At 44.6% G+C, this 50,279-nt stretch carries 50 protein-coding genes and 1 pseudogene; 31 read left to right on the forward strand and 20 right to left on the reverse strand.

The annotated features are described in order from the left end of the window. Nucleotides 1-152, forward strand: a 152-nt coding sequence (locus tag DFP80_RS19510; protein WP_147243845.1) for an IS3 family transposase, incomplete at its 5' end; no start/stop codon positions are given. A 30-nt stretch (nucleotides 153-182) separates the two neighbouring features. Here DFP80_RS19510 and DFP80_RS19515 read toward each other — a convergent pair. The 3 genes and pseudogenes from DFP80_RS19515 to DFP80_RS19525 form a co-directional block, all read right to left on the reverse strand. Further along, a pseudogene (locus DFP80_RS19515) lies at nucleotides 183-548 on the reverse strand (amidohydrolase family protein); the annotation flags it as partial. 120 nt (nucleotides 549-668) lie between these two features. After that, nucleotides 669-2,153, reverse strand: coding sequence for an NCS1 family nucleobase:cation symporter-1 (locus DFP80_RS19520; RefSeq protein ID WP_175020645.1), 1,485 nt, complete (start codon nucleotides 2,151-2,153; stop codon nucleotides 669-671). 77 nt (nucleotides 2,154-2,230) lie between these two features. Then, nucleotides 2,231-3,475, reverse strand: a complete 1,245-nt coding sequence (locus DFP80_RS19525) for a Zn-dependent hydrolase (RefSeq protein WP_113918464.1) — start codon at nucleotides 3,473-3,475, stop codon at nucleotides 2,231-2,233. Between the two features lie 260 nt (nucleotides 3,476-3,735). Between DFP80_RS19525 and DFP80_RS19530 the strand changes: the two genes are divergently transcribed. From DFP80_RS19530 to DFP80_RS19565, 8 genes are all read left to right on the forward strand, one after another. Next, nucleotides 3,736-4,383, forward strand: coding sequence for a TetR family transcriptional regulator C-terminal domain-containing protein (locus DFP80_RS19530; protein ID WP_113918465.1), 648 nt, complete (start codon nucleotides 3,736-3,738; stop codon nucleotides 4,381-4,383). Between the two features lie 274 nt (nucleotides 4,384-4,657). Then, the gene (gene cofG, locus DFP80_RS19535; RefSeq protein ID WP_113918466.1) at nucleotides 4,658-5,788 is read left to right on the forward strand and encodes a 7,8-didemethyl-8-hydroxy-5-deazariboflavin synthase CofG; all 1,131 of its coding nucleotides are present in this window, start codon (nucleotides 4,658-4,660) and stop codon (nucleotides 5,786-5,788) included. Continuing rightward, a complete protein-coding gene (gene cofH / locus DFP80_RS19540; protein WP_113918467.1) occupies nucleotides 5,785-6,990 on the forward strand; it encodes a 5-amino-6-(D-ribitylamino)uracil--L-tyrosine 4-hydroxyphenyl transferase CofH in 1,206 nt (401 codons plus the stop codon). Before cofG ends, cofH begins: the two co-directional genes overlap by 4 nt. Beyond that, nucleotides 6,990-7,949, forward strand: coding sequence for a 2-phospho-L-lactate transferase (gene cofD / locus DFP80_RS19545; RefSeq protein WP_113918468.1), 960 nt, complete (start codon nucleotides 6,990-6,992; stop codon nucleotides 7,947-7,949). The genes cofH and cofD overlap by 1 nt, the downstream gene beginning before the upstream one ends. Further along, nucleotides 7,949-8,638 (forward strand): 2-phospho-L-lactate guanylyltransferase, encoded by a 690-nt coding sequence (gene cofC, locus DFP80_RS19550; protein WP_113918469.1) that lies wholly within the window; start codon nucleotides 7,949-7,951, stop codon nucleotides 8,636-8,638. The genes cofD and cofC overlap by 1 nt, the downstream gene beginning before the upstream one ends. Then, a complete protein-coding gene (gene cofE / locus DFP80_RS19555; RefSeq protein WP_113918470.1) occupies nucleotides 8,631-9,404 on the forward strand; it encodes a coenzyme F420-0:L-glutamate ligase in 774 nt (257 codons plus the stop codon). Before cofC ends, cofE begins: the two co-directional genes overlap by 8 nt. After that, complete coding sequence (gene npdG, locus DFP80_RS19560) at nucleotides 9,401-10,096, forward strand: NADPH-dependent F420 reductase (RefSeq protein ID WP_113918471.1); 696 nt, start codon at nucleotides 9,401-9,403, stop codon at nucleotides 10,094-10,096. The genes cofE and npdG overlap by 4 nt, the downstream gene beginning before the upstream one ends. A gap of 91 nt (nucleotides 10,097-10,187) precedes the next feature. Further along, entirely contained in the window at nucleotides 10,188-11,192 is a 1,005-nt protein-coding gene (locus DFP80_RS19565; RefSeq protein WP_113918472.1) for a TIGR03842 family LLM class F420-dependent oxidoreductase, read from the forward strand. Nucleotides 11,193-11,354: 162 nt separating this feature from the next. Here the strand turns inward: DFP80_RS19565 and DFP80_RS19570 are convergent, their stop codons facing one another. Continuing rightward, nucleotides 11,355-12,416 (reverse strand): helix-turn-helix domain-containing protein, encoded by a 1,062-nt coding sequence (locus tag DFP80_RS19570; RefSeq protein ID WP_113918473.1) that lies wholly within the window; start codon nucleotides 12,414-12,416, stop codon nucleotides 11,355-11,357. A gap of 150 nt (nucleotides 12,417-12,566) precedes the next feature. Here DFP80_RS19570 and DFP80_RS19575 point away from each other — a divergent pair, with 150 nt between their 5' ends. Continuing rightward, a complete protein-coding gene (locus DFP80_RS19575) occupies nucleotides 12,567-12,920 on the forward strand; it encodes a DUF805 domain-containing protein (protein WP_113918474.1) in 354 nt (117 codons plus the stop codon). Nucleotides 12,921-12,933: 13 nt separating this feature from the next. Next, a complete protein-coding gene (locus DFP80_RS19580) occupies nucleotides 12,934-13,524 on the forward strand; it encodes a hypothetical protein (protein ID WP_113918475.1) in 591 nt (196 codons plus the stop codon). A gap of 19 nt (nucleotides 13,525-13,543) precedes the next feature. Here the strand turns inward: DFP80_RS19580 and DFP80_RS19585 are convergent, their stop codons facing one another. Both DFP80_RS19585 and DFP80_RS19590 read right to left on the reverse strand, forming a co-directional pair. Then, complete coding sequence (locus DFP80_RS19585) at nucleotides 13,544-14,899, reverse strand: GGDEF domain-containing protein (RefSeq protein ID WP_113918476.1); 1,356 nt, start codon at nucleotides 14,897-14,899, stop codon at nucleotides 13,544-13,546. Nucleotides 14,900-15,077: 178 nt separating this feature from the next. After that, the gene (locus tag DFP80_RS19590) at nucleotides 15,078-15,929 is read right to left on the reverse strand and encodes a LysR family transcriptional regulator (RefSeq protein ID WP_158601383.1); all 852 of its coding nucleotides are present in this window, start codon (nucleotides 15,927-15,929) and stop codon (nucleotides 15,078-15,080) included. 160 nt (nucleotides 15,930-16,089) lie between these two features. On the opposite strand from DFP80_RS19590, the gene DFP80_RS19595 reads away from it, so the two are divergent. Continuing rightward, entirely contained in the window at nucleotides 16,090-16,812 is a 723-nt protein-coding gene (locus tag DFP80_RS19595) for an HPP family protein (protein ID WP_113918478.1), read from the forward strand. Nucleotides 16,813-16,931: 119 nt separating this feature from the next. After that, a complete protein-coding gene (locus DFP80_RS19600) occupies nucleotides 16,932-17,405 on the forward strand; it encodes a GNAT family N-acetyltransferase (RefSeq protein WP_113918479.1) in 474 nt (157 codons plus the stop codon). A gap of 91 nt (nucleotides 17,406-17,496) precedes the next feature. Here DFP80_RS19600 and DFP80_RS19605 read toward each other — a convergent pair whose 3' ends face one another. The 4 genes from DFP80_RS19605 to DFP80_RS19620 are packed head-to-tail and all read right to left on the reverse strand — an operon-like array spanning nucleotide 17,497 to nucleotide 20,362. Beyond that, nucleotides 17,497-18,225: an amino acid ABC transporter ATP-binding protein gene (locus DFP80_RS19605; RefSeq protein WP_113918480.1), complete on the reverse strand. Its 729-nt coding sequence runs from the start codon at nucleotides 18,223-18,225 to the stop codon at nucleotides 17,497-17,499. Continuing rightward, nucleotides 18,212-18,862: an amino acid ABC transporter permease gene (locus DFP80_RS19610; protein ID WP_113918481.1), complete on the reverse strand. Its 651-nt coding sequence runs from the start codon at nucleotides 18,860-18,862 to the stop codon at nucleotides 18,212-18,214. The genes DFP80_RS19605 and DFP80_RS19610 overlap by 14 nt, the downstream gene beginning before the upstream one ends. 35 nt (nucleotides 18,863-18,897) lie before the next feature. Continuing rightward, nucleotides 18,898-19,560, reverse strand: coding sequence for an amino acid ABC transporter permease (locus tag DFP80_RS19615; protein WP_113918482.1), 663 nt, complete (start codon nucleotides 19,558-19,560; stop codon nucleotides 18,898-18,900). A gap of 10 nt (nucleotides 19,561-19,570) precedes the next feature. Continuing rightward, nucleotides 19,571-20,362, reverse strand: coding sequence for a transporter substrate-binding domain-containing protein (locus tag DFP80_RS19620; protein ID WP_113918483.1), 792 nt, complete (start codon nucleotides 20,360-20,362; stop codon nucleotides 19,571-19,573). A gap of 361 nt (nucleotides 20,363-20,723) precedes the next feature. Between DFP80_RS19620 and DFP80_RS19625 the strand changes: the two genes are divergently transcribed. The 12 genes from DFP80_RS19625 (at nucleotide 20,724) to DFP80_RS19680 (ending at nucleotide 33,387) form a co-directional block, all read left to right on the forward strand. Further along, nucleotides 20,724-21,542 carry a MurR/RpiR family transcriptional regulator gene (locus tag DFP80_RS19625; protein WP_113918484.1) on the forward strand — a complete coding sequence of 273 codons (819 nt, stop codon included), beginning with the start codon at nucleotides 20,724-20,726 and terminating at the stop codon, nucleotides 21,540-21,542. Nucleotides 21,543-21,667: 125 nt separating this feature from the next. After that, a complete protein-coding gene (locus DFP80_RS19630) occupies nucleotides 21,668-22,891 on the forward strand; it encodes an amidase (RefSeq protein WP_113918485.1) in 1,224 nt (407 codons plus the stop codon). Further along, nucleotides 22,888-24,477, forward strand: coding sequence for a gamma-glutamyltransferase family protein (locus DFP80_RS19635; RefSeq protein ID WP_113918486.1), 1,590 nt, complete (start codon nucleotides 22,888-22,890; stop codon nucleotides 24,475-24,477). The genes DFP80_RS19630 and DFP80_RS19635 overlap by 4 nt, the downstream gene beginning before the upstream one ends. A 60-nt stretch (nucleotides 24,478-24,537) precedes the next feature. Continuing rightward, a complete protein-coding gene (locus DFP80_RS19640) occupies nucleotides 24,538-25,356 on the forward strand; it encodes a sulfite exporter TauE/SafE family protein (protein WP_113918487.1) in 819 nt (272 codons plus the stop codon). A 9-nt stretch (nucleotides 25,357-25,365) separates the two neighbouring features. Continuing rightward, the gene (pucG, locus tag DFP80_RS19645) at nucleotides 25,366-26,586 is read left to right on the forward strand and encodes a pyridoxal-phosphate-dependent aminotransferase family protein (protein ID WP_113918488.1); all 1,221 of its coding nucleotides are present in this window, start codon (nucleotides 25,366-25,368) and stop codon (nucleotides 26,584-26,586) included. Further along, nucleotides 26,586-27,812: an allantoate amidohydrolase gene (locus DFP80_RS19650; protein WP_113918489.1), complete on the forward strand. Its 1,227-nt coding sequence runs from the start codon at nucleotides 26,586-26,588 to the stop codon at nucleotides 27,810-27,812. The genes pucG and DFP80_RS19650 overlap by 1 nt, the downstream gene beginning before the upstream one ends. Nucleotides 27,813-28,168: 356 nt before the next feature. After that, complete coding sequence (locus tag DFP80_RS19655; RefSeq protein WP_113918490.1) at nucleotides 28,169-28,537, forward strand: cupin domain-containing protein; 369 nt, start codon at nucleotides 28,169-28,171, stop codon at nucleotides 28,535-28,537. A gap of 161 nt (nucleotides 28,538-28,698) precedes the next feature. Next, nucleotides 28,699-29,658: an ABC transporter substrate-binding protein gene (locus tag DFP80_RS19660; protein ID WP_113918491.1), complete on the forward strand. Its 960-nt coding sequence runs from the start codon at nucleotides 28,699-28,701 to the stop codon at nucleotides 29,656-29,658. 7 nt (nucleotides 29,659-29,665) lie between these two features. After that, entirely contained in the window at nucleotides 29,666-30,676 is a 1,011-nt protein-coding gene (locus DFP80_RS19665; RefSeq protein ID WP_113918492.1) for a FecCD family ABC transporter permease, read from the forward strand. Continuing rightward, nucleotides 30,669-31,700, forward strand: coding sequence for a FecCD family ABC transporter permease (locus DFP80_RS19670; RefSeq protein WP_113918493.1), 1,032 nt, complete (start codon nucleotides 30,669-30,671; stop codon nucleotides 31,698-31,700). The genes DFP80_RS19665 and DFP80_RS19670 overlap by 8 nt, the downstream gene beginning before the upstream one ends. Before the next feature lie 30 nt (nucleotides 31,701-31,730). Beyond that, the gene (locus DFP80_RS19675) at nucleotides 31,731-32,606 is read left to right on the forward strand and encodes an ABC transporter ATP-binding protein (protein WP_113918494.1); all 876 of its coding nucleotides are present in this window, start codon (nucleotides 31,731-31,733) and stop codon (nucleotides 32,604-32,606) included. After that, entirely contained in the window at nucleotides 32,599-33,387 is a 789-nt protein-coding gene (locus tag DFP80_RS19680) for an IucA/IucC family C-terminal-domain containing protein (protein WP_113918495.1), read from the forward strand. The genes DFP80_RS19675 and DFP80_RS19680 overlap by 8 nt, the downstream gene beginning before the upstream one ends. A gap of 38 nt (nucleotides 33,388-33,425) precedes the next feature. On the opposite strand, the gene DFP80_RS19685 is transcribed toward DFP80_RS19680, so the two are convergent. The 6 genes from DFP80_RS19685 to DFP80_RS19710 form a co-directional block, all read right to left on the reverse strand. Next, nucleotides 33,426-35,846, reverse strand: coding sequence for a TonB-dependent receptor (locus DFP80_RS19685; protein ID WP_241560321.1), 2,421 nt, complete (start codon nucleotides 35,844-35,846; stop codon nucleotides 33,426-33,428). Between the two features lie 130 nt (nucleotides 35,847-35,976). Then, entirely contained in the window at nucleotides 35,977-36,936 is a 960-nt protein-coding gene (locus DFP80_RS19690; protein ID WP_147243859.1) for a FecR domain-containing protein, read from the reverse strand. Next, nucleotides 36,929-37,456: a sigma-70 family RNA polymerase sigma factor gene (locus tag DFP80_RS19695; RefSeq protein ID WP_113918497.1), complete on the reverse strand. Its 528-nt coding sequence runs from the start codon at nucleotides 37,454-37,456 to the stop codon at nucleotides 36,929-36,931. The genes DFP80_RS19690 and DFP80_RS19695 overlap by 8 nt, the downstream gene beginning before the upstream one ends. Before the next feature lie 195 nt (nucleotides 37,457-37,651). Next, complete coding sequence (gene puuE, locus DFP80_RS19700; protein ID WP_113918498.1) at nucleotides 37,652-38,578, reverse strand: allantoinase PuuE; 927 nt, start codon at nucleotides 38,576-38,578, stop codon at nucleotides 37,652-37,654. A 39-nt stretch (nucleotides 38,579-38,617) separates the two neighbouring features. Next, nucleotides 38,618-39,349, reverse strand: a complete 732-nt coding sequence (locus DFP80_RS19705) for an aspartate/glutamate racemase family protein (protein WP_113918499.1) — start codon at nucleotides 39,347-39,349, stop codon at nucleotides 38,618-38,620. A 7-nt stretch (nucleotides 39,350-39,356) separates the two neighbouring features. After that, on the reverse strand, nucleotides 39,357-40,022 hold the full coding sequence (locus DFP80_RS19710; RefSeq protein WP_113918500.1) for a GntR family transcriptional regulator: 666 nt from the start codon (nucleotides 40,020-40,022) through the stop codon (nucleotides 39,357-39,359). A gap of 262 nt (nucleotides 40,023-40,284) precedes the next feature. Between DFP80_RS19710 and DFP80_RS19715 the strand changes: the two genes are divergently transcribed. Further along, on the forward strand, nucleotides 40,285-41,721 hold the full coding sequence (locus tag DFP80_RS19715; protein ID WP_113918501.1) for an NCS1 family nucleobase:cation symporter-1: 1,437 nt from the start codon (nucleotides 40,285-40,287) through the stop codon (nucleotides 41,719-41,721). A gap of 87 nt (nucleotides 41,722-41,808) precedes the next feature. Here DFP80_RS19715 and eat read toward each other — a convergent pair whose 3' ends face one another. From eat to DFP80_RS19730, 3 genes are all read right to left on the reverse strand, one after another. Further along, entirely contained in the window at nucleotides 41,809-43,215 is a 1,407-nt protein-coding gene (gene eat, locus DFP80_RS19720) for an ethanolamine permease (RefSeq protein WP_113918502.1), read from the reverse strand. A gap of 125 nt (nucleotides 43,216-43,340) precedes the next feature. Further along, entirely contained in the window at nucleotides 43,341-44,249 is a 909-nt protein-coding gene (gene eutC / locus DFP80_RS19725; RefSeq protein WP_113918503.1) for an ethanolamine ammonia-lyase subunit EutC, read from the reverse strand. Continuing rightward, nucleotides 44,246-45,682 carry an ethanolamine ammonia-lyase subunit EutB gene (locus DFP80_RS19730; protein ID WP_113918511.1) on the reverse strand — a complete coding sequence of 479 codons (1,437 nt, stop codon included), beginning with the start codon at nucleotides 45,680-45,682 and terminating at the stop codon, nucleotides 44,246-44,248. The genes eutC and DFP80_RS19730 overlap by 4 nt, the downstream gene beginning before the upstream one ends. 227 nt (nucleotides 45,683-45,909) lie before the next feature. Here DFP80_RS19730 and DFP80_RS19735 point away from each other — a divergent pair, with 227 nt between their 5' ends. Next, entirely contained in the window at nucleotides 45,910-46,887 is a 978-nt protein-coding gene (locus DFP80_RS19735; protein WP_113918504.1) for a helix-turn-helix domain-containing protein, read from the forward strand. 33 nt (nucleotides 46,888-46,920) lie between these two features. Here the strand turns inward: DFP80_RS19735 and DFP80_RS19740 are convergent, their stop codons facing one another. Continuing rightward, entirely contained in the window at nucleotides 46,921-47,883 is a 963-nt protein-coding gene (locus tag DFP80_RS19740; RefSeq protein ID WP_113918505.1) for an integron integrase, read from the reverse strand. A gap of 347 nt (nucleotides 47,884-48,230) precedes the next feature. Here DFP80_RS19740 and DFP80_RS19745 point away from each other — a divergent pair, with 347 nt between their 5' ends. The 4 genes from DFP80_RS19745 to DFP80_RS19760 all read left to right on the forward strand — a co-directional run bounded on the left by DFP80_RS19745 (nucleotide 48,231) and on the right by DFP80_RS19760 (nucleotide 50,205). After that, nucleotides 48,231-48,662, forward strand: a complete 432-nt coding sequence (locus DFP80_RS19745) for a hypothetical protein (RefSeq protein ID WP_113918506.1) — start codon at nucleotides 48,231-48,233, stop codon at nucleotides 48,660-48,662. A gap of 84 nt (nucleotides 48,663-48,746) precedes the next feature. Continuing rightward, nucleotides 48,747-49,193, forward strand: a complete 447-nt coding sequence (locus tag DFP80_RS19750) for a GyrI-like domain-containing protein (protein ID WP_113918507.1) — start codon at nucleotides 48,747-48,749, stop codon at nucleotides 49,191-49,193. 155 nt (nucleotides 49,194-49,348) lie between these two features. Continuing rightward, complete coding sequence (locus DFP80_RS19755) at nucleotides 49,349-49,729, forward strand: hypothetical protein (protein ID WP_113918512.1); 381 nt, start codon at nucleotides 49,349-49,351, stop codon at nucleotides 49,727-49,729. Between the two features lie 95 nt (nucleotides 49,730-49,824). Beyond that, entirely contained in the window at nucleotides 49,825-50,205 is a 381-nt protein-coding gene (locus DFP80_RS19760; protein ID WP_113918508.1) for a hypothetical protein, read from the forward strand. Nucleotides 50,206-50,279 lie beyond the last annotated feature (74 nt).

Genomic DNA, 50,279 nt, shown 5'->3' on the forward strand with positions numbered 1-50,279 from the left:
AAATGTTCCATGGCGAAACCTTCGAGGACGAAGATGATCTGATCCAAGAACTTGAAGAGTATATTGATTACTACAATACGAAACGAATAAAAATGGGGTTAAATGGCCTGACTCCGGTAGAGTACCGAAATCAGGCATTGTTAGCCGGTTAATAAAGAGTCCAACTTTATGGGGTCACTTCAAAAACTGTAATTCGAGTGGGCTTTTTTCGCCCAGCCGCGCCATTTATGATAAGCATCTAATAACGATTGTTGAGGATTGGGGATGACAAAATCGATAATCGTTGTGGTACCACCCGCAAGTGCCGCGACGGTACCGGAAGCAAAGTCGTCTTTTGCTACAGTACCCATAAAAGGCAATTGCATGTGAGTATGCGGGTCAATACCGCCAGGCATGATGAGTTTGCCTGTAGCGTCAATGGTTTCAACATCCTTGGGAAGCATACTGATATCGCCAATTTCGACGATTTTATTATCCTTGCAAAGAATGTCCGCTTTGAAGGTTTCTTCGTGGGTGACTATGGTGCCGCCTTTTATTAGTAGAGTCATATACCATCCTTTTTCAAGAGAATATTTTGTGCATCGCCAGATGATTGACGATGAATAAGGATCAACGAATTAAAAATATCGACGATGCCCGAAAACATCGCCGACAAAACCAAAATAGAATTAAGATTGCAGTGCGTCAGTTTGAGCCGCAGAAGCGGTCTGCATGTTGGCAAGTACGAAGTACACAATGGCACCAGTGAACGCACCCGTAAACCAGCCATAGCTGTAGAACCAACCAAGAGCTGGCACATTCAAAGCAATGAGAGTAATCGCAACAGGTATCGCAAAAGAGATTAGCCCAGCGTTGTTAAAAGCAGGATAAAGGCTGTTTGGTGTATAGAGTGCGACCAAGTCTAAATGCTGGCGTTTGATCAAAAAGTAATCAATAATCATGATGCCAGCAATTGGCCCCAACAAGCTTGAGTAGCCCAAGAGCCAGTTTGAATACATGCCTTCTACGCTGACATCTGATTCCAATAGCCCTAATTTCTTAAGTAACTCCCAACCCATTAGCAAAATACCAATCAAACCAGTTAACAAAGCACCACGGGTATGGTTAATCAGTTTTGGCGCGATGTTTTGGAAATCGTTGGTTGGAGAAACTACGTTGGCTGCTGTATTTGTCGAAAGCGTGGCTATGACGATCAAGATCATCGCAATCGCTACCCAGAATGGGCTGTCGATTTTACCAATCAATGAAATAGGGTCAGAAATCGTTTCGCCAACCAATGTTGTAGAAGCTGCAGTTAGTACTACGCCTAAGGCTGCGAAGAAGAACATGGTCGCAGGCAGGCCAATAATTTGACCAATGATTTGATCTTTTTGAGATTTTGCGTAGCGGCTAAAATCTGGAATATTCAACGACAAGGTTGCCCAGAAACCCACCATGGCGGTTAGACCACCAAGAAAGTACCCCATGAATCCCGCTTCTTCAGGACGGTTCGCGGGTGTTGCTAAAATCTCAGTGAAAGACACCTTGCCGCCCGCCCAAACCATTAAGCCAATGGCAACGATTAATAACAATGGCGCGGATAAGGTTTCCATCCATTTGATGGATTCTGCACCGCGGATTACCACGTACATATTCAGCGCCCAGAAGATGAAGAAGCCAATCACTTCACCAACGCCGCCCAAACTTGCCCAGCCATCGGACACAGCAGACAAGAATAAATGAATCGCCAAACCGCCAAACATGGTTTGAATACCGAACCAACCGCAAGCAACTAGTGCGCGAATTAAACATGGAATATTAGATCCGATCATACCGAATGATGAGCGTAACAATACCGGAAAGGGGATGCCGAACTTAGTACCTGGATAAGCGTTAAGTGTCAGAGGGACCAGCAAAATAATGTTAGCGACGAGAATAGTGAAAAGTGCTTCCATTACTGAGAGTCCGAAGTAGGCAGTTAAGACACCACCCAAAGTATAGGTTGGTACACAAATAGACATACCGACCCATAATGCGGCGATATTCCACTTGCTCCAAGTGCGATCTTTTACTTTGGTTGGCGCTAAATCGTCGTTATACGCTGGACTTTGTTGAAGATCGCCATCGACCTCCAACTCATAAAACTCACCTTGCTTAACAGACTTACTGGTCATTTTTGCCACCTCTTCTATTTTTTGATTATGGGTATGTTTTCATTCAATGGTTCTTTGTTTTCTTCTCTTTGCATTGCTTATTTTTGATGTTCTTTAGCGATACGTTCACTGGCCTCGAGCATGGCGTGTAACAGCACATTGGCTCCAGCAGCACATTCTTCCGGGGAACTGTATTCCGCTTCGTTATGACTGATACCGTTCAGGCAAGGTGTAAAAATCATTCCTGTTGGAACAAGATCTGCCATGTAACAAGCGTCGTGACCGGCGCCAGCATAAATGTCCATGTGGCTGTAGCCGAGCTTTTCAGTGGCGGCTTTTACGTCGTCGGAAGCATTAAATTCCACTGGAGCGAAATACCAAAAAGGATCGAGATTGACTTCAACACCCTGCTCAAGGGCTATTTTTTCGCAAAACGCCACAAGCTCTTCGTGCATAGTGAGCAAAACGTCAGGTTTGGGGTTACGAAGGTCTGCACTGAATGTCACATTGCCCGGAATGGTATTGCGCGAGTTTGGCCAGACTTGCATAAAGCCCACTGTGCCCAAGCCATTTTCATGACGAAGTGCAATTGCATTCATCTCAGTAACAATGGCTGAAGCCGCTAACATAGCGTCTTTACGAAGGTGCATTGGCGTAGTGCCAGAGTGGGAAGGGCGACCCACAACTTCCACGTTGTACCAGCGAATGCCTTGACCTAATCGCACAATGCCGATGGCTTTTTCTTCGTCTTCAAGAATTGGCCCTTGTTCTATATGCGCTTCGAAAAAGGCGCCCATATGGCGGCTGCCAAGTTCCATTTCACCTAAATAACCAATACGCTCCAGTTCGTCACCGAGACGAATGCCATTGACGTCGGTTTTGTTCAGTTCGGTTTCCAGATCAAAGCGGCCAACATAAGTGCCAGAACCTTGCATTGCAGGCTGAAAACGAGAGCCTTCTTCGTTGGTCCAAACAGAGAATTCCATCGCTGTTGGCGTCTCAATCTTGTTTTCATGAAGCGTACGCAGTACTTCAACGCCAGATAGAACGCCAAATACGCCATCAAATTTGCCGCCGGTCGGTTGAGTATCAAGGTGGCTGCCAGTTCCGACAGCGGGTAAGTCATTGTTGATACCTGGACGACGAGCAAAGATGTTGCCGATCTTATCGACTTCCACAGTACAGCCACAGGCTTCACACCAAGAAACAAAAAGATCGCGTGATTGCTTGTCTAAGTCAGTTCCTGCAAGACGGTTACAACCGCCTTTTTCTGTACCGCCAATGTCTCCCATTTCCATTAAGGTGTCCCAAAGGCGTTGCTCATTGATACGTAGGTCTTGCATGGCTTGCTCCTGCTCCTGTTTTTAATACTGGCTGAAATACATTTACCAAAAGGTAAAAAATGATGATAAAAAAACACCAAAAACCTGCCTTTTAGGTCAGCAATAAGTAGGCCAAGTTTTAATCAAGTTTGTCGGGAAAGGCTCGTTTGAAGTATCTGATTGTGCTATTTTAAAATCTAATATAAAGATAATGTTTAATAAAAACAGCGTCTTATAAGATTAAAAGAAAAGAGCGTTTTTTATTTAAGGCGGATTGAATTTTGGTTGAGAAAAAAACAAAACGAACAAAACAATCAATTAATAGAGAAGAATTAGAGTCTCGTATATTGCGCTCTGCTGAAGTGTTATTTGCAGAAAAAGGTTACAGCGGTTCGTCTATGGAAGCGATTGCCGCTGCCGCCAGTATCTCCAAACAAAATCTAATTTATTACTTTGCAAACAAAGAGTTACTCTACAAACGAGTGTTAAAAGAAATGCTCGATATCTGGATAGAAAAGCTCTCCTTCTTAGAAACTCAAGGTGACACGCCCGAAGCGGTTATTCGTCGTTATGTGCGTGAAAAAATGGCACTCTCGCGGCTCTATCCGAACGGATCTAAAGTCTTCGCCCATGAAATTATAAGTGGTGCACCTGTCTTAAAAGAATACCTAATGAGCCACTTAAAACCTCAGTTTGATCGTGACGTCGTATTGGTTAAGTCATGGATAAATAAAGGATTAGTCGATGATATCGACCCTGAGCATTTATTCTTTACTATTTGGGCAGCAACACAAACTTATGCGGATTTTTCGGTACAAATGGAAGTATTGTTAGGGAAAAAACGTTTAGGTGATGCTGACTTTGAACGAGCGGAATTAGCGGTGACGGATTTCGTTGTGCGCGCTCTTGGTGCCAAAAAAAATAATTAAAAATAATTTCATAGAATTTTTCCTCTGCTATTCCAATAAATGGCGTTTTTTTATGATCAATTGAATTGTGTAAAAAAAACGCTATTTTTCATCATCTTAACCTTTTGGTTAACTTTTCTATTAACTAAACTTTAGGCCGCGAGCCCTTTATCAGTGCGTGTTTTGCACTAATAAAAACAATTTACTCTATGCAAAATGATTGCTATTAATTTTTATACCAAATGGTAAAAAACTTAATTTAATCTCTTTTAATCATTTAACGTGTGGAGTGAATATGATCTCTGATTCTGAAGCCATATCTTATGAGTTTGCTACTGGGCCAGACTTGTACGCACTCTGCCAACAAGCTGCAACTGTGCGCGATGACTCTTGGGGTAAACAGCTCACTTATTCAAAAAAAGTCTTTATCCCTTTAACGAATATGTGCCGTGATAGCTGTGGTTACTGCACTTTTGTACAGTCACCAGACTCGCCTCATGCAAATTACATGACCCCAGAGCAAGTGCTAAAAACCGCACGAGAAGGTGCAGTACTAGATTGCAAAGAAGCTTTATTTAGTTTGGGCGAACGTCCAGAAGAACGCCATCAGAAAGCTCGCGATATGTTGGCTAATTTAGGCTACGACAGCACCTTAGAATATCTGCATGACCAATGCGAAAGCGTGTTAACTCATACCAGCTTATTACCTCACGTAAATGCGGGCGCTTTGTCTTTTGAGGAACTGAAACACCTGAAGCCCGTCGCTGCCAGCATGGGAATGATGTTAGAAAATGTCTCCAACGATTTACTCAAAAAAGGTCAGGCGCATTATGCTTGCCCAGATAAAACGCCAAAGCGTCGACTCGACACTATAGAGCAAGCGGGCCGTCTTGATATCGCCTTTACCACAGGCATCCTGATTGGTATTGGCGAAAGCTGGGCAGATCGAGTGCGTAGTCTCATTGCCATTCGTGATCGCCATCTGGCCTATGGACATATTCAAGAAGTCATTATTCAGAACTTTCGTGCCAAAGCTGGAACTTCCATGGCCGATTACCAAGAACCTAATTTAGATGACATGAAACGTACCATCGCCGTGGCGCGTTTGATTTTGCCAAATGACATCAGCATCCAAGCCCCGCCCAATTTGGAAGTCGAATACGGCAGTTACATCAATGCGGGAATTAATGATTGGGGCGGCATTTCGCCTTTGACGAAAGACTTTATTAACCCAGAAAGAGCATGGCCACAGATTAGTAGTGTCTCACAAGCTTGTGAAGGGTTGGGTTATTCGTTGGCAGAACGGCTGACCATTTATGACCATTTTCAGCATCAGAACACTAAATATCTAACCCCTAATTTAACGCAACGAGTCGCGTCGCTGGTCAGCCGTGCTGCTCAAATGAGTGGAGGAGTTATCGCATGAACCTATTTCCTTTAATGTCAAACAATACCCAAGTGAGCGAATCCGTTCGATCGATCTTAGAAAAATCTCTACTGGGCGAAGAATTGAATGTCGAAGACGCTTGTGTGCTATTTGCTACGCAAGGCGCAGAAGCTCAAGCCGTTTTAGACACCGCAGACAAAGTACGCGCAAAGCGAGTGGGCGACACTGGTACCTTTGTTATTACTCGCAATATTAATTTCACCAACGTGTGTTATATGGGGTGCAGATTCTGTAATTTTGCCAAAGAAAAAGGCGACAAAGAAGCGGAGTTCCTAACCGTAGAACAAGTAGCTGATCGTGCTGAAGAGGCTTGGGAGCGCGGCGCGACGGAAGTTTGCATTCAAGGTGGGTTGCATCCAGATATTGGTCCAGATTATTACCGTGATTTGATTGTCGCGGTGAAAAAACGTGTGCCAGATATCCACATTCATGCCTTTTCGCCGTTTGAGATTTGGTATGGTTGCAAAAAAGGCCGCCTTGAGCCAGAAGTGTTTTTATCTGAACTAAAAGCCTTAGGGCTGGGGTCTATGCCAGGCACCGCGGCTGAGATTCTAGATACCGAAGTACGTAAGCAATTAACTAAAAATAAACTCACCACAGAAGAATGGGTGCGCATCATTAAAGCCGCACATTCTGTTGGTGTACCGACAACCTCGACTATTATGTACGGTCACGTGGATCAGCCGATTCATTGGGCAAATCACCTTAAACTATTACGCGATATCCAAAAAGAAACCGGTGGCTTTACTGAATTTGTTCCGCTGGGCTTTATTCATTACGAAACACGTCTATACAAGGATAATCCAGACAAGGTTCGTCCTGGTCCAACTCAAGATGAGCACTTCAAAATGCACGCTATTGCGCGCCTCATGCTGCAAGGTCATATCGATAATATTCAGGCCTCTTGGGTAAAAATGGGCCCAGATGTGGCGACCAAAATGTTGCGTTCTGGTGCGAATGATTTAGGTGGTACTTTGATGAACGAGAGCATTTCTCGTGCAGCGGGCGCAACACACGGTCAAGAAGTTTTTCCTGAAGACATGGTGGCGAATATTCAAGCCGCAGGTCTAAAAGCGGTTCAGCGCAATACGAAATACGGAGCAGTGAAAACGTATCTCCTTGAGGAAAACACCGCTAAAGCACCTTTATCGAACCGCATTGCGATTCAAGGAGTGGCGTAATGTCAGCCCTAAATATCACATTATTGGCTGGTGGCGTTGGTGGCGCGAAAGCGGCGGAAGGCTTGGCAAAAAGTCCATACGCTAGCTCAACCAAGATCATTGGTAACATTGCTGATGATGACGAATTCCACGGACTTTGGGTCTCACCAGATATTGACACGCTGATCTATTCCTTGGGCGATCAGATTGACCGTAAACAAGGTTGGGGACGCAAGAATGAAACGTATCAAGCGCTGAAAGAGCTAAAAGCCTTAGGGCAAGACACTTGGATGACTTTGGGCGATTTGGACTTAGCCACGCATGTGTATCGAACGAATTTAAAACGCCAAGGCGTTAGCGCCAGTGAAATAACCGAACAATTGGCGAAGCGTCATGATGTTTGTGTACCTATTCTGTTACCTACAGACGATGTCGTGCAAACACGAGTGAAGACACCACAAGGCTGGCTGTCTTTCCAAGAATTCTTTGTGCGTGAACATTGTCAGTCCGACGTGCTGGATATTGAATATCACGGCATTGCTGATGCTAAGCCAACGTCTCAAGCCTTAGAACAAATTGCCAATAGCGACCTGATTATCATCGCGCCGAGCAATCCTATTGTCAGTATAGGGGCCATTCTCGCTGTACCGGAAATTCAGCAAGCGGTGGAAAAGAGCGGCGCTTATATTATTGCTATTTCGCCTTTAATCAGCGGAAAAACAGTAAAAGGTCCAGCGGATAAAATGCTTGAAAGTGCTGGTAAAAGCATCGATTCAACAGGAATTTACGACTGTTATCGCACATTTTTGCAGGCCATGGTGATTGATTGCGTCGATCAAGAAGACGTCGCTTGGTTGCAAGCACAAGGTTTGGATGTGCTGGTCACACCAACGCTGATGAAAACCCCGGAAGAGAAAACGGCTTTGCTTACCAAAGTGGTTGAGTTTGCCTTGTCTTCTAAAAAGCAGAGGGCGGCCTAATGACTTCTTTTTTAACCACTTCTTATTTTGTAGACAAACTTTGCGTGGTGATTCCGATGAAATCGCCAAAACGTTCTAAGCAAAGGCTTGCGGGTAGTTTGTCGGATGCGGCCCGTGAAAGTTTGTCTTTGACGCTGTTTGAAAACACCTTGGCGTTTTTTCAACGTCACTTTCCCATGTTAGATGTGCTGGTGGTCAGCGAGTCTCTGGAAGTACTTGCGCTTGCTCAGACTTATGAAGCAAATACCTTGTTTGAAGATGGAGAAAAGGGGTTAAACGGAGCCTTGTATTTTGCTTGCGATTGGGTGAAGCAATCTGGATATGACAGCCAACTTATTGTCCCTAGCGATATTGCGGCTTTGAATCCAGAAGAAATCCTCTCTTTGCTGAAAGAGGCAGATGATGCGTCAGTAGTGATTGGCGTTGCCAAGGATGGTGGCACTAATGCCTTACTGACGTCACCGCCGGATGCTATTCAATTTGAGTACGGTTGTGATTCTGCTGCTGCTCATCGAGCTAATGCAGTGAATAATCGCTTGATTTGCCGCTGTCTGCATCTTGCCAATCTGGCGTTGGATATCGATCAGAGTGAAGATCTTAAAGTCGCCGTAATTCGTCAACCAGAACGCTTTAATGCATGGGGTGGGATTAGCGAAAAAACGCTAACAAAGGAACGCCAATATGCCTGATTCTATGAATATGTTTCGCCTGATGGGGTTGCCTGATTTTCAGCGAGGCGACGATCTTGCGCAGCAAATCATTGAAACCCTCGCGGCACAGAATCAAACCTTGGTGGCTGGGGATATATTGGTTATTGCTCAAAAAGTAGTGTCAAAAAGTGAAGGCGCTTTCGCCTATTTGGACGACATTACGCCCAGCGAAGAGGCCATTGAGCTGGCAAAAAAAGTGAACAAAGACCCACGAAAAGTCGAGGTAATCCTTTCTCAATCTACGCGTATCGTTCGAGCGATGAAACGACCAGAGCAAGAAGAAGGCGTGCTAATTGCGGAACATAAAAATGGCTACATCTGCGCCAATGCGGCGGTGGATGAATCCAATACAGATCATCCCGGACAACTCATTTTACTCCCCGAAGACCCAGACAAAAGCGCGCGAGAGCTTTGCCAAAGATTAGAAGCTCATTTTGCTTGTGACTTGGGTGTCGTTATTAGCGATACCTTTGGTCGACCTTGGCGATTGGGGCAAACCAATGTGGCGATTGGCTTGGCGAATGTGCCGGGGGTGATGCAGATGCTGGGTGAGGAAGATGCTTTTGGGCGACCATTAAGCGTGACCGCCCCGGCTTTTGCGGATGAACTTGCCGCCGCATCAGGCTTGTTAATGGATAAAAGTGCTAAATCGCCAGTGATTATTTTTCGTGGCCTATCTTGGTCAAAAACCGACAGTTCGAGCCGAGATCTTATTCGCGCTCATAATGAGGATCTTTTTAGATGAAAAATGAAGTAATTAATAGCGTCGCCATCATTGGCGGAACCGGCCCGCAAGGGAAAGGGTTAGCGTTACGTTTGGCGTTGTCTGGTGTCAGTGTGGTGTTGGGTTCACGAGATCCTGCCAAGGCAGAAGAAACCGCTAAGGAATTGGTCGCGTTATTGGCAACCAAAGATTGTCAGGCAGATATCACCGGTTTGTCGATGGAAGACGCGACCAAAGCCGCTGGCGAGCTAGTCATTTTGTCGGTGCCCTACAGTGGCCACGATGCGACTTTGGCAGCATTAGCTCCCTTATTAACAGACAAGGTGTTAGTCGACATTGTTGTGCCATTGGCACCAGGAAACCCGAAAGCTGTTGAAATGCCCGAAGCTGGCTCGGTCACTGAGTCCGCTCAAGCGCTACTGGGTGAGAGCATTCCTGTGGTTGGCGCGTTGCATAACGTGTCTGCGATTACGCTGAACGATCTATCTCGCGCTATCAACTGCGATATCTTGGTATGCGGCAATGACTTAATCGCGAAGAAAAAGGTTATGGCGCTGATCGAAAAAATGGGCACCAAAGCCTATAACGCTGGCTTGGCAGATAGCGCTCGTTGCATCGAGGCGATCACACCGATTTTGATCCGGCTGAATATTTCTAAAGAGGTGCCGTTTTCCCATGCGGGGATTCGTATCTGTCCACCCGATGAACACTAGTTTATGGCTACTGAGCTCACCAATACTTTGTTAAAAACAGACTCACACTTTGAAAAATATTAAAAAAACATAATCACAAGGGGAACACACTATGGAATTCGGTATTACGTTTAAAGGTTTCGTTAGTCCAGATCGCGCACGGAATCTTGTCCGTCAGGCGGAAGCGGCTGGCTTCACTTATTGTTGGTTTTACGATTCTCACATCCTTTGGCGTGAGTCGTTTGTTGCTATGGCAATGTGCATGGAACATACCAAAAATATGCGATTTGGTCCTTGTGTAACCAATCCAAATATTCGTGATTGGTCTTTATCGGCCAGTTTATACGCGAGCTTGGCGCATCAAAGTAATGGTCGGTTCGATATTGGTCTTGGTCGTGGTGATTCTTCCATGCGAGTAATGGGTAAAAAACCTGCGACCTTGGCGCGCCTTGCGGAATTTACCACTAAGGTAAAAGCCATGGTACGTGGTGATGAAGTGGAATATGGCGAATGCCCAGAGCCGGTTAAATTACCTTGGGCGACAGGTTACGAGTTGCCTGTTTGGATTGGTGCTTATGGCCCGAAAGCGTTGGCCACCGCTGGGGAAGTGGGCGATGGTTTGATTCTTCAAATTGGTGACCCTGATTTGGTTAAATGGTTTAAAGATCAAGCTATTGACGCTGGCGAAGCCGCTGGTCGTGACATGTCTAACTTTAAAATTCAAGCGGCAGCGCCAGCATACTTTGGCGACATGGACTATTGTATTGAACACACCAAATGGTTCCCAGCTATGGTGGGTAATCATGTTGCAGACATTGTTGAGAAATACGGCAGTGATTCGGGTTTAGTACCAAAAAGCTTAACAGATTACATCGAAAAACGTCGCGGATACGATTATTCCAAACACGGTCAAAGCGACAACCCATTCTTGGACTTTATTACCGAAGACATAGTAAAAAGTTTTTGCGTATTAGGTACGCCAGAAGACCACATTGCCAAAATAAAAGACCTTGAAGCAGCGGGAACCACGCAATTCAACATCTACCTAGATAGCGGCGACGAAGAAGAAATCATCGCAAAATACGGTAGAGAAATCATTCCCGTATTTAATGGCTAAGCTGCTGTTGTAATCATAGACCGAATAACATTCCTTCTCGAAACTACCGACTGCCTCGTCGGAATGTTATTCGCCCATGATGTTCGGTCGCCCAGGAGCGGAATTACACCGTGTAATATTTCGGGACATCGTCGATTTTATTACGACTCACTAACCTCCAAATTAAGCCGCATCAGTGTGTGGCTTTTCTTGCGTCGCGCGACGAAAAGCACTGGGCGTTTGCCCTGTTACTCGAGAAAACTCCCGATGAAAATTGGACTTCGTTTGGAAGCCTGAGTCGAGATAAATTTGAGTGATGTTTTTTGTGCTTGTGATCAACAATTGTTTTGCTCGTTCAATACGGTATTCGTTCACCACTTGTGAAATATTGCGACCGTAAGCTTGGTTAATGGCCGCGGATATTTGACGAGCAGGGATGCAGGCTTTACGAGCCAGTCGATCTAGGGTGAGGTCGGGATCCAGAAACACTTCTTTTGTGGTCAGTAATACATCGATTTTGTGGACAATGTCGTTCACTTCATCGTCGGTTAATGGATGCGTAGTCTTATCTTTTGGTTCTTCAATGACTTTTTCTGTTTGCTCGGGTGACTCGCTAACGCTGGGTGCGATGCTTAGGCTCATCATAATAACGGCCGCCGCTAGAATGGGCAGTAATACCGCATGACCAATGGTCAGAATAATCAGTGTATGGTGGCCCGAAAAGAGGGAGAAATCGATGGCCAACGCACCATCAATTACAGCGGACATTAACAACATGATGCCCGCAATTCGTTCGGCTTTGAGGGCGTTATCGATATCCGATAAGCGCACTTGCTCTGGAAGACGTGTTGCTTTGTAAGACGCTCGAATTAACCCAATACCATAAACCACATAAAGCAGTGTTAAAACAGGGTCTAAGGGTGGCCGCCAAAATGGGTAAGTGAAAGAGGCCAAGGTGACGAAAACAGGGGGCAATAAATGCCAGATTTGAAACGTTTGATGTTGGTGTGCTCTGGAAAAACAGTACCAAGCGGTAACGGGAATACAAGACGCCAAGATAGGTTGAATCAAACGAAATAACGCATAATCAAAACTCCAGCGTAACCCAACCACCGTTGTCGTCAGCGCACACAAGGCAATAAAAACAAACGCTGACTGCGTGGTTTCATCCCGACGAATAAATAACAAAATCGCTAATATAGACAGCAAGAGGGCAACCACAAAGGGTAATGGGATAGCGATCATCTTGTTTCCTTTTGGATTGGGTTATTTGTGAATAAGATCGGATTATGTCCTAAAAAGTCATCAAGGACGTCCTAAAACCCGATTTAGGACGTTATATTTTACGTAAAACCTTACTTTTAACCTTCGGTAATGTCTTATTAGGAGAAAAGTATGAACTGGTATTTTGATGCGTGGAAGCGTTATGCGCAATTTTCAGGACGAGCATCACTGGAGGCATTTTGGATGTTCTTTTTGGTGAATTGTTTGATCTCGTTAGTGTTTGTCTTATTGGAGATATTCTTTCAAGCAACTTGGAAAATAGAAGCGCTTTATAGCTTGCTGGCTTTCTTGCCAATGCTGTCTTTGACTGTACGTAGGTTGCATGACACTAATCGTTCGGCTTGGTGGTTGCTGGTGCTTTTGGTTCCCGCGATAGGCATGCTTGTGTTGCTCGTGCTGCTGGCGTTACCAAGCGAACCAGATAGTCATTTTGGTCGTTATCCACAAAGCACCTCGATGCTATAAAAAGGAGCCAAACATGAAAGATGTTAATAACTTACCCCACTTATCCACCATTTTATGCTCAGTTTTGCTACTTTTGTCGGTTTCTGCGTGCAGTCGTGAAGTCAAAAATACGCATGAAAGTAGCTTGGTGTCTTCAGATAATATAAAAGCCGTGGTCTACATCGAGTCGCCGAAAGTCGGTACTTTATTGCAGCTGCGAGGTATCGCTGGAAAGGGCCTGCTTATCGTCAAAAATGATGATAAGCAGAATGAGCAAGTAACCTGTTCTTCTTCGCCGATTCGGTTTGCAGCAGGTGACTTTGGTGGCGACAGCATTGGTATTCAATCCATGGAGCCGATTCGATTGCTTATTTACTCTGACAAAGTGGTGAAAAAACTCAATGCTGGCGACGAGATTGTCACTGAAGATTATGATATTACCGATCGGGGCGATGCAAGATTGGGGGATATTAAAATCGAATCGGGCTTAACGCTCAGCTATGGTTTTGTGCTAAATCCTGGTGAGTGGTCTTGGTCGTCGGTGTTTGGCTTGGATCGTGAAAAAGTGGATTGTGGGGCCATGTTGACTAATAGGCGCCACGAAAAAGACAGGACGCTTATATGAGCCTGTCTTTTGCGTGTTGTTATGCCACTACAGTAATGCGGTTTCGGCCGTTTTCTTTGGAATGGTAGAGTGCTTCGTCGGCACGGGTCATCAGCTGATCTTCTGTTTCATCAAAGTGATATTCGGTAACGCCCATACTGGCGGTGAATTTTGGTAAACCTTCGATTTGGAGTACTTCGATCTCATGACGAAGGCGTTCCGCGATTTTGGAGGCTGCATCAACGCTTTGTCTCGTTAGCAGGATTAGAAATTCTTCACCCCCCATACGAAACACCATATCAGGTTTGGTGATGTCTTTTTGCAGTAAATTTGCCAGTTCTTGTAAGACTTTATCACCCATTTGATGACCGTAGGTATCATTCACCTTTTTGAAGTGATCGACGTCTAATGAAATCAAGCTAAAGGTATTACCTTGCTCGGAAAGATTGATGAGTAACTGAATTTGTTCCGACCATTTATGGCGATTATAGGTGTTGGTGAGTTTGTCTTTGGTGGCCAGAGTGAGTAATTGCTGCTCAACCTCTTTTCGGGTGTCCATCTCGTCTGATAGCCGCATTATCATTCTTTTTAAATCCAATTCAAGCTCACCCAATTCATCGCTGCTACTTAAGCCTTTATTGTCTGGTCTAACGATAGGTTCGCCATGCTCTAAAGAGGTATGAAGTTGTTCGACTTGTTGGTGAATGTGGTGAATTCTAGAGCGCATCACATGCAAAACATAAGCCGCCAGTAAGCTGCTTAAAATAAAAGCGCAAATCCCAAGGCTGGTTTCAATCAACATAAAGCTACGTTGATGTTCTTCTGTATATTGTGCGCTCTCTTGAGTGAGCCTGCTTATTTGGCCTAATATGTTCACTATGTTTTTATCTAAGCTGGCTGCCGTTAATTCTAAGCGCTGCCATGTTTCTGCTGGTAAATTGCCATTAATTAGTAGGGTTTCCAGCTGTTTTTCAAATTCTTGATTGACGTCTGAAAAGTCATATATTTCAGTGAGGATGAGCTGATACTGGTCTGGTTTGAACTGAATTTCATCATTATTAAGGCTTGTGCTGACTAAGTTTGTTGCACGATTAAGTAAGTTAGTGATGACTTGGTGGCGGTTTAAAAATGACTCAACGGTGTTTTCGCTTTTATGGCCTTTTTCAAGCAATAGACGAAACTGTTCTATGGAAAGGTGTTGTTGCAGCTGAAGCATTTCGACCTGAGTGATGACTTCATTTAGCGGAATATCAACGTGTGAAATCTCTCTTAATTCATGGTTGATCGCCCGAACCTGATAAATAGAATAACCAATGACAATGAGTAAAAAACTTAATGATACGGCGAGGATACTGCCGATTTTTCGGTTAAGAGACGCATTAATCCAATCAAACATAGCCTAAACATCCCGTGTTTTTCTGATTCAGAATAGGGTTTACTTTACTGTATTATTTGATACAGCATAAGATGAAAAAAAACAAATAAGATAATGTCTGCTCATCACGACTTTTTTAGTCGGATAAGTGTATGTTTATAGAGTAGCCCAGCAAATTCGATTAGTCATTTTTACAACATTAAATCATCCAGTTAGAGAAACTTTTGCCTTTCTCTAAAAGGTATTCTTTAGCTTGTTCAAAGGTATCCGGCAATCTTGTGTTTTTGTGATACACAAGGTAAATGGGATAAGTGAATTCAGCAGCGCTTTTTACTTTGTGTAAAAGCCCTTCTTTTAAATAGTGGTCGACCACTCGTGTACGAAAGTAACCATTTCCACCTTTCGCCAATAAGTATTTCAATGCCATAGGGCCAAGAGAAAACTGCATTGCCGTTTGTCGGTTAAAGGGCACACAACGATCAAATTGTAGGGTAAATTCTTCTCCCCATTCGATGAATAAATCTGGAAAATTTTGCTTGCCTGACTCGACATGAATGAGTTTTTCTTCGGCAATTTGTTCGACGACCAAGCCGGGTAAATAACGCGGACTGTGGACAATAATGGCATCGATTGTTTGTTTTTGCAGAGATTGATACAGCATGTCTGTGGTGGATACTTGGCTGTTGATCATTAAATGTGGCATATCGTCAGCAAGAGCAAGTAACCAATCGATTAAAATCGGGTTCCACAAACTAATTTCTCCGCCGACTTTTAGTGTCTGTTTGGCTTGATAGTCCTCATTACCACAAATTTGTTTGGCTTGTTCCCATGCTTCCATCATTTTCTTGGCTGGTTGCACAAAGGCTTCACCACTTTTTGTTAGCTTTGCACCCGCTCGATTACGGATAAATAGAGTACAAGCTAGTGCCGATTCCAATGCTTGGACCCGTGCCGTCACCGTGGTTTGAGTGACATGTAGGCGTTCTGCTGCACGAGCAAACGTTCCCGCATGAATAATTTCGAGAAAGGTTTTGGTTTGTTCAATATCCATTATAATTTTAAATGCAACTATATTGCATTTAAACCTCATTTAAATTCGTTATACATCAGGCTATTTTAATCACTAAAATGGCGCCGCTACTAGGAAAACACTATAGGTCGTCTTAGTTGTTTGAAATCGTTATTTATTTTTGTAAGGTCCCATTAAATAAATGTTCCTCTCATATTGTCGTAACATTGCTCTGTTCATTGGTATTGAAACCAATAAAACTTCCCACTTTGAACGCTTTTTATCAGGTATGACTGCTTGTCTCGCATTAGTCAGTGTTTACTATTTATCGAGTCTATTTTTATCTCTATCGGATTCATTATTGGTAGTCGCCTCTATCGGGGCCAGTGCGGTTTTGTTGTTTGCCATTCCCCATGGAGCTTTGTCTCAACCATGGCCTTTTATAGTAGGGCATCTTATCTCTGCTTTTATTGGCATTAGTTTTTATCAAGAATTTGGTACGTCTTTTGTTACTGGTGCTATGGCGGTTGGTGTGTCGATTATCAGCATGCATTACCTGCGTTGCTTGCATCCGCCAGGCGGGTCGACTGCATTATCTTGTGTGATTGGTGGCAGCAGTATACATGCGATGGGGTATGAGTTTTTACTGTATCCATTATTGATCAATTTATTAGCAATGCTGGTATTGGCTTTTATTCTCAATAATTGTTTTTCTTGGCGACGTTATCCTGTTTCTTTAAACGTTTCGCTCAATCAAGAACCCCATGAACAGCAGTCGCTTGAAATGGAAGACCTTTATCACGTGCTAGAGCAGGAAGACATTTTTATCGACGTGAGTGCAGAAGAGCTTATGAATATCTACAACACCGCAAGAGACAAAGCGAAAACACGACATAAAGAACGTGTTGCTAAATTGTCGAGATAGGGTTCTATGGCTCTTGTTGACTCATTTCGAGATTGCTATCCAATGCAAAAGAGCTAACATGTTTTCTTAAAATATTGTTTTTCTTGAAGCTCTTTTGCAGGGAAATATAAGGGTTTTATATGGATATTAGATTTGAACCTATTTCTATCGATACACACTTTTCTCAATGTGTGGCATTTAGACGGGATGCATACTTATGCAGCTTCGGAAGTGATGTTGGTTTTGAAGATTCAATCATTGGCTACGAAGCTCTGTTACGGCAAAACACGTTAGAAGAAGGCTGGTATTACTTTCATATCTGGCATGAAAGTCAGCTTATTGGTCAGTTGGAATTTAGATCTTTTTCTAGGTCTGTTGATACTGGTTATGTTCAATTAATCTATTTGATTCCCGAATATCGAGGTTTAGGCTTGGGGACTAAGCTGCAAGAGTTTATCCGCGCTCAATTAATAGAAGCGGGTTGCAATAAAGCAATGCTGTGTGTGAGTAGGGCCAATGAACGAGCTTTACATCATTATAAACGCGCAGGTTGGGAGTATTTATTCCCTAATCCAAAAGGTAAAAATATGGATTTCTACCAAATAGATTTGTAGAAAATAGGTTAAATACAGCCAAGGCATTTTGATGAATTTGCCAGTGTAACAATGTTGCCTCGACTGTATTCCATTCTTAATTCCCGAACTACTAAAGCACAGCCCCTATAAATTGTTTGAGCTCGTCTGTCTGAGGGTTGGACAAGAGGGTTTTCGAATCCCCTTGTTCCCAGACTTTGCCTTGGTGCATGAAGACCACTCGGCTGCCGACGTCGCGGGCGAAGTTCATTTCATGGGTCACAAGTACCAGGGTGATACCTTCTTTCGCCAATTGCTCGAGTACTTTTAGTACTTCGCCAACCAGTTCTGGATCAAGAGCAGAGGTGATTTCATCACATAATAAAACTTTCGGAGACATCGCCAGGGCGCGTGCGATGGCCACACGTTGTTGCTGACCACCAGATAGCTTTTCTGGGAAGCTATCGAATTTATCTGCGAGCCCTACTTTTTCCAACATGGCGCGAGCCGTCGTTTCGGCCTCGGCTTTGCTTTTCTTTAAAACAATCGTTGGCGCGAGCATAACGTTTTCGCCCACCGTCATGTGCGGGAAAAGGTTGAAGTTTTGGAAGATCATACCAACGCTAAGAGCAAGACGACGCACCTGAATATCTTCAGTGGTGACTTCTTTACCATCAACAGTAATACCGCCTTCTTGGTATTGTTCCAGGCCATTAATGCAGCGCAATAGAGTACTTTTGCCAGAGCCACTTTTGCCGATGATAGAAACGACTTCTCCTGCTTTGATGTCTAGATCAATGCCTTTCAGCACATGATTATCGCCATAGTATTTATGGACTTGATGTAGGTTAACGAGAGACATTGAATTTTTTCTCCAGATGCTTGCTGTACAAAGACAGTGGGTAACAGAGCATGAAATAAATAAGTGCGACTAGAGTGAATATTTTGAAGGGTTCAAAAGTAGCATTATTTAACATGGTGCCGACTTTAGTTAGCTCGACAAAGCCAATTACCGACGCCAAAGCTGTGCCTTTAATGACTTGTACTGAAAAGCCGACAGTTGGAGCGGTCGCCACGCGAATCGCTTGCGGTAAGATAATATGTCGTAGGGTTTGTAAAAAGCTTAAGCCCAAACAACGGCTGGCTTCCCATTGGCCTTTTGGCAGGGTGTCGATACAGCCACGCCAGATTTCTACTAAAAAGGCGCTGGTAAAAAGCGTCAGCGACAAAATGGCTGCTCCCCAAGCGGATATTTCATAACCCAGCATGGATAAGCCAAAGAAGCACAAGAACATCTGCATCAGTAATGGCGTGCCTTGAAACAGTTCCACGTAGACTCTTACGATGCGTTGCATCGCAGGGTTACGTGTTAAGCGCATGGCGGTTAATGTCAGCGCGACTGTAGTACCGCCGATAAACGCTGCGAGTGATAATAAGATCGTCCATTGTGTCGCAAACATTAAGTTGCGCAGAATGTCGTAGTTAGAAAATTCGATCATTGAGTTTTCCTCATTTTGCTCTTATTGAATGTCTTTTAATTAGACGCTCTATAAGCAAATAGGCGTTTTCCTAAAGCGTTGAAAGCAAATCTCAACAGAATAGACAAACCAAGGTACAAGAGTGCTGTCACAAAGTAGCTTTCAAAAGCGCGGAAGTTACGTGATTGCACAAGGTTAGCTGCGTAGGTTAAGTCCTGCACCGAAATCTGTGAAATGACCGCAGAACCCAACATGACGATAATGCATTGGCTGGTTAGGGCTGGATAAATTTTTTCAAATGCCGGTACGAAGATCACGCGCGTCAGTGTTTGACGAAAGTTAAGTCCCAACACTTTTGCAGCTTCAATCTGACCTTTTGAAATACTGGCAAGACCTGCTCGAATGATTTCTGTGCTGTATGCGCCAAGATTAATGGTCAGTGCGATCATGCTGGCTTCCCATGGCGACAACATCATGCCAATAGCTGGAAGACCAAAGAAGATGAAAAACAATTGAACAATAAAGGGCGTGTTACGGATAAGTTCCACGTACACACTGACGACTCGTTGACTTGCTCGGTTGCCGTATTGGCGTACGGTCGCGCAGACCGTACCCAATACCACTCCCAAGATCGTTGTCAGTACAGTGAGCTCAACCGTGGTTTTTAAACCACTGAGAAACACATCGCTGTATTGCAATAGATCAGAGAAATACAACATAACGAAAGCCTTATGCGCCGAAGCCTTTAGGTAGTGGTGCTTTTAGCCATTTCATCGAAATGTCGTTTAGCTCACCTGATGCTAAGGCGCCTTTGATCAAGTCATTTACTTTGCTCTGAAGAGCTGTTTCGCCTTTTGCCATGCCGATGTAGCAAGGCGAGTCTTTCAGCATGAATTTACTTTCTGGTGCCCGTTGTGGCTGGCGTTTAGCAATCTCTGCTGCAACCAAGTTACCAGTAGCAATCAAGTTCACTTGACCAGACAGGTAAGCCGTTAACGTGGTGTTGTTGTCTTCAAAGCGACGCACGTTAACAGATTTAGGTGCATTTTTCTCAAGCTCTAAATCTTCCACCGAACCGCGAGTAACGCCAACGGTTTTGTCTGCTAGCTGGCTGATTTGTGTAACGGCAACCTCTTTAGAGCCAAATACGCCTAAGAAGAAAGGTGCGTACGGTGTAGAAAAATCGATGGCTTTTTCACGTTCAGGGTTTTTGCCAAGGCTAGAAATCACTAGGTCGACTTTTTTGGTTTGCAGGTAAGGGATACGGTTTGCACTGGTTACTGGGACGATTTCGATTTTTACGCCCATTTCTTTCGCAATGTAATTTGCCATGTCCACATCGATACCCTGTGGTTTTAAATCAGTACCAACAGAGCCAAATGGAGGGAAGTCTTGAGGAACAGCGATGCGAATAAGGTTACGGTCTTTTATATCCTGCAATACATCTGCACTTGCGCTTAATGCACTAAAGCCTGCAGCAATGATCAATGTTTTGCTTAGTAGTTTGGTTAATCTTTTCATGGTCGGGGTTCCTGTTTCATTTTGTAAATGCCTGAAACACAATTTGCAACACCCATGCCAATGTGAAACAAAAGTTTCTCTATATTTGTTTTATGTAACAAATCAGCGCAAATACGATAGAAAATGACCAGTGACCAAACGTTATAGCGAAAAGGCGTTGCAGTGAAAAAGAGTATTCAGTGTTCTTTTTTGTGCGCCAATGTGGTGCCTTGATGATTTTTTGGTGCGCTCTTCTTTTACTTGGTCTGATGTGTTTTCCTGATGAAAGCGTACTACGAGACCCCAAAGCGATAATCTAAGTTGGCAGTTCAGCGATAATACATTACCGTAGAGCAAAATATCCCCGAATTGAGGTTAACCCGTGGCGACAAAGCAGGATGTGCTATCCCTGATCGAGCAGAGCTACCCGACTCTGTCTCCTTCAGCGCGATCCATAGCAAACTATTTACAACAGAACCCCTTGGCAATTGTGAGTCAAACGTCGGCCGAGATTGCTGAAAACACCAACACGTCAAAAGCGACCGTGAGTCGTTTCTTTCGTCAGCTTGGTTACGACTCTCAACAAGGGGCGAAGCAAGCGCAATTGTCATTGCGCGAAAGTGGGGTGCCAATTTACACCCAAGGCTCGTCTTTGGATCAAACCGCGCAAGAGCTAAAAAACCTGTCCTTGACCTTTGAAGGTCTGCGACCTGAAGTCCTTAACGACATCAGTGAACGCCTAGCCAAAGCAAGCCGAGTGACCTTGATAGGTTTTCGTAATGCCTATCCATTAGCGTTGCATTTTCGTCAACAGTTGCAACAAGTGCGTCACTCCGTTCGCTTATTGCCGCAACCGGGTCAAACATTAGGGGAAGATTTACACGACATTCTTGATGATGAAGTGATTGTCTTGCTGGGCTTTAGACGTCGCACTCGCCAGTTCAAACAAATCGTTGAAGCTTTGCAGGGCCGAACAACAGTCCTGATTACAGATCCAACAGGGCAGGTTTATAACCAACAAGTGTCCCATGTACTGCTTTGTCACCTTGGCAACGAAAGTCCATTCGACAGCTACGCCGCGCCAATGAGCTTAATTTCTATGTTGTGCAACCGTGTGTTTGGCGTTTTGGGTGATGCGGCGAGTCGTCAGACGCAGGCGATTTCGGCGTTGTATGAAGATTTGGACGAGTTAGAGCCATAATTTTTAAATAGAAACTGACCCACACTGTTTGCGACACTTTTGAAGAAAAAATAGAATTCTTTTTTGTTTCAGTTGACAGGGTGGTGAAACGATTGTTTCATATGTGCTAATCAAGCGGAGGACATATGAAACATTTCATGGTACAAAATCCCTTTCTTACATTAGATTCAATATCGAGCGAAACTGTTTGGAATGAGTCGCCACAAGCCGATTCTTCCTTGCCATTAAGCGGTTTGCGTTTAGCTGTGAAAGACTTGTTTCATATGGTAGGGCGGCCAACTTCCGCTGGGAATCCAACTTGGCTTGCCACTCATCCGATTCCGACGAAAACGGCTTCTAGCGTTACTGCTTTGCTTGATGCTGGGGCAACTTTTTGCGGTAAAACCATTACGGACGAGTTGGCTTACAGCCTTAATGGACAAAATATTCACTACGGAACACCCTCAAATCCGGTGACACCTAATCGTCTCCCAGGCGGGTCGTCATCGGGTTCGGCGGTGGCTGTGTCATCTGATCTTGCTGATATAGGCTTAGGCACAGACACGGGCGGTTCGATTCGCGTCCCTGCAAGCTATAACGGCTTGTTTGGATTACGTCCGACCCATGGCGTCATTCCATCTGATAATATGGTCGCTCTTGCGCCGTCTTTCGATACGGTAGGTTGGCTTACCAGAGACTTAGAAACGTTAGCAAGAACGGCCGCAACGCTGCTCAAAAGAAAACCGTCTAAAGCATTTAATAACATATTGATTGCTAAGAATTTAATTGATCAAGTAGCCCACGTAAAAGAGCTAAAGAGTCAGCTGCAAACATGGCGTGAACAAGGTTATTTCCTAAAAGAATCTTCCGTCGTAATCGACACCAAAGTATGGAAAACCAGCGAGACTTTTCGAACCTTACAAGGCGCAGAAATTTGGCACGAACATGGCAAGTGGATTAATGATCTTAAAGGCTTAGCAGAGGTTGATACTTCCTCTGTTTTTGCACCAGATATTCAGCAGCGTTTTGACTGGTGCCAAACCATTTCTTCAGCTGACATTGCCGCTGCAAAACAGCAAAGACAGCGTTTTACTGATTGGCTGGAAAATGAAATCGAAGAATCAGTACTTATCATCCCGACTACACCAGGGTTAGCGCCTTTATTTGATGCGCCCGATGACGAACTCGCGGCGTATCGAAATCAGTTGATGGACATTACGGCCATTGCTGGATTGGCAGGGCTTCCACAGTTGCATTTGCCTGTTTGTACCTTACATGGTGCGCCGTGTGGTTTGTCTTTGGTGGGTTCAAAAGGCACAGATTTGGCGCTAATTGAGTTCGCAAAAACCTTAATGGAGTCAGCGTCATGAAAAAGAACGAGATAGCGTTTACGGCGCCACATTTTAAAGCCACAGAAACAGGGCGAAAAATTCTTGAACAAGGTGGTACTGCGATAGAAGCCATGGTCGCTGCAGCGGCTACGATTGCCGTGGTCTATCCACATATGAACGGCTTGGGTGGTGATGGTTTTTGGTTGATCAGTGAGCCGAACAAAACACCGATTGGCATTGATGCGTCAGGCAAAGCTGCAGAATTGGCCTCGATGGAGTTTTATTGCGGCCACGATAGTATCCCGACACGAGGCGGAAAAGCGGCTTTGACTATGGCGGGCGCTGTTGCGGGTTGGCAAGAAGCCTTGGCAGTGAGTCAAGAATGGCAAACCGCCTCCAACGCACAAAACTTGCCCTTATCGACCTTACTGGACGATGCGATTCAGTTAGCGAAAAACGGCAGCGCAGTGACAAAAACCTATGTCGATGCCAGCAAGAAAACCTTTGCGGATCTAGTCGACGTACAAGGCTTTGCATCGTCGTTTTTAAAGCATAGCAGCCTGTACGATCAAGGCGATAACCTGACTTTGCCAATGTTGGCGAAAACGCTGGAAGAACTGGCTGAAAAAGGGCTAGACGATTTTTATCAGGGCGATATTGCCGTGCGATTAGCGAAAGATTTAGCGACAGCAGGCTCACCTATTCGTTTGGCGGATTTTCATTCATATCAAGCAAAACGCGTAGAGCCTTTGCAGGTCAAAACCAGTGTTGGCTCTCTCTATAACTTGCCAGCGCCAACACAAGGTATCGCGTCGTTATTGATTTTGGCCTTGTATGACAAGCTTTATACGCAAGGTAAAACCGCCACCGACATGGCGCACTTATTGATTGAATGCACCAAACAAGCCTTTATCGCGCGCAATGAATTCGTCACCGATGAATCTCGTTTAGCCATGGATTTAGCGTCCCTGTTGGAAGAAAAACAGCTCGAAAAAATGTGTCACGAGATCGCTTTAGAAAGTGCTCAGCCTTGGCCGCATCAAGCCAAACATGGCGACACTATTTGGATGGGCGCGTGTGACAGCGAAGGTCGCATGGTCAGCTACATTCAGAGTTTGTATTGGGAGTTTGGCAGCGGTGTGGTCAGCCCTTCTACGGGTATTGTGTGGAATAATCGCGGCTCGTCTTTTTCGTTAGATAAAGACTCAATTCAAGCGCTTTCGCCGAATTTAAAGCCTTTTCATACTTTGAATCCGGCGTTTGCTGAATTGAATGATGGCCGTCGGATCAGTTATGGCACCATGGGTGGAGAAGGTCAGCCACAGACGCAAGCCGCCTTGTTTAGTCGCTATGTTTATCATCAAATGCCGTTGGATCAAGCCATTAGTGAAGGACGTTGGTTGCTTGGTCGAACGTGGGGTGATGTGAGTCATAATTTGAAAGTCGAGCAAGACTTTGCAGATATCGCTGCCGATGAACTGGTGAAACGCGGTCACGATTTAGTCGTCGTTGATTCGTGTAATGAATTAATGGGGCACGCTGGTGCGGTGGTGCTTCATCCGGAAGGTCACACCGACGCTGCGACGGACCCACGCAGTGATGGCTTAGCCATCGGTACTTTTTAAAACACATTTTATTAGTAACACTATTTTAAGTAACAATCTCATTTAGGAGCGAACAGAAACATGTCATTCATAATGGAAAACTATTCCATGATTCTCGCCATGATGGCCACGGGTGTGGTCGGCGGGATTTTAGCCGGTTTGTTAGGTGTTGGCGGCGGTATTGTTATCGTGCCTGTGTTGTTTTTCTTGTATCAAGGCTTGGGTGTGAGCGCAGATACGGCCATGTTAGTGGCGACTGCAACGTCTCTTGCAACCATTATTCCGACCTCGATTAGCTCGATTCGCGCTCATAAAGCCAAAGGCAATGTGGATTTTGACTTGCTGAAACGTTGGGGCTTTTTTATCTTTTTAGGCGTGATGATCGGCAGTTTTGTCGTAACGCGTGTTGATGGGCAGTGGTTGACTCTGTTGTTCGGTATTATTGCGACCTTATCTGCATTGAACATGTTGCTTGGCAAAAAAGACAGCATGTTTAAATCTTTACCGGGCCATGCTGGGCAAGGTGTGATGGCCACATGCGTTGGTTTTTTCAGTTCTATGGTGGGGATTGGAGGAGGTACCTTAACCGTTCCCATGCTGACCTTTTGTAATTATCCAGCTCATCGCGCTGTCGGCACTGCCGCTGCAGTGGGTTTGATTATTTCATTACCCGCGGCGTTAACCATGCTGGTTTTTGGTGATAGCCCAATTGATTCCCCTTACGGCACTGTGGGCTTGGTGAACTTAATTGGCGCCGCCTGCATCATTCCATTGACCGTTTTATTTGCGCCAGTTGGTGCGGGTTTAGCGCATCGTTTAGATGCGGCGAAATTGAAGAAAGTCTTCGCTGTGGTGTTAATTTTCACTGGCATCAAGATGCTTTATCAAGTTTTAGGTTAGGAGATTATTATGCAGCCGCTTTCATTACCTCCAAGGTTATTAATGGGCCCTGGCCCGATCAATTGTTACCCACGCGTGTTGTCGGCGATGTCGACTCAGTTAGTGGGTCAATATGATCCAACCATGACCAGCTACATGAACGAAGTTATGGAGCTATATCGTCGCGTTTTTAATACTAAGAACCAACAAACCTTTTTGATCGATGGCACCTCGCGTGCCGGTATTGAAGCGGCTTTGGTGTCTTGTTTGGAACCAGGCGATAAAGTGCTGATTCCTATCTTTGGACGCTTTGGTCACTTGTTAGCCGAAATTGCCGAACGTGCCGATGCCGAAGTTCACACCATCGAAGTACCTTGGGGCGAAGTCTTTGATCCGCAGCAAATTGAAGACGCGATCAAAAAAGTACAGCCAAAACTATTGGCGATTGTGCAGGGCGATACGTCGACCACCATGTTCCAGCCATTAGAAGAGTTGGGTGATATTTGTCGTGCTCATGATGTGTTGTTTTACACCGATGCCACGGCATCTATTGGCGGCAACCCGTTGGACGTTGACGCATGGAAAATCGACGCGGTCTCTGTTGGTTTGCAAAAGTGTCTTGGTGGCCCATCGGGTAGCGCACCGATTACATTGAGTGAGCGTTTTGTCTCTTGTGTTCGTAAGCGCGCGCATGTTGAAGCAGGCATTCGTGATGCGCATCATCAAGGCTCATCTGGCATGCGCATTCGTTCAAACTACTTTGATTTGCCAATGATCATGGATTATTGGGGCGATGAGCGTTTGAACCATCACACGGAAGCCGCGACCATGTTATTTGGTTCTCGTGAATGTGCGATTCAGTTACTTAACGAAGGCCAAGGTGCGGTGATTCAGCGCCATCAGCTGGCAGGTGACGCCATGCTGCAAGGTGTTTTAGCTATGGGTTTGAAACCGTTTGGTAACTTAAAACATAAGATGACCAATGTCGTTGGTGTACATATTCCAGAGCACGTCGATGGTGAACAAATACGTCATGATTTGCTGAACATTTTTAATATCGAAATCGGCACCAGCTTTGGGCCATTAAAAGGAAAGGTTTGGCGTATTGGCACCATGGGTTACAACGCTCGCCAAGACGCTGTTTTGCATACTTTGCAGTCGCTAGAAACCGTACTTCGTCGCGCTGGTTTTGCGTTACCTGCTGGCGCTGCGGTAGATGCGGCCATGTCGGTTTACGCAGGAGAAAAATAATGGCAGATTACGGCAAACTCGCTCAGTTGGTCATGGACCGCTGTGACGAACTTGGCAAAATCAGTCAAAGCGACGATTGCCTAGATCGTCGTTATCTCACCAAAGAACATAAACAAGCCAATGGATTGGTGGGCGGCTGGATGCAAGAAGCGGGCATGCAAACCTGGCAAGATGAAGCAGGTAATCTATGGGGGCGCTGGCAAGCGGCTGATCCTGATGCGCCGCGATTTATCATGGGCAGTCATCTAGATACCGTCCCAAATGGTGGTCAATACGACGGCATGTTGGGGGTTATCACGCCTGTTACCTTGATCGCTGCAATGAAAGAGGCAGGCGTTCGTTTGCCGTTTCACCTGGATGTAGTGGGCTTCGGCGACGAAGAAGGCACGCGTTTTAGCTCTACCTTGCTTGGCAGTCGTGCTCTGACAGGCCAATGGCCTGCAAGCTGGGCCGAAGTGAAAGACAGTGATGGGATTAGCCTAGCGCAAGCGCTAAAAGACTTTGGCTCAGACTTCGCGAGCATTCCCAATGCGGCCATCGCAACGGAGAACTTGCTCGGTTATCTTGAGCTGCATATTGAGCAAGGACCAGTGCTAGAAGACTTGGATTTGCCCGTTGGTGTGGTAAGTGCCATCGCTGGGGCGAAACGCTTTGAATTTAATATCACCGGCATGGCCGGGCACGCGGGTACAGTGCCAATGAACCTCCGTCAAGATGCCCTTTGTGCTAGCAGTGAGATGATTCTTGCGGTGGAACGAGTGGCGCAAAATCATGGCATAGTTGCCACCGTTGGACGTATTCAAAATCGCCCTAATGGCGTGAATGTTATTTCTGGCAACACGGGATTTTCCCTTGATATTCGCAGTGAATTTGATGATAAGCGTGATGTCGCGCTCGACGAAATTTTGATGGAATTAGACGCCATTGCTGCCCGTCGTAATGTGCGTATTGAGCGCAAAGCGACCCATGCCGCAGATGCGGTACATTGTGACGCGAAACTACAAGGCGTGTTACGAGATGCGATTGAAGTACAAAATATTCCGGTTCACACCTTGTTCTCTGGAGCAGGACATGACGCCATGGCGATTGCGGATATTTGCCCTGTGGCTATGTTGTTTATGCGCTGTGACAAAGGCATTAGTCATCACCCAGCGGAAGCGATTGATACACCCGATGTAGCCGTGACCTTGGCGGTGTTGAATCACACATTGCAGAATTTGGTGTAACGCCTCACTCCTGTTGTACTGAACTTAGTATCACGCTTCGCTCCCCGGTAGGACGTAAGGTGGCTCCCCAGTATAACGTTTCGCTCCCCGAGCAAGCTCGAAGAATCGCTTTCACGTTATGCTGGGGAGCTAGCCTTCTTCGGTTTAAAGCGTCCATGCGTTTAATTGGTGCTGACGTGTCGAGGAACGAGACAATACGCAAGCCAATTGAATTGCATGGAAGCTTATGAGGACGGCAAACGAGCAGGCCCGTGGCGTTGTATTCGATGAAACGAATATGAACACGCAAGCCAATTGAATTGCATGGATGCTTATTATTACAGTAAATAAAATTACGGAAAATAGAGGAATATTCGATGCAATTTACGCGTATTTTTAACGATGATCAGGGTAAAAGTCACTTCGGTGATTTGAATGTTGATGTTCGTGATGGTGGCCCAATTGGCTTTTTGTCGGAGCGTTTTCCAGCAGGTGAGATGATCTTCCGTGAAACCCCAAGTGACTATGATTTCAAATGGCATCCAGCGCCACAGCGTCAGTTGTTGTTTATCATCAAAGGCCGCTGCGAGTTTACAGTGTCATCCGGTGAAACTCGCCAGTTTGGTGCAGGGGATGTGGTCTTGTTAGAAGACACCGAAGGCGAAGGTCATTGCAGCAAAGCCTTGTTCAACGAAATTCGCCACTCGATTTTTGTCACCGTGCCGGATGATTTAGTGTTTGGTTAATGTCTACTTTTGTACTGCAAAAACCTTAAAAGCCTGAGTCGATGACTTAGGCTTTTTTATTGACTTTCGTTAAGCCTTTTATAGCCTACTTAATGTTTATGAGGATGATAATTGTTATTATAGTAATCTTTTTATAAGAACAATGAAGGAAGTTCCCCAGTATGCTGGTAAACCAAGTAAGAAAATGGCTGTTTTGGCTGACAGCGTGTTTGCTGATGTTAGTGTCAGTCAATCAGGTGATGGCTTCGGATAGTAAAAATGATGCCTATAAAGAGGTTGTCCATGCTATGGGGCGCTCTGAAGTTCCCCAAAAAGTCTTACGTGTGGTGACCTTGTTTCAAGGAGCGACGGATTCTGCAGTGGCATTAGGTGTGACACCTGTTGGTGTTGTGGATTCTTGGGCGCAGCAGCCAACCTATGAATATTTGCGGGGTGCTTTGCAAGGTGTTGCTCATGTGGGGTTAGAGACTCAACCAAACCTAGAAGCCATTGTTGCGCTGAAACCAGATTTGATTATTGGTACCAAGTCGCGTCATGAAAAGATCTATCGTCAACTGTCGCAGATCGCACCCACTGTCATGGCAGAAAATGTTTACGACTTTAAAACTACGTTGGATTTAACCGCTGAAGCTCTGAATAAACAAGAGAAAGGTAAGCTGATTTGGGGTGAGTTTCAGCAGCGTATTACTCATTTCCATAATGAAGTTAAAAAGCGTGAGGTAAATTGGCCATTAACGGCGGCGATTCTCAATATTCGTGCTGATCATTTACGTCTGTATTTGAATCAAAGCTATCCTGGCGTGGTGCTAAAAGAGATAGGTTTTAAATTCCCGTTGCCAAATAAAACTGGTTGGGGGGTGAAGCTAAAAACTAAAGAAGCTTTGCCAAGTGTGAATGCTGATGTGTTTTTTATTATTTTGCATTCCAATGATTCGGCCGTTAGGCAAAATTACGATGCATGGCGTGCACATCCGTTATGGAAAATGCTAACGGCGCCTAAAAATAAGCAAGTATATGAAGTAGATAATGTGGCTTGGTTGTTGTCTGGCGGGATTCTAGGCGCTGAGAAAATACTAGACCAGCTGTACCAAATCTATCAATTACCTCAGGTCAATCATTAGAGCATTTATGCACTTACATAGCAGCCACACTGTTAAATGGAGCCTTCTTGCTCTGTCTATTTTATGTCTTATGCTCTCCTTATTGGGGAGTATTGCTTATGGTCAATATGTCATTTCAAGCAAATCAATTTGGACGGCATTTTGGGCGTTTGATCCTCAATCTATAGATCACGTTATTATTCGCACCACACGTTTATCTCGTGCTCTTGTTGCTTGTTTGGTTGGTTCTGCGTTAGCTGTTTCTGGCGTACTGATGCAAGCATTAACGCGTAATCCGCTGGCTTCACCGTCTATTTTTGGTGTTAACTCGGGCGCTGTGTTTGCCATTGTTTTATTTTCTACTTTCTTTTCCGTTACTTCCTTGAATACTTTTCTTTGGTTGGCGTTTGTTGGCGCTGCTGTTGCTGGAGCCTTGGTGTATGGCCTGGGGAGTTTAGGAAAAGATGGTTTATCTCCAGTGCGTATTGTCTTGTCTGGCGCGGCGATTTCAGCGCTGTTTATGGCGTTTACCCAAGGCATATTGGTGATAGGGCAAGAAGGATTAGACAGTGTATTGTTTTGGGTCGCGGGCTCCGTATCGGGTCGAGATTTGTCTATGGTGATGCCATTAGTGCCCGCTTTTGTTGTCGGTATTGTATTGGCGATGTTGGCGGCACCACAGATCAATATTCTGTTGTCCGGTGACGATATTGCTAAAGGACTGGGCCAGAACACTGTGCTGATTAAGGTGGTGTTGAGTTTGCTGATTATTGGTCTGGCGGGTGGTTCGGTCGCGCTTGGTGGCAGCATTGGATTTATTGGTTTGATGGTGCCGCATATGGTGCGTTCCTTGGTAGGTTATGACCATAAGTGGCTGGTTCCGTTAAGTGCTTTATGGGGCGCAATTTTATTGTTGTGTGCGGATGTGATTAGCCGTTTTGTCATTATGCCAGAAGAGGTGCCGATTGGTGTGACAACGGCGCTTTTGGGTGCACCTTTCTTTATCTATTTGGCGCGAAAAGGAGGTAAGCGTGAGTAAATTCTTTAGTGTTCGCCATCGTTTTTTTTCTTTTTCGACGCCTGTTTTTTCCGTATGGGCGATGCTCGCTCTCTTTGCTGTTTTTCTAACGATTACTTTGCTTTCTCTGTGTTTAGGTGAAGAGCTCATCGTTTTGCCTGACGTTTTTCTGGCGCTACTTGGTCATGGTGATCAAGGCACACAGTTTGTGGTAGAAACGTTGCGTTTGCCAAGGGTGTTGCTGGCGGCCATGGTGGGGGCTGCATTGGCTTCGTCTGGCTTGGTATTGCAATCAATGATACGCAACCCGCTGGCGTCACCGGACATTATTGGTATCACTGGTGGCGCTTCTGCGGCTGCGGTGTGTTTTATGTCTTTCTTTGCGACGGCAATGGGGGTTATCTGGCTGCCAGTTTTCGCCATTGCGGGCGCTTTGTTGGCGGCTTTATTGATTTACGCGCTGGCTTGGAACAGTGGCGTGACGCCGATGCGACTGGTATTAGTCGGTATTGGTATTTCCTCGGCAATGGGCGCAGTGACGACCTTTGTTATTGCCGCAAGCCCGCTCTCTACCAGTATTACGGCGTATATTTGGCTAACGGGCAGTGTGTATGGAGCTAGCTGGGTTGAGGTGAAAGCTTTGCTGCCTTGGTTGCTGGTTTCGTGGCCGTTGGCGTTTTATCTAGCGCGCAGAGTGAATACCCAGGAATTAGGCGATCAACTGGCGACAGGGCTGGGGATTCCGGTACAGCGCCTGCGTTTGGCGTTGTTGTTTTTGAGTGTGATTATGGCCGCCCCTGCGATTGCTTATGCTGGTGCGGTGGGTTTTGTTGGTTTGATCGCGCCACATATTGCCAGGCGTCTTGTTGCACGCAGCTTTGCGCTTTTATTGCCAACCTCTGCATTAGTCGGGGCGTGTTTGGTTATGTTGGCTGATTTATGTGGTCGTTTGTTGTTCCAGCCTTTGGATATTCCTGCAGGAGTATTTGTGTCGGCGATTGGTGCACCATTTTTCATTTACTTACTCTATCGACAGCGTTTCTAAGTCGATTAGCTATATTGGGATTTTTTAACGATGAGCTTGTCTGAAAATCATTTATTAGATCGTAATTTAGGCAATAGTCACTTAGGGAAAAACAACCCATTAAAAAGTGTGGCGCTGTCTTTAGGTTATGAGAAAAAAACCATTATTAAGTCTTTGGATTTGGCCATTGAACCTAACCAAATTACAGTGTTGGTGGGCGGGAATGGCTGTGGTAAATCTACTTTGCTTAAGTCGTTTGCTCGTTTGTTGAAACCATCAACAGGGCAGATTCTATTGAATGGTGCGGACATTCATTCTCTGTCTGGAAAAGACGTGGCTCGGAAGTTAGCGATTCTTCCTCAAGGCCCAGTTGCGCCAGAAGGTTTAACGGTTGAGCAGCTGGTTCGCCAAGGTCGTTATCCTCATCAAAATTGGCTGCAAAGCTGGACGGAAGAGGACGAGCGTTTAGTACGTAAAGCCTTGCAAGACACCAACATGACTGAGTTTACTCATCGCTCTATCGATGCGTTATCGGGTGGCCAGAGACAGCGAGCTTGGATTGCCATGGCACTGGCGCAGAATACCGATATTTTGCTATTAGATGAACCGACAACTTATTTGGATTTAACCCATCAAATAGAGATTCTAGACTTATTGTTTGAGCTTAATTTGACCCAGCAGACAACCATTTTAATGGTGTTGCATGATCTGAACCTTGCCGCGCGTTACGCTCATAAAATGATTGCGATTAAAGACGGTGCTGTGTTTTGTCAGGGCGCACCGGAAGCCATTTTAGATCATGATATGGTGAAGTCTGTGTTTGATATGGAATGCTATATTAGCGCCGATCCGCTATTTGGTACGCCGATGTGCATTCCTTATGGAAAAGGACGCAAGGTTAAGTCTCAGGCTGCTGAGCATGTTTGAGCGAGATAGCAAACATGAGCTGCTTGCTAAAGAATGGGATGTATTAGCAGCATTTGGTTTGACATCTTATCGACAGGAAGAGCTTCTTGCTATTGATTCTAGTAAGTTGCTAGACGAGGTGGTGTGTTTAGAAACATTGCAAAGAATCATGCCGGAGCTTGGTGCGCCGAGTCTGAAAGTGACGGCGTCATTGGTGATAAAACGTGTTGCATTTCTTGCTTTGGCACCCGTTTTATATGCAATGTCGGGCTTTAATAAAGGCCTTGATGGCTCGCTGGAGAATAGTATTTTCGAATATTCGTTAGAAAATAGAATATGGCAATCTAAGATGCCATTAAAAGACACGTCGGTGTCTATTTGGAAAGGATTGGATAAAGAGGGGCGAGATATTTGGCGAGATGAGATCTTGCATAAGGTATTTGCTGGGCATCTAACCTTACTAGTTGAACACTTCTATCGCTTGACTAAAGTATCGCGACGAATTCTCTGGGAAAATGTTGCAGTGCGAGTGTTTAGTATCTATGAACAGCGTATTTTAGCCGCTGTTAGTGAGGAGAAGAGGGCGATCGCAGAAGCTGATTACGCTTATCTTCTGGATAAAAATACGACAAAACTATTTGGCTTAAATGAAAACCCATTGACGGGTTTTTATCGAAAAAAGCAGTTGACCGCGTTATCAGAAAAGCCGGTTCGTGTACGACGTACTTGTTGTTTTTACTACCAGGCCACTGATCCAGCTGTGTATTGTGGGACTTGCCCTGTGCCTTTAAAGAAGCGCTAACTCTCCTCTTGAAAATAAGAGGAGAGTTAGCCGGATGATTAGAAATCTAAACCATAAGCCAGTGTTACAGTACGACCTCTGCCTTTAAAGTAGAAGCTGTCATTTGCGTAGGCTGCTTGGGAATAATAGGTGAAATAGTCTTCGTTCAATAGGTTTGCAACGGAGACATTCATCTTACCAATGGGTAGTGAATAGCCAATGGAAGCATCGACCAGAGTGTATCCGTCAAAGTTTAAATCTTCATCATCAAAGCTTCGGTCGAAGGCATGGCTTACTTGCAACAAAGAAGACAATTTTTCATTCCAAGTTGCGTTCCATGACGCCACTAAGCGGTTAGGTGAAATGTCTGCACCGGTCAGCCTAGTTTCCACTTTACCATCACCATCGGCATCTGATTTTCCTTGGATGTAAGAGTAGCTTGCTTGCAGTTTGTGCTCTTTATTCAATTGATACCCTAAAGAAGCTTCTGCACCTTGGATTTCTTTTTTCTCGCGTTTGACGATATACAACCCGTTATTTTCAACGATGCGGCTACCTAAGTCAGAGTTAGATTCGTAATAACTGACTTCGATATCGTAAGGGTGACGATTTACACGTAAGCCGACTTCATAGTTATCTGTCACAATAGGCGATAAGTCTATCAATGTGTCAACATCTTGACCTGTTGTGCTGACGCCGCGTAATACGCGTCCGACATCAGGCATACCAAAACCTTGAGAGTAGTTAGCAAAAACACTAACGATAGGTGTTATTTTGAATACCGCACCTGCATTGTAGACCGTTTCATGGAAGCTTGGGCTTCCGCCATTGACTGTTACACTGTTGTTAGCTGCTACTGTTTGGTAGGTATTTACGTCTAGTTTAGCGTGTTCATCACGAACTCCAGCCTGTAACACTAGGCGTTCAGTTGGCTTATATTCAAACTGAATGAAAGGCGCATAGTTAGTGTATTCTGTTTCTGGTACATATGTACGCTTGGTTAATATTAACACCTGACTGGTTTTGTCCTCTAGCAAGTCTAATCCTGTCGTGATGCTTAAAGCGTTATCTAATAGATCGTCTTTTGTTAAACTAAATTTTGCCCCAAGCTTTTCTGACTGGTTTTGGCTTTGGTCGTATAGGGTTCCGCTTGGCGCAATGCTGGTATCCTGAAAGCTATTGGAGTTTGATGCCCCATAACGTCCTTCAAAGTCTTGGTGAAAAACTTGAGCCTTAAACGTCATACCATCAAGGTCACTGTCTGAGTAGAAAAGGCTAGTTGTTTGTACGTCGTTGTAAGGAGCGACGCCTTCTGATGGTGTTCCTTTTACCGAACTGGTTGCCACACCATTGTCTCTATCACCATCTACGCCAGTAAAGTTCATGCGCCCTTTCATTCTGTACTTATTAACTTCTAGTTCTAGCCTTTTTTCGTCGCTAAGCCAGTAACCAAGCTTGACGAATGTGTCGTAGCTTTTTGAGTCCATTATGTCGCCACGAACCGTTGCCGCGCCAACATAATCCCCGTCCGCATCGAGGTACATGCCTTGTACCTCGTTAGTTAGACCGACAAGGTAATCGAAATCACCTTGTGAACCTTCTGCTTGATAGCCAATTTTATAAGACAGGGTGTCCTTGCTTATTTCGTCAGTCGGTGTGGTCATTTGTACATCGACGTGCTGTTTGAGTTCATTTGAGCGAGTTGATTTTGTGATGAAGTTAATAATGCCACCAGTTGCCCCTAAACCATGAACAGCGGTTGCGCCATGGATGACTTCAATGCGTTCGACCATAGAAAGGTCGATAGTGTGCGCAGAGCGGCTGCCCTCTCGAATGGGGTTTGATTGTGGAACGCCATCTATCATGTATAGAACAGAGCGACCGCGGAATGTCTGGCTACTGTTATTTAATTTTTGTGTATTTGGAGAATAAGCCGGCAGCAGGTTAGATAGGGCTTGGGAGCTATCGGTAGAAATAGAAAGCTGCTCTTCAATTTGCTGACGATTGATGACCGTAATGACTTGAGGGCTGTCTTCTTTTTTTGTATTTGATCGACTGGTTTGGATAACCAGTGTATTCAGGTTAGTTGCCTGGTCGTCTGTCGTAATATACTGACCACGTTCCACTAAGCTATAGGTACCATCTTGATTAGAAAGTATTTCCAAATCTGTATTCGATAACAATTGCTTAATGAGATCGATCGGACTGGTATTACCAGAAATACCTTTAGTTTTAAGGTTTTGCGTCAGTGCTGAGTCAAATGAAAGCGCAATATTGTGATGAGCGGCAAAGCTAGTGAGCACACTTCCAAGATTACCTGCTTCTATTTTTAGTTGTTGGTGAACATTCTGGTGTGGGGTGTCTTGCGCCAAAGCGTGCGAGCTAATCCCCGAAGCGATTAGTAAACCACTACAAGTTAATGTCGTGCTGATTGCTATTTGGAATCGTGTTTTGAACAGCGTGTTTTTACGGGTAGACACAGCCACCTCCTTCTTTAAAGTTTTTCTACTTATGAGTTGTTTAACTAATAAGCCACCTGAAAAGAAAAAAAGTGTCAGTAATAATAAAAATTATTTTTTATGTGGATTGCTCTATTTTCCTACTCTTCCCTTAGGTGGCTTCTAAAGTTACCCAATAATTACCAAGGTGGCTGTTTATATTGATAGGGTAGGTATGTGACAGCATATTAAAGATGATGTTGATATCTTGGAGGGGGAAAGCACCAGACACATCAATATTTGCAATGTCGGGGGAAACTCTTAACCGTCCTCTGTGGTAGCGGGAAACTTCTTCAATAAATTGCTTTAATGGCATGTTGTGCACGGCTAGCATGTTGTCTAGCCATGACGTTGTCTCTGATTTGAGAGCGTTATCGGATAAGAATGCATGGCTTGATAGCTCGATTTGATGGCCAGTGTCAAAGAAAGCACCTTGTGCGTTATTTGCAAACTTCGGGGTCACTTTTAGCGGTCCTTTAATAATCCCTACCCGTGTCATTTCATTGTACTGACGTACCGTAAAGTTCGTCTCTGTGGGCGATAAAACCGCTTCCTGAGTTTGAACTATAAGGGGCTTCAGTTCTTGAGAGCTTGTTGTTGCAGTATGGACTTGGATTTCACCTTCCCGTAATGATAATAAGCGTGATTTACCGTTAAAAGAAATATCAAAGGCGGTCGCCGTATTGAGCTTAACAGTGGTCCCATCTGGTAAGGTTATTTGTTTTTGCTGCCCTTTTGCTGTGCGGTAATCGGCAGTCCACTGCTGTGTTTCGATTGTTTTATAACTTCCCCATACCAAGGGTCCAGAAGCTAAGATTAATGCTAGCTTTCCAATGTGTAAGCGGCGGTTTTCATCGTCAGGTCGGTTCAGTACCGTGTAGGCAATATCTTTAGGTAGAGTATCAATTTGGCTTATAAAACGCTGGGCACGTTGCCATGCAAATTGATTGTTTCTGTCCGATTGTAGCCATTTTTCTAATTGTTCTTGCTCTGTGTCGGTAAGTGTTCTTTCTTGTTGTTTTACGAGCCAGTCAGCCGCTTCTAACATGCTTTTTTTTGATATCTTATTCAAAAAAATTGCTCTCCATTAGAATGAAACACTTAACATAAGCTTGCTTCATATATCGCTTCACAGTGGCGAGAGAAAGGTTCATTTCATCGGCGATTTGTTGGTATTTTTTACCTTCTATTATAGACATCAAAAACACCTGTTTTACATTACTCGGCAGGGCGCTAAGCAGGGCATCTATTTCTTCTAAGGTTTGTAAAATAATGGACTTACTTTCTGCTGAAATGGCGAAAGACTCAGGCTGCTCTGCTAAAAGTTCAAGGTAAGCTTGTTCCAATGATTTACGGCGATAAAAATGGCCAACAAGACCTTTTGCGATTGTTGCCAAATACGCTTTAGGTTCATTGATTGTGTCAGCATTTTGTTTAGCGTGAATGCGTAAGAAAGTGTCTTGAGTCAAATCAGCCGCATCACATTGATTGTCTAAACGCTTACGGATCCAAGCATATAACCAATTATGATGGTTTATATATAAAGAGTGCATAACATCATGGTGCACACTGAGGTTTGCATTGTGCGGCATGAAATTGGCCCTTAAAAATAATTAATAGAAATGATAATTACTACCATTAAATAGGCTGGTTGTTTTTTTGTCAATATTATCAGGGAGAGAAGAGGGCTTTCTTATAAACAGAATGAAAACGCCTCAGTAAATACTATTACGAGGCGTTTTTCGTTTTGAACTCGGTTTTAGTTATTGTGGATAACTACTAAGGTCTTATCTCGTTGGATAATGATTCATAATCCAATGATCTGCAATGTCTTCTCGTTTTGCGATCCATACATCGTCGTGAGACTGCACGTAATCTAAGAATTTTTTCAATGCCATGAAACGGCTGGGCTTCCCTAAGGTTCGGCAGTGCATGCCGATGGACATCATTTTTGGTGCGGTGGCGCCTTCTTCATACAAACAATCGAAGTTGTCTTTCAAGTATTGGAAAAACTCCTCGCCATGGTTAAAGCCGTACGGCGAAGAAAATTTCATGTCGTTGCAGTCGAGAGTATAAGGCACGATAAGGTGCGGTTTGCTGCCACCATCAAGCGTGTCGACTTTCACCCAATAAGGTAGGTCATCGCCGTAGTTGTCGGAATCGTATTTTAGTTGCGTATGTTCTGCGACTAAAGCGCGAGTATTTGGCGAGTCGCGTCCTGTGTACCAGCCAACAGGTTTCACGCCAGTGATTTCTTCTATTAAGGCGAGAGCTTGTTGCATGTGTTCCCGCTCTTGTTCGATGGGCATGTCTTGGTAATGAATCCATTTTAAGCCATGACACACAATCTCGTGTTTGCCTTCTACAAAGGCTTTTGCTACTTCCGGATTACGCTGTAAGGCGGTGGCGATGGCAAAAACCGTCAGCGGCAGCCCGCGTTTTTCGAACTCGTTAAGGATACGCCAAACGCCAGTGCGGGAACCGTACTCGTAAAGGGATTCCATGCTCATATGACGATCTTTGAAAGGCTGTGCACCGAAAATTTCCGACAAAAAAGTCTCGGCATGTTCATCACCGTGTAAGACGCAGTTCTCACCGCCTTCTTCAAAGTTTAAAACAAACTGTAGGGCAACTCGGGCGTTGTTTGGCCATTTTACGTTTGGCAGCCCTTGACGGCCATAACCGGCGAAATCACGTTCTAAATAATGTTTCATTGTATCGGTTCCATGTTGTATGGATGGCAAGTTAAAAAGTTACTTGCTCCAGTGGGCATAACGGCCAATAAAGGGTTTGCTGATGCGTTGTCCATATTGACCCGTTTTAGAAGTTTGTAAGCCTAACTGATGCAATGATTCTGCCAGCTTTACCGCCGCGGTCACGCCATCAATGATGGGCACTGGCAGTTCTGCTGCCAATTTTTCAACCAGTGCAGACATACCTGCACAACCTAAGACAATGGCTTCGGCGCCGTCTTCCTCGATAGCTGCTAAACATTCCGCTTTCAGAAGTTGGTAGGCTTCAGGCTCAATATTTTCCAAGGCTAAAACAGGAATGTCTGTGGCTCTGACGCCACTACAGTGATGCTTATAACCGTATTTTTGTAGTAAATGCTCACTCGCTGGTAATGTTCGAGATAGCGTGGTCACAACCCCAAAACGATGGGCAATCAGACTGGCCATGTGAAAACCCGCTTCGGCAATACCGATCACCGGAGCGTCAGCCAATTCGCGCGCTGCGTCTAAGGCAGGATCACCAAAACAAGCAATGATGTGAGCGTCAACACCTTGTTGTTTACCTTGTTCGATAAGGTCAAGCAGGGCGGCGCTGGCAATGACTTCATCAAAAGCGCATTCGATGCTTTTGGGGCCATGTTCTGGTGTGCTAGCGATAATGTGGGTGCTATTCAGCGCAATAGACTGTGCGCTCAGTGCCATTGCTTGGGTCATATCAGCACTGGTGTTTGGATTGATTAGTTGGATTCGCATGGTGCTCCTAGCGGCCAAAAAGTTGCTGGAAATCGATGTTCTCTTCAGCTTTGTTTTCAAGAATGAGTGAAGATTTGATGTGTTTGAGGTGATGAGTCATCCAAGTTTCCGCTTCGCTTTCGTTACCTTGGTCAAGAATATCAAGGAATTGAGAGTGGTCGCCGCACTCGCAACCGACACTACCACGAGTACCGTAAGCGGCAAGAATGAGAGAGGAGCGATAGCAGAGCTGCTCGACAAAGCGAGCAAGCACTTGGTTGCCAGCTAACGTTGCTAATTCATAATGAAAGCGGGCGGTTAATTGAATGGCATCAGCGAGTTGATTGTCTTTTTCAGCGCGTTTTTCTTCTAGCGCCATGGTACGAAAACGCTGCGATTGAGCTGAGCTCCAGTGCTGAAGTAAGGCTGGAGTAAGTTGCGGCTCAATGAGAATGCGACTGTCTAGCACCTCAAGTGCTTCGGCTTCACTTGGGTGGTTTACTTGTGCTCCCTTGTTTTTTTCAACCACCACAAAATGCTCTAAGGCGAGTCGATGCAATACTTTACGTATGCCGGTTCTACTTACGCCAAAGGCTTCAGATAGACGATCTTCTGGTAAGCGCGCCCCTGGTGGCAATTGATGTTCGACAATAGCTTTTAGCATTTGTCGGTAGATATTCTCGTCATTGGACATGAAGCTCTCTATTTAATGTATACAATGTATTGGTTAATTTTGTTGATTAAATAATATAGCACGACAAATCATCAGACACATCTTAAATAAAGACACAATTATTCTGCACAATAAAGGTGTGTTTTTTATTCTTTGACTCGAATTAGTGCGTAATTTTAGGGTTTATTTCTATAAATTATGGTTTTTCCTTAGATTCTTTGGTTTTCGTTTTTGGCACGTAAATTGTATTTGTCATTGTATACAATTAAAAAGGAACAGAATCATGAAACAAGAGTTTGAGCAAAGCCCTAGATTAGCGAATAGCGATCTTCTACCGGAGAAAGATCAAAAGTGGGGTTGGTATAGTATCTTCGCTTTTTGGATGTCTGATGTGCACAGTGTTGGTGGTTATGTGTTTGCTGCTAGCTTGTTTGCGTTGGGATTAAATGGGATTCAAGTGTTTATCAGTTTGTTGCTGGGGATCTCGATTGTGTTGCTATTTGCCAACTTGATGGGCAAACCTGGTCAAAAAGCCGGTGTGCCATTTCCTGTGGTTGCTCGTATGTCTTTCGGCGTGTTCGGTGCCAATATTCCGGCCATCATTCGTGGCTTGATAGCGGTCGTTTGGTACGGTATTCAAACTTTTCTGGCGTCGAGTTCCTTTATTATCTTGCTATTGTACTTCTTCCCTGGAATGGCGCCGCTTGCTGATGAATCTTTTATTGGGCTTTCGTACCTAGGTTGGATTGGCTTCTCTGCCATGTGGGTCGTGCAAGGTATTGTGTTTATGTTTGGTATGGACATGATTCGTAAAGTAATTGACTGGTCTGGCCCTGCTATTTATGTGGCGATGTTTGCTTTGTGTATTTATATGATTGATTTGGCTGGTTGGGATAATATCAGCTTTAACTTGAGTGACTCCAATCTAACTGGCATGGACGTTTATGTGCAGATGTTCATCGCGATTGCTTTAGTAGCCGGTTATTTTGCAGGCCCAACTCTTAACTTTAGTGACTTTTCTCGCTATTGCGGCAGCTATAAAAAATTAAAGCTGGGTAATCTATTAGGCTTACCGCTTAACTTTGTACTGTTTTCTTTATTTAGTGTGGTGATTGTTTCTGCTTCCATTCCAGTGTTTGGGGAGATGATTACCGACCCTGTAGAAACGGTGAAACGCCTAGATTCTGGTTTTATTACGGTACTGGGCGCACTGACTTTTATCTTTGCGACAGTGGGCATCAACATCGTGGCGAACTTTGTGGCGCCTGCGTTTGATTTTTCTAATGTATCACCACAGAAAATCAGCTTTAAAGCGGGCGGTTTTATTGCCGCATTTGGTTCTGTTTTGCTAACACCTTGGAACTTGTTCAATAACCCTGAAGTGATTCACTATACAGTAGATGTATTAGGCGCGATGATAGGGCCTCTGTACGGCATTATTATTGTTGATTACTTCTTTATTAAGAAAGGCCATATTGATATCCCCGCTCTGTATACGGAATCGCCAAAAGGCTGCTATTGGTATGACAATGGTGTGAATAAAAAAAGCGTGTATGCCTTGGCTATTGCTGGCGCTGTGTCTATCTTAGCGACCTTTGTGTTCAGTGCTTTGGCAAACTACGCCATCTTTATTGGTGGTATTGTGGCGGCCTTATCTTATCGTTACATGATGGAGCCAGAACGTCTTGCTTTGCAAAGTATGAACCTTGTTAAATCATAATCTGCTTACTGAGAATGTCTAGAAAACAAAAAGCCCCGCATTGAACAATGCGGGGCTTTTTGTTGTTTCCAATCCTATTGAGTCGAATTAAGCCGACGTAGCAAGGTCTGCTTCAGCAGCGGCCAACATATCGAACTCTTCTTCTGGCGTTTTCGCCACAAGGCGGTTCTTGCTGTACACGAAGTAGTAAGCGGCACCGATGGCAAACAATACGAGCGTGTAGAAAAACGCGCGTGGATCGTAAGCGTACACACCTGTCAGTGCTAATAAAGACAAAACAAAAGCAATGGACGACGTCACGATTCCACCAGGTGTTTTATATGGGCGTTCCATGTTTGGTTGCTTGATGCGCAATAAGATATGGCTGAGTGCCATCAAGGCATAAGACACAGTCGCGCCAACAACCGCCATGGCTAACATTAGATCACCTTCGCCAGTCAAAGATGCCAGAAAGCCTAAAACGCCTGGTACGATCAAAGCACGAGAAGGTACTTTGCGTTTGTCTGTAACAGACAAGTTTTGAGGAAGGTAGCCAGCGCGAGACAAGGCGAAAACCAAACGACTGTAACCATAGATGATCGAGAAGAAAGACGCGATTAATCCAGCAAGCCCCAAGACGTTGACAGCTGTGCCTAAGGATTCATGTCCAGCAAAGTTTAAAGCGTCCACCAATGGCACTGCGCTTTTACCCATGGCATCTGCACCTGCGGCACCCGCTAATAAAAACACTACTAAAAGAGCAGTGAAAAGTAAGAAAATCATCGCGCCGATAATGCCTTTAGGAACATCTTTCGCTGGGTCTTTGGCTTCTTCCGCTGCAAGAGGCACACCTTCAACGGCTAAGAATAGCCACATACCAAATGGTAATGCCGCCCAAACACCATACCAGCCCATAGGCATAAATTCAGACGCTCCAGCCGCATCGGTGACGGCAACATCAAATAAGCGGCTTGTGTCGAAATCACCAATCAGTGCAACCGCTGTTGCTAGAATGGCGATAACGGCTAAGCCACTGATGACCATCATCACCTTTAGCGCTTCGCCCGCACCCGCCAAGTGGATGCCAATAAAGACAATATAAAAAGCAGCGTAAACCCAAGGTCCATTAAACCCTAATAGAGCTTCTACTGCAGAACCGATGAAAATAACAATGGCTGCAGGCGCTAATGCGTATTCAATTAATACCGCCAAGCCCGTTAAATAACCGCCCGTCGGTCCCATTGCTTGGCGAGCAAAACTGTAACCGCCACCCGCAGCAGGAATCGCTGCCGACATTTCCGCTAGGGATAGAACCAGCGTGAAATACATCACCGCCATCAAACCTGCGGCAATGGCAAAACCGCCCCAGCCAGCTTCAGCAATACCAAAGTTCCAGCCAGCGAAGTCACCTGAAATGACATAAGATACGCCCAAACCTGCTAGCAAGATCCAGCCTGCGGAGCCTCTTTTTAACTGGCGTTTCGCCAGATAATCTTTATTGATTTGATCAGACATTGTATGTTCCTTTTGTTCCAGTTGTTCTCTATAAGTTGAGTTTTAAACCGTCATTTTTTGCCCAATGGGCTTATAGTTTTGGTGCATTTTTTTTGTACGTTTAGTGCATTTTTATTTTATTCTCCTCAGGATATGAGGAAGTTCTTCGACTCCGTTGATGTATCTATGATTAGGTCATCGTCTGATCGGTCTTTTAGTTTGACGCCAGACAACTTCAAGGTGCGTGCTTCTTTCAGCAAATAAAAAGCTTTGCGCGCGGCTTCTTGGTACACCAAGCCCGCTGGACGGACGTTGGATATGCAGTTTCGATAGGCATCGGTGAGACCGACTTTGCCGTTCCAAGTGAGATACAAACCTAAGCTATCGGGCGAACTCAACCCAGGACGTTCACCGATCAACACCAAGACGCATTTTGCGTTTAGGCGTTCACAAACTTCGTCGCCAATTGCCACGCGGCCTTGTTTTACAAAGCTGATAGGCGCTAGGTTCCAATCGTCTAAGTGGCTAAAAAGTGCCTGCAGAAAAGGCTGCGTATTTTGCTCTATTGCGAGAGATGACAGACCATCGACCACCACAATGGCGAGATCGTAGTCTTGCGAGGTGGACGCTCGATGTTCGTCTAGTATGTTGGCCGATTCTTCATCCAACCTGCGGCCATAATCTGGGCGCTGTAAATAGGTAGCACGGTCCGTCGCGCGACTGTGCAGCATTAGGGGGGCACAGTTTGTCATCCAATCTTTCGCCCAATTTTGCTCCATGAGTGTTTTCGACAAGGTATCGCTATCGAGTTGTGTATGAACGGCATCGATGGCTTGAGCATGGGCAAGCTGAAAGGCTAATAAATGTTTGGTTGGAACGCTGATCCCAGAACGACCCAAGCCAACGCGAGCATCCGTAAAAGCATTGAGTTTGTTCCAAGCGTTCTCGGTGACTGGCTCTTCTTTGCTGGTGGTTTTAGAGCCTTGTTCCGTCGCAGCTGGTGCATGTGGATGTGTCGGGAAAGACTTATCGGATGGGTAGTCGTCTTGGCTCATGAGCGACCTCCAATCATGCGATTAAGTGACTGATGGAACGCATCCGGCAGCTGGTGGTTGAGAGTGAATTGCTCGTTGTTTTTGAAAATCTCCATCTTAGTTAACCAGAGGTCAAACTCCGGCGCGGGCTTTAAACCCAATGCTCGACGAGCATACAAGGCATCATGAAAAGAGGTCGTCTGATAGTTCAGCATGATGTCGTCGGAACCGGGAATTCCCATAACAAAGGTGCAGCCAGCGACACCTAAAAGTGTCAATAAATTATCCATATCATTTTGGTCAGCTTCGGCGTGATTGGTGTAACACACATCGCATCCCATGGGTAAACCAAGCAATTTTCCGCAGAAGTGATCTTCCAAACCCGCGCGAGTGATTTCTTTGCCATCGTATAAGTATTCTGGGCCGATAAAACCGACCACAGTGTTAACCAGTAATGGATTGAATTTACGTGCTACCGCATAGGCACGGGCCTCGCAAGTTTGTTGGTCCAAACCGTGATTGGCATTCGCTGACAAAGCGCTGCCTTGGCCCGTTTCAAAGTACATGACGTTATTGCCAACCGTGCCACGATTCAATGACAAGGCCGCGTCTTGCGCTTCGGCCAGATTCGCTAGGTTAAAACCAAAACTGTCGTTGGTGGCTTGGGTGCCGCCAATCGATTGGAACACCAAATCCACTGGCGCGCCTTGATCGATGCATTCAATGGTATTGGTCACGTGAGTTAAAACGCAGGACTGAGTCGGTATTTCATAATGCTGAATGACTTCGTCCATCATCTTGATCAAGCGCGTGGCTTGCTGCACGTTGTCGGTGGCAGGGTTGATGCCGATCACCGCATCACCATTGGCATAAAGCAAACCGTCTAACATACTGGCGGCGATGCCAGTTAAATCGTCCGTTGGGTGATTGGGTTGTAAACGTGTCGACAAATGCCCCGGCAAACCAATGGTGTTGCGAAAGGCGGTTTTTACATGGCATTTTTTCGCGACCAGAATCAAATCCTGATTGCGCATTATCTTACTCACCGCGGCGGCCATTTCTGGTGTTACGCCCGGACGAATCTGAATAAGCACGTCGCTGGTGGCCAAATCACTTAACAACCAATCACGAAAGCCACCTACGGTAAGGTGTGAAATCAAAGAAAAAGCAGACTTGTCATGATCGTCTAATATTAATCGGGTAATTTCGTCTTCTTCGTAGGGAACGAGGGCTTGCTCAAGAAAAAGACTTAATGGCACATCGGCCAATGTCATTTGTGCGATGGCGCGTTCTTCAGCGCTTTCTGCTGCAACACCCGCTAAGCGATCTCCGGAACGGGCAGGTGTTGCTTTGGCCATTAGATCTGCAAGATCGACAAAGCCGAAGGTGCGTTCTCCTACCGTATTCTTGAATTGAAAGTTCCTAAATTGAAAAGTCGAATTTGGCTTGCTCATAACCGTTTCTCGCGCTTTACTGATATTGAGTTGGCTCACAAAACCAACATAAAAAAGGGCATAAGATTTGCTTACACCTAAAATCATTAACGTTAGTTAACATTACGGAAATGTATAAACTGACGTTATCGAATTATGGCAAAACTTATAAACAGTATGTTTTTCAAAATCTTAGGTTTTTAATTCCTCATATTCTGTGAGAAAAACAAATACAGACAGGTATGGTTATGTTGAATTCAATGATTGATGCACCAAAACAGGGCTCTTTCTCTGATATATCAAAAGCTCGTGTGTCGGAAGCGCACGATGCAGACTTACACGCCAGTAATTTGACTAACTGGCAGCAAGAATACGACCAGACCAGCCGCGGCAGTTTTTATGGTCGTATTGTCGAGCTGCCGTTTGATGGCTTGCAGGTTTTTTGTGAACATACCAGTCAGGCATTGCAGCAAAAATGTGTCGTTTGGCCAGATTCTGTTTGGCTGGGGATTCCCCTTTCCGATCAAGAAGAAAGCCGCATTAACGGTTTAACGATTCATGAAAATAACATTATGTGTCGACCGGGCGATTGTGATTTTCAGCTTTCCACACCGCAAGATTATGATTTATATGGATTGGTGGTGGATCAGTCCAAACTGATGGAAATGGCATTGATCCATGGTGTCGATCTAAATTGGAAAGAGCTTACCGAATATGGTCGCCTTGGGGTGCCAGACAAAACATTAGAAGAAGTACGCTTTGTGCTCGCGCGTTTGCTTTCGATGCAAAACAAAACAACACCGCCACGCTTGCAGCAAGATATAGTCATGATGGCGTTGTTGGAAGTTCTCAAAGTGGAAACCCCACAACCTGCCAAAACACAAAGTTATTTTCACCGTAAAAAAGTCGTCGATTGCGCGCGACAGTTCCTTGATCATCACCTTGATGAACCCGTTACCGTGACGCAATTATGCGAAATTGCCAGCGTCAGCCGTCGTACCTTGCAATACAGCTTCGAAAGCATCCTCGGCGTCAGCCCAATTCAATACTTGCGCATCAGCCGATTAAACGGAGTGCGTCGATCTCTAGTCCAAGCCCAACACGGACAAGCCGTCAGCGACATCGCTGCCCAGTGGGGCTTCTGGCACCTGAGTCAGTTTGCCAAAGACTACAAACAATTGTTTGGTGAAACGCCCTCAAAAACACTTACAGGCTTGAGTGGCTGAGTGAAAAGCGACAGCGCCTTCCATCCCATCATGTTATAAAATTTGATCAAGAGGGCTATTTGTTCCCGCAAAATGCTGGCCAATAACATGGGTGTAAATTTGTGTTGTTGACACATCGTTATGCCCAAGCAATTCTTGAACGGTTCTTATGTCTCGCCCTGCCATGAGTAAATGAGTCGCAAAAGAATGTCGGAAAGTATGACAATTAACTCTTTTTTCATTGATCGATGCCTTGTCGACTGCTTTTTTCAAGGCCTTACGAGGCACAGAATCATGCAAGTGGTGCCTGCATAGTTCACCAGTCACAGGATGTGGACTTATTGATGTAGAGGGAAATAAAAACATCCAACTCAATTGACGAAATGCATTTGGGTACTTTTTAGACAGCGCAAATGGCAAGGATGGCCCATACCCCTTGGCGTTGTCATCTTGTTGAATTTGTTGTGCATAGGCTTTTTGCTTGTTTAACGCCTCGGCTAACTTACGGCTAAGAATAGTGGTTCTGTCTTTGTTTCCCTTACTGCACCTTACCGCCAAACTGCCCTGATCCAAATTAATATCTTGAATGCGAATACGCAAACATTCGCTAATTCTAAGGCCCGAACCATACAGCAACGAAAATATTAAGTGGTCTCGTTCATTCATAAAGCCTAGTATGTTTTGAATCTCATTGGCCGCTAAAACAATGGGCAGGCGTCGACCTTGCTTGGCATGCTGAAACCCTAAATCTCCCAATGGTTGATCCAGTAATTTGTTATATAAAAAAGCGAGGGCATTCAAGGCAGATTTTTGGGTGTTAATGGCGACATGTTGCTCAACGGCTAGAAACGATAAAAATGCTCTTACTTCTTCTGCGCCCATGTTTTGAGGGTGTTGTAGCTTATGGAATCGAATAAAATATTTAATCCAATACAGGTAAGATTTCTCTGTCTTTAAGCTATAACCGCGTAGGCGCAGCTCTTGGCGAATAAAATTGAGAAAAGGGCTAGAAGACATCACACACTCCTTGTGGATAATTGATGAGAGCTGTACAAATATACAGTTTATTTTTATGGCTGCCAACTTATGGCTCGGTTTGCCAGTTTTGAATAGTCCTATTTTGCGTATTTGTACTAGTAGTAAGCCAGAAAGTCTTTTAGTATCAATCAACAAGATAAAACAAAGCCCATATAACGTGCTGTGGATAAATGTGTAAACTCGCACGCTCGGGTTTCCAATTAACCAGTCTGTGGAAAAGGTTAAAAAGTGCCATAGAATCAGTTTTTTATAGGGATTTATATGGAAATTAAAAACAGTGTAGATGCGCAAGCGCACTATTAAAATGTTAACTTTTGGTATCAGATATGGAAATTATTCAAACAATATTGGAATGGCCAATAATCATTCAAGGAGCTCTTGGCTCAGCTTTATTTTGGGCGCTGTTAACAGGAGGTCAGAAACTCTTGGTGTTTGCATCTCAAAAGCTTTCTAAAGATAAAGAAGTCGCAAATTATTTTGCTAAAGCGTTCAAAGCTACAAAAATTAGAGATGAACAAGTTTTAAAAACTCATGCTTTTCGCATAGCTGCATATGGCGCGCTGCATTACTTGATTAAAGCAATACTCGTTTGCGTATTGTCTATTTTAATGGGGCAATTCGTACCGCTATTTCAAGAAATAGGTTTAGTATTTGGTTGTTACTTCTTATTTAGGGCTCTATCGTATGTCCCTCATTTCGATAGCCTACCGTCAGACGAGAAAATAAGAGAAGAGCTTGAACTTGATAAAGAAAGTTAACAAGGCGCTGCTACGGAAAATTTACTCGCTAGCGCTTGTAAATTTCCGCAGAGCGCGGCGTTATGTAACTACAAGAGTATTGTGATGGAATTAAGGCTCGTTTCAGAAAAAACTATTAACGGTATATCGACTAGAACAAATAATGCGGCAGAAATGAGTCCAAATGGAAAAATACCCGCATTGTGGCAATCTTTCGATGAAAGTATTCCTGTTGACTATAAAAATGGTGAACGTGTTTACGGCGCTTACTACAACTACGAATCAGACCATAACGGGATGTTCACCGTTCTCGCTGGTTTTGATGGTCAGTCATACCCATCAAATGTAGATATTGAGCAAATAACTATTCCTAAAGGTAAGTACCTAGTGTTCACATATAAAGGGGAAATGCCTCAAATCGCCATAGATGCATGGACAGAGGTATGGGAATACTTCTCTAATGAAAGCTGTGAGCATCAAAGGTTATTTTCAACAGACTTTGAATATTACCCAAACGGCAATGAAATAGAAGTCCATATCGCGGTGCAATAGTTACATAACAATCGCATCAAGTCGGTCGCTTCGCTCACTAGGACAACAAAACTACGCGGCGTTTTAGTTTTGTGCTGCGCCCAAGTTTAACCAAACCGCCGCTACATTTTGTTGGCCCTTATGCGGGCGTTATACCTAAAGATAAGGAGTTCAAATTGAATAAAGTTGTATATGTACCTGCACATTTCCAAGCGATAGGTAAAGAAGTCACAAAGAAAGTTGCCACAGGTGAAAAGAAGGCTGGATTTTTTGGTGGAGAAAAGGATGTCACCAAAAAAATAAAGGAATGGGAGCAGACAGGATTCTCTGATCGATGGGTTGATGGCGAGCGTTTATCTAATGATATAGCTGGTGCCGTAGATGAATTGAATAAAAATGGTTATGAAGTTGTAACAGTAACATCAGTTACATCTGGAAATTATGATTACAGTTATAAATCAACGGGCAGCGGCCATAATGGCGACTCAGGTTATGGTTACGGTTACGGGTATAGCTACACCGAGGGAGTAACTATAATTGCTAAAAAATCGGTATAACAAAGCAATTAAAATCCGCCCACAAAAGACGTGGGCTGGACTCGCTACCGCTCGCCTTTTATTGCGGCGTTATACCTAAAGATAAGGAGTTCAAATTGAATAAAGTTGTATATGTACCTGCACATTTCCAAGCGATAGGTAAAGAAGTCACAAAGAAAGTTGCCACAGGTGAAAAGAAGGCTGGATTTTTTGGTGGAGAAAAGGATGTCACCAAAAAAGTAAAGGAATGGGAGCAGACAGGATTCTCTGATCGATGGGTTGATGGCGAGCGTTTATCTAATGATATAGCTGGTGCCGTAGATGAATTGAATAAAAATGGTTATGAAGTTGTAACAGTAACATCAGTTACATCTGGAAATTATGATTACAGTTATAAATCAACGGGCAGCGGCCATAATGGCGACTCAGGTTATGGTTACGGTTACGGGTATAGCTACACCGAGGGAGTAACTATAATTGCTAAAAAATCGGTATAACAAAGCAATTAAAATCCGCCCACAAAAGACGTGGGCTGGACTCGCTACCGCTCGCCTTTTATTGCGGCGTTAAG

The sequence above is a fragment of the Marinomonas rhizomae genome, from assembly GCF_003315485.1.
GTDB lineage: Bacteria > Pseudomonadota > Gammaproteobacteria > Pseudomonadales > Marinomonadaceae > Marinomonas > Marinomonas rhizomae.

Bases quoted from the DNA above. Each gene is read 5' to 3' on its own strand.
- DFP80_RS19635 (WP_113918486.1), top strand. From the start codon at position 22,888: ATGAAAAAGAACGAGATAGCGTTTACGGCGCCACATTTTAAAGCCACA.
- cofH (WP_113918467.1), top strand. From the start codon at position 5,785: ATGAACCTATTTCCTTTAATGTCAAACAATACCCAAGTGAGCGAATCC.
- DFP80_RS19680 (WP_113918495.1), top strand. From the start codon at position 32,599: ATGTTTGAGCGAGATAGCAAACATGAGCTGCTTGCTAAAGAATGGGAT.
- DFP80_RS19650 (WP_113918489.1), top strand. From the start codon at position 26,586: ATGGCAGATTACGGCAAACTCGCTCAGTTGGTCATGGACCGCTGTGAC.
- eat (WP_113918502.1), bottom strand. From the start codon at position 43,215: ATGTCTGATCAAATCAATAAAGATTATCTGGCGAAACGCCAGTTAAAA.
- DFP80_RS19675 (WP_113918494.1), top strand. From the start codon at position 31,731: ATGAGCTTGTCTGAAAATCATTTATTAGATCGTAATTTAGGCAATAGT.
- DFP80_RS19740 (WP_113918505.1), bottom strand. From the start codon at position 47,883: ATGTCTTCTAGCCCTTTTCTCAATTTTATTCGCCAAGAGCTGCGCCTA.
- DFP80_RS19565 (WP_113918472.1), top strand. From the start codon at position 10,188: ATGGAATTCGGTATTACGTTTAAAGGTTTCGTTAGTCCAGATCGCGCA.
- DFP80_RS19730 (WP_113918511.1), bottom strand. From the start codon at position 45,682: ATGAGCAAGCCAAATTCGACTTTTCAATTTAGGAACTTTCAATTCAAG.
- DFP80_RS19610 (WP_113918481.1), bottom strand. From the start codon at position 18,862: ATGATCGAATTTTCTAACTACGACATTCTGCGCAACTTAATGTTTGCG.
- cofC (WP_113918469.1), top strand. From the start codon at position 7,949: ATGACTTCTTTTTTAACCACTTCTTATTTTGTAGACAAACTTTGCGTG.
- DFP80_RS19710 (WP_113918500.1), bottom strand. From the start codon at position 40,022: ATGTCCAATGACGAGAATATCTACCGACAAATGCTAAAAGCTATTGTC.
- cofD (WP_113918468.1), top strand. From the start codon at position 6,990: ATGTCAGCCCTAAATATCACATTATTGGCTGGTGGCGTTGGTGGCGCG.
- DFP80_RS19695 (WP_113918497.1), bottom strand. From the start codon at position 37,456: ATGCCGCACAATGCAAACCTCAGTGTGCACCATGATGTTATGCACTCT.
- DFP80_RS19605 (WP_113918480.1), bottom strand. From the start codon at position 18,225: ATGTCTCTCGTTAACCTACATCAAGTCCATAAATACTATGGCGATAAT.
- DFP80_RS19585 (WP_113918476.1), bottom strand. From the start codon at position 14,899: ATGTTTGATTGGATTAATGCGTCTCTTAACCGAAAAATCGGCAGTATC.
- DFP80_RS19655 (WP_113918490.1), top strand. From the start codon at position 28,169: ATGCAATTTACGCGTATTTTTAACGATGATCAGGGTAAAAGTCACTTC.
- DFP80_RS19580 (WP_113918475.1), top strand. From the start codon at position 12,934: ATGAAAGATGTTAATAACTTACCCCACTTATCCACCATTTTATGCTCA.
- DFP80_RS19665 (WP_113918492.1), top strand. From the start codon at position 29,666: ATGCACTTACATAGCAGCCACACTGTTAAATGGAGCCTTCTTGCTCTG.
- puuE (WP_113918498.1), bottom strand. From the start codon at position 38,578: ATGAAACATTATTTAGAACGTGATTTCGCCGGTTATGGCCGTCAAGGG.
- DFP80_RS19600 (WP_113918479.1), top strand. From the start codon at position 16,932: ATGGATATTAGATTTGAACCTATTTCTATCGATACACACTTTTCTCAA.
- DFP80_RS19705 (WP_113918499.1), bottom strand. From the start codon at position 39,349: ATGCGAATCCAACTAATCAATCCAAACACCAGTGCTGATATGACCCAA.
- DFP80_RS19630 (WP_113918485.1), top strand. From the start codon at position 21,668: ATGAAACATTTCATGGTACAAAATCCCTTTCTTACATTAGATTCAATA.
- DFP80_RS19595 (WP_113918478.1), top strand. From the start codon at position 16,090: ATGTTCCTCTCATATTGTCGTAACATTGCTCTGTTCATTGGTATTGAA.
- DFP80_RS19590 (WP_158601383.1), bottom strand. From the start codon at position 15,929: ATGGATATTGAACAAACCAAAACCTTTCTCGAAATTATTCATGCGGGA.
- cofG (WP_113918466.1), top strand. From the start codon at position 4,658: ATGATCTCTGATTCTGAAGCCATATCTTATGAGTTTGCTACTGGGCCA.
- npdG (WP_113918471.1), top strand. From the start codon at position 9,401: ATGAAAAATGAAGTAATTAATAGCGTCGCCATCATTGGCGGAACCGGC.
- DFP80_RS19575 (WP_113918474.1), top strand. From the start codon at position 12,567: ATGAACTGGTATTTTGATGCGTGGAAGCGTTATGCGCAATTTTCAGGA.
- DFP80_RS19735 (WP_113918504.1), top strand. From the start codon at position 45,910: ATGTTGAATTCAATGATTGATGCACCAAAACAGGGCTCTTTCTCTGAT.
- DFP80_RS19745 (WP_113918506.1), top strand. From the start codon at position 48,231: ATGGAAATTATTCAAACAATATTGGAATGGCCAATAATCATTCAAGGA.
- eutC (WP_113918503.1), bottom strand. From the start codon at position 44,249: ATGAGCCAAGACGACTACCCATCCGATAAGTCTTTCCCGACACATCCA.
- DFP80_RS19660 (WP_113918491.1), top strand. From the start codon at position 28,699: ATGCTGGTAAACCAAGTAAGAAAATGGCTGTTTTGGCTGACAGCGTGT.
- DFP80_RS19750 (WP_113918507.1), top strand. From the start codon at position 48,747: ATGGAATTAAGGCTCGTTTCAGAAAAAACTATTAACGGTATATCGACT.
- DFP80_RS19620 (WP_113918483.1), bottom strand. From the start codon at position 20,362: ATGAAAAGATTAACCAAACTACTAAGCAAAACATTGATCATTGCTGCA.
- DFP80_RS19715 (WP_113918501.1), top strand. From the start codon at position 40,285: ATGAAACAAGAGTTTGAGCAAAGCCCTAGATTAGCGAATAGCGATCTT.
- DFP80_RS19615 (WP_113918482.1), bottom strand. From the start codon at position 19,560: ATGTTGTATTTCTCTGATCTATTGCAATACAGCGATGTGTTTCTCAGT.
- DFP80_RS19525 (WP_113918464.1), bottom strand. From the start codon at position 3,475: ATGCAAGACCTACGTATCAATGAGCAACGCCTTTGGGACACCTTAATG.
- pucG (WP_113918488.1), top strand. From the start codon at position 25,366: ATGCAGCCGCTTTCATTACCTCCAAGGTTATTAATGGGCCCTGGCCCG.
- DFP80_RS19640 (WP_113918487.1), top strand. From the start codon at position 24,538: ATGTCATTCATAATGGAAAACTATTCCATGATTCTCGCCATGATGGCC.
- DFP80_RS19520 (WP_175020645.1), bottom strand. From the start codon at position 2,153: ATGACCAGTAAGTCTGTTAAGCAAGGTGAGTTTTATGAGTTGGAGGTC.
- DFP80_RS19570 (WP_113918473.1), bottom strand. From the start codon at position 12,416: ATGATCGCTATCCCATTACCCTTTGTGGTTGCCCTCTTGCTGTCTATA.
- cofE (WP_113918470.1), top strand. From the start codon at position 8,631: ATGCCTGATTCTATGAATATGTTTCGCCTGATGGGGTTGCCTGATTTT.